General features: G+C 58.8%; 56 protein-coding genes and 6 pseudogenes (2 of these 62 only partly in view). 30 read left to right on the top strand and 32 right to left on the bottom strand.

Annotated features, from left to right (window positions below; all coding sequences use genetic code 11):
- A protein-coding gene (locus tag AC1RT6_RS05960; protein WP_079447914.1) for a hypothetical protein crosses the window boundary here: on the bottom strand, window positions 1–173 show its start. 4,144 nt of this gene lie to the left of the window's left edge; the window shows 173 of its 4,317 coding nt (coding positions 1–173); the start codon lies at window positions 171–173; the stop codon falls past the left edge of the window.
- 242 nt (window positions 174–415) lie between these two features.
- Between AC1RT6_RS05960 and AC1RT6_RS05965 the strand changes: the two genes are divergently transcribed.
- Window positions 416–688 carry a response regulator transcription factor gene (locus tag AC1RT6_RS05965; protein ID WP_079447915.1) on the top strand — a complete coding sequence of 91 codons (273 nt, stop codon included), beginning with the start codon at window positions 416–418 and terminating at the stop codon, window positions 686–688.
- A gap of 24 nt (window positions 689–712) precedes the next feature.
- Here AC1RT6_RS05965 and AC1RT6_RS05970 read toward each other — a convergent pair whose 3' ends face one another.
- Genes AC1RT6_RS05970 through AC1RT6_RS05995 form a run of 6 tightly spaced genes read right to left on the bottom strand, consistent with a single transcriptional unit; the run spans window position 713 to window position 5,457 of the window.
- Window positions 713–1,009 (bottom strand): ATP-binding cassette domain-containing protein, encoded by a 297-nt coding sequence (locus tag AC1RT6_RS05970; protein ID WP_472791383.1) that lies wholly within the window; start codon window positions 1,007–1,009, stop codon window positions 713–715.
- On the bottom strand, window positions 997–1,416 hold the full coding sequence (locus AC1RT6_RS05975) for an ATP-binding cassette domain-containing protein (protein ID WP_338013176.1): 420 nt from the start codon (window positions 1,414–1,416) through the stop codon (window positions 997–999). Before AC1RT6_RS05975 ends, AC1RT6_RS05970 begins: the two co-directional genes overlap by 13 nt.
- Window positions 1,416–2,228, bottom strand: coding sequence for an ABC transporter ATP-binding protein (locus AC1RT6_RS05980; RefSeq protein ID WP_079447916.1), 813 nt, complete (start codon window positions 2,226–2,228; stop codon window positions 1,416–1,418). The genes AC1RT6_RS05975 and AC1RT6_RS05980 overlap by 1 nt, the downstream gene beginning before the upstream one ends.
- Window positions 2,225–3,496 carry an ABC transporter substrate-binding protein gene (locus tag AC1RT6_RS05985; protein ID WP_079447984.1) on the bottom strand — a complete coding sequence of 424 codons (1,272 nt, stop codon included), beginning with the start codon at window positions 3,494–3,496 and terminating at the stop codon, window positions 2,225–2,227. Before AC1RT6_RS05985 ends, AC1RT6_RS05980 begins: the two co-directional genes overlap by 4 nt.
- Before the next feature lie 27 nt (window positions 3,497–3,523).
- On the bottom strand, window positions 3,524–4,567 hold the full coding sequence (locus AC1RT6_RS05990; protein ID WP_079447917.1) for a branched-chain amino acid ABC transporter permease: 1,044 nt from the start codon (window positions 4,565–4,567) through the stop codon (window positions 3,524–3,526).
- Window positions 4,564–5,457 (bottom strand): branched-chain amino acid ABC transporter permease, encoded by an 894-nt coding sequence (locus tag AC1RT6_RS05995; protein WP_079447918.1) that lies wholly within the window; start codon window positions 5,455–5,457, stop codon window positions 4,564–4,566. Before AC1RT6_RS05995 ends, AC1RT6_RS05990 begins: the two co-directional genes overlap by 4 nt.
- Before the next feature lie 1,414 nt (window positions 5,458–6,871).
- Here AC1RT6_RS05995 and AC1RT6_RS06000 point away from each other — a divergent pair.
- Window positions 6,872–7,609 (top strand): GGDEF domain-containing protein, encoded by a 738-nt coding sequence (locus AC1RT6_RS06000; protein ID WP_244553548.1) that lies wholly within the window; start codon window positions 6,872–6,874, stop codon window positions 7,607–7,609.
- A gap of 234 nt (window positions 7,610–7,843) precedes the next feature.
- Here AC1RT6_RS06000 and fahA read toward each other — a convergent pair whose 3' ends face one another.
- Both fahA and AC1RT6_RS06010 read right to left on the bottom strand, forming a co-directional pair.
- On the bottom strand, window positions 7,844–9,115 hold the full coding sequence (gene fahA, locus AC1RT6_RS06005) for a fumarylacetoacetase (RefSeq protein WP_079447920.1): 1,272 nt from the start codon (window positions 9,113–9,115) through the stop codon (window positions 7,844–7,846).
- Window positions 9,116–9,238: 123 nt separating this feature from the next.
- Window positions 9,239–9,364: pseudogene (locus AC1RT6_RS06010) on the bottom strand (MarR family winged helix-turn-helix transcriptional regulator); the annotation flags it as partial.
- Window positions 9,365–9,428: 64 nt separating this feature from the next.
- Here AC1RT6_RS06010 and AC1RT6_RS06015 point away from each other — a divergent pair.
- The 6 genes from AC1RT6_RS06015 (at window position 9,429) to AC1RT6_RS06040 (ending at window position 16,374) form a co-directional block, all read left to right on the top strand.
- Window positions 9,429–11,054, top strand: a complete 1,626-nt coding sequence (locus tag AC1RT6_RS06015) for an FAD-dependent oxidoreductase (protein ID WP_079447922.1) — start codon at window positions 9,429–9,431, stop codon at window positions 11,052–11,054.
- The gene (locus AC1RT6_RS06020) at window positions 11,051–11,260 is read left to right on the top strand and encodes a DUF2783 domain-containing protein (protein WP_079447923.1); all 210 of its coding nucleotides are present in this window, start codon (window positions 11,051–11,053) and stop codon (window positions 11,258–11,260) included. The genes AC1RT6_RS06015 and AC1RT6_RS06020 overlap by 4 nt, the downstream gene beginning before the upstream one ends.
- 27 nt (window positions 11,261–11,287) lie before the next feature.
- On the top strand, window positions 11,288–12,244 hold the full coding sequence (locus AC1RT6_RS06025) for an MBL fold metallo-hydrolase (RefSeq protein WP_079447986.1): 957 nt from the start codon (window positions 11,288–11,290) through the stop codon (window positions 12,242–12,244).
- A gap of 4 nt (window positions 12,245–12,248) precedes the next feature.
- On the top strand, window positions 12,249–13,595 hold the full coding sequence (gene hmgA / locus AC1RT6_RS06030) for a homogentisate 1,2-dioxygenase (protein ID WP_079447924.1): 1,347 nt from the start codon (window positions 12,249–12,251) through the stop codon (window positions 13,593–13,595).
- Between the two features lie 14 nt (window positions 13,596–13,609).
- Complete coding sequence (gene maiA, locus AC1RT6_RS06035; RefSeq protein ID WP_079447925.1) at window positions 13,610–14,254, top strand: maleylacetoacetate isomerase; 645 nt, start codon at window positions 13,610–13,612, stop codon at window positions 14,252–14,254.
- A gap of 341 nt (window positions 14,255–14,595) precedes the next feature.
- Window positions 14,596–16,374, top strand: a complete 1,779-nt coding sequence (locus AC1RT6_RS06040; RefSeq protein ID WP_079447926.1) for a putative bifunctional diguanylate cyclase/phosphodiesterase — start codon at window positions 14,596–14,598, stop codon at window positions 16,372–16,374.
- 36 nt (window positions 16,375–16,410) lie between these two features.
- Here the strand turns inward: AC1RT6_RS06040 and AC1RT6_RS06045 are convergent, their stop codons facing one another.
- Window positions 16,411–16,614 (bottom strand): hypothetical protein, encoded by a 204-nt coding sequence (locus tag AC1RT6_RS06045; protein ID WP_244553550.1) that lies wholly within the window; start codon window positions 16,612–16,614, stop codon window positions 16,411–16,413.
- On the opposite strand from AC1RT6_RS06045, the gene AC1RT6_RS06050 reads away from it, so the two are divergent.
- Entirely contained in the window at window positions 16,604–16,903 is a 300-nt protein-coding gene (locus tag AC1RT6_RS06050; RefSeq protein WP_244553551.1) for an IPT/TIG domain-containing protein, read from the top strand. The two genes, AC1RT6_RS06045 and AC1RT6_RS06050, sit on opposite strands and share 11 nt — an antisense overlap.
- Window positions 16,904–16,997: 94 nt before the next feature.
- Here AC1RT6_RS06050 and AC1RT6_RS06055 read toward each other — a convergent pair whose 3' ends face one another.
- Both AC1RT6_RS06055 and AC1RT6_RS06060 read right to left on the bottom strand, forming a co-directional pair.
- Complete coding sequence (locus tag AC1RT6_RS06055; protein ID WP_472791379.1) at window positions 16,998–17,306, bottom strand: hypothetical protein; 309 nt, start codon at window positions 17,304–17,306, stop codon at window positions 16,998–17,000.
- Window positions 17,307–17,366: 60 nt separating this feature from the next.
- Window positions 17,367–17,960 (bottom strand): ankyrin repeat domain-containing protein, encoded by a 594-nt coding sequence (locus AC1RT6_RS06060; protein WP_244553553.1) that lies wholly within the window; start codon window positions 17,958–17,960, stop codon window positions 17,367–17,369.
- Between the two features lie 93 nt (window positions 17,961–18,053).
- Here AC1RT6_RS06060 and AC1RT6_RS06065 point away from each other — a divergent pair, with 93 nt between their 5' ends.
- Window positions 18,054–18,230 carry a hypothetical protein gene (locus AC1RT6_RS06065; protein WP_472791378.1) on the top strand — a complete coding sequence of 59 codons (177 nt, stop codon included), beginning with the start codon at window positions 18,054–18,056 and terminating at the stop codon, window positions 18,228–18,230.
- A gap of 99 nt (window positions 18,231–18,329) precedes the next feature.
- Here the strand turns inward: AC1RT6_RS06065 and AC1RT6_RS06070 are convergent, their stop codons facing one another.
- Entirely contained in the window at window positions 18,330–19,259 is a 930-nt protein-coding gene (locus AC1RT6_RS06070) for a LysR family transcriptional regulator (RefSeq protein ID WP_079447929.1), read from the bottom strand.
- Window positions 19,260–19,382: 123 nt separating this feature from the next.
- Here AC1RT6_RS06070 and AC1RT6_RS06075 point away from each other — a divergent pair, with 123 nt between their 5' ends.
- The 4 genes from AC1RT6_RS06075 to AC1RT6_RS06090 all read left to right on the top strand — a co-directional run bounded on the left by AC1RT6_RS06075 (window position 19,383) and on the right by AC1RT6_RS06090 (window position 22,131).
- On the top strand, window positions 19,383–20,462 hold the full coding sequence (locus AC1RT6_RS06075; RefSeq protein WP_079447987.1) for an alkene reductase: 1,080 nt from the start codon (window positions 19,383–19,385) through the stop codon (window positions 20,460–20,462).
- 102 nt (window positions 20,463–20,564) lie between these two features.
- Window positions 20,565–20,987, top strand: a complete 423-nt coding sequence (locus AC1RT6_RS06080; RefSeq protein WP_079447930.1) for a DoxX family protein — start codon at window positions 20,565–20,567, stop codon at window positions 20,985–20,987.
- Between the two features lie 547 nt (window positions 20,988–21,534).
- Complete coding sequence (locus AC1RT6_RS06085; protein WP_158081550.1) at window positions 21,535–21,678, top strand: hypothetical protein; 144 nt, start codon at window positions 21,535–21,537, stop codon at window positions 21,676–21,678.
- On the top strand, window positions 21,679–22,131 hold the full coding sequence (locus tag AC1RT6_RS06090) for a VOC family protein (RefSeq protein WP_079447932.1): 453 nt from the start codon (window positions 21,679–21,681) through the stop codon (window positions 22,129–22,131).
- A 237-nt stretch (window positions 22,132–22,368) separates the two neighbouring features.
- Here AC1RT6_RS06090 and AC1RT6_RS06095 read toward each other — a convergent pair whose 3' ends face one another.
- The 4 genes and pseudogenes from AC1RT6_RS06095 to AC1RT6_RS06110 form a co-directional block, all read right to left on the bottom strand.
- Entirely contained in the window at window positions 22,369–25,542 is a 3,174-nt protein-coding gene (locus AC1RT6_RS06095; protein WP_493029294.1) for an efflux RND transporter permease subunit, read from the bottom strand.
- Window positions 25,543–25,573: 31 nt separating this feature from the next.
- Window positions 25,574–25,789 (bottom strand): efflux RND transporter periplasmic adaptor subunit, encoded by a 216-nt coding sequence (locus AC1RT6_RS06100; RefSeq protein ID WP_244553554.1) that lies wholly within the window; start codon window positions 25,787–25,789, stop codon window positions 25,574–25,576.
- Between the two features lie 17 nt (window positions 25,790–25,806).
- Window positions 25,807–26,739, bottom strand: a complete 933-nt coding sequence (locus tag AC1RT6_RS06105) for an efflux RND transporter periplasmic adaptor subunit (RefSeq protein WP_472791377.1) — start codon at window positions 26,737–26,739, stop codon at window positions 25,807–25,809.
- An 83-nt stretch (window positions 26,740–26,822) separates the two neighbouring features.
- A pseudogene (locus AC1RT6_RS06110) lies at window positions 26,823–26,946 on the bottom strand (TrbC/VirB2 family protein); the annotation flags it as partial.
- A 23-nt stretch (window positions 26,947–26,969) separates the two neighbouring features.
- Here AC1RT6_RS06110 and AC1RT6_RS06115 point away from each other — a divergent pair.
- The 3 genes and pseudogenes from AC1RT6_RS06115 to AC1RT6_RS06125 all read left to right on the top strand — a co-directional run.
- A pseudogene (locus AC1RT6_RS06115) lies at window positions 26,970–27,059 on the top strand (phosphatase PAP2 family protein); the annotation flags it as partial.
- A gap of 20 nt (window positions 27,060–27,079) precedes the next feature.
- Window positions 27,080–27,303: pseudogene (locus AC1RT6_RS06120) on the top strand (DUF3147 family protein); the annotation flags it as partial.
- Between the two features lie 101 nt (window positions 27,304–27,404).
- Window positions 27,405–28,688 carry a cystathionine gamma-synthase family protein gene (locus tag AC1RT6_RS06125; RefSeq protein WP_079447934.1) on the top strand — a complete coding sequence of 428 codons (1,284 nt, stop codon included), beginning with the start codon at window positions 27,405–27,407 and terminating at the stop codon, window positions 28,686–28,688.
- A gap of 30 nt (window positions 28,689–28,718) precedes the next feature.
- On the opposite strand, the gene AC1RT6_RS06130 is transcribed toward AC1RT6_RS06125, so the two are convergent.
- From AC1RT6_RS06130 to AC1RT6_RS06145, 4 genes are all read right to left on the bottom strand, one after another.
- Window positions 28,719–28,991, bottom strand: coding sequence for a hypothetical protein (locus AC1RT6_RS06130; protein ID WP_079447988.1), 273 nt, complete (start codon window positions 28,989–28,991; stop codon window positions 28,719–28,721).
- Window positions 28,992–29,371: 380 nt separating this feature from the next.
- On the bottom strand, window positions 29,372–29,818 hold the full coding sequence (locus tag AC1RT6_RS06135; RefSeq protein ID WP_079447936.1) for a universal stress protein: 447 nt from the start codon (window positions 29,816–29,818) through the stop codon (window positions 29,372–29,374).
- Window positions 29,819–30,529: 711 nt separating this feature from the next.
- Window positions 30,530–33,226: a cation-transporting P-type ATPase gene (locus tag AC1RT6_RS06140; RefSeq protein WP_201789031.1), complete on the bottom strand. Its 2,697-nt coding sequence runs from the start codon at window positions 33,224–33,226 to the stop codon at window positions 30,530–30,532.
- Between the two features lie 90 nt (window positions 33,227–33,316).
- On the bottom strand, window positions 33,317–34,969 hold the full coding sequence (locus AC1RT6_RS06145) for a Na/Pi cotransporter family protein (RefSeq protein WP_079447938.1): 1,653 nt from the start codon (window positions 34,967–34,969) through the stop codon (window positions 33,317–33,319).
- A 2-nt stretch (window positions 34,970–34,971) separates the two neighbouring features.
- Here AC1RT6_RS06145 and AC1RT6_RS06150 point away from each other — a divergent pair, with 2 nt between their 5' ends.
- Window positions 34,972–35,265, top strand: coding sequence for a hypothetical protein (locus tag AC1RT6_RS06150; RefSeq protein WP_079447939.1), 294 nt, complete (start codon window positions 34,972–34,974; stop codon window positions 35,263–35,265).
- A 66-nt stretch (window positions 35,266–35,331) separates the two neighbouring features.
- Here the strand turns inward: AC1RT6_RS06150 and ppk2 are convergent, their stop codons facing one another.
- The 3 genes from ppk2 to AC1RT6_RS06165 form a co-directional block, all read right to left on the bottom strand.
- Window positions 35,332–36,192, bottom strand: a complete 861-nt coding sequence (ppk2, locus tag AC1RT6_RS06155) for a polyphosphate kinase 2 (protein WP_079447940.1) — start codon at window positions 36,190–36,192, stop codon at window positions 35,332–35,334.
- A gap of 118 nt (window positions 36,193–36,310) precedes the next feature.
- Complete coding sequence (locus AC1RT6_RS06160) at window positions 36,311–39,382, bottom strand: efflux RND transporter permease subunit (RefSeq protein ID WP_079447941.1); 3,072 nt, start codon at window positions 39,380–39,382, stop codon at window positions 36,311–36,313.
- Entirely contained in the window at window positions 39,379–40,446 is a 1,068-nt protein-coding gene (locus tag AC1RT6_RS06165; protein ID WP_472791506.1) for an efflux RND transporter periplasmic adaptor subunit, read from the bottom strand. The genes AC1RT6_RS06160 and AC1RT6_RS06165 overlap by 4 nt, the downstream gene beginning before the upstream one ends.
- Window positions 40,447–40,904: 458 nt before the next feature.
- Between AC1RT6_RS06165 and AC1RT6_RS06170 the strand changes: the two genes are divergently transcribed.
- The 7 genes from AC1RT6_RS06170 (at window position 40,905) to AC1RT6_RS06200 (ending at window position 45,391) form a co-directional block, all read left to right on the top strand.
- Entirely contained in the window at window positions 40,905–41,372 is a 468-nt protein-coding gene (locus AC1RT6_RS06170) for a Na+/H+ antiporter subunit E (RefSeq protein WP_079447942.1), read from the top strand.
- A complete protein-coding gene (locus tag AC1RT6_RS06175; RefSeq protein WP_079447943.1) occupies window positions 41,365–41,655 on the top strand; it encodes an MrpF/PhaF family protein in 291 nt (96 codons plus the stop codon). The genes AC1RT6_RS06170 and AC1RT6_RS06175 overlap by 8 nt, the downstream gene beginning before the upstream one ends.
- Window positions 41,652–41,945 carry a monovalent cation/H(+) antiporter subunit G gene (locus AC1RT6_RS06180; RefSeq protein ID WP_079447944.1) on the top strand — a complete coding sequence of 98 codons (294 nt, stop codon included), beginning with the start codon at window positions 41,652–41,654 and terminating at the stop codon, window positions 41,943–41,945. Before AC1RT6_RS06175 ends, AC1RT6_RS06180 begins: the two co-directional genes overlap by 4 nt.
- Window positions 41,942–42,886 carry an MnhB domain-containing protein gene (locus AC1RT6_RS06185; protein ID WP_079447945.1) on the top strand — a complete coding sequence of 315 codons (945 nt, stop codon included), beginning with the start codon at window positions 41,942–41,944 and terminating at the stop codon, window positions 42,884–42,886. The genes AC1RT6_RS06180 and AC1RT6_RS06185 overlap by 4 nt, the downstream gene beginning before the upstream one ends.
- Window positions 42,883–43,248, top strand: coding sequence for an NADH-quinone oxidoreductase subunit K (locus AC1RT6_RS06190; protein WP_079447946.1), 366 nt, complete (start codon window positions 42,883–42,885; stop codon window positions 43,246–43,248). The genes AC1RT6_RS06185 and AC1RT6_RS06190 overlap by 4 nt, the downstream gene beginning before the upstream one ends.
- A 4-nt stretch (window positions 43,249–43,252) precedes the next feature.
- Window positions 43,253–45,001: a complex I subunit 5 family protein gene (locus AC1RT6_RS06195; protein WP_472791374.1), complete on the top strand. Its 1,749-nt coding sequence runs from the start codon at window positions 43,253–43,255 to the stop codon at window positions 44,999–45,001.
- Between the two features lie 243 nt (window positions 45,002–45,244).
- Window positions 45,245–45,391, top strand: a complete 147-nt coding sequence (locus AC1RT6_RS06200) for a hypothetical protein (protein WP_201789033.1) — start codon at window positions 45,245–45,247, stop codon at window positions 45,389–45,391.
- Window positions 45,392–45,412: 21 nt separating this feature from the next.
- Here AC1RT6_RS06200 and AC1RT6_RS06205 read toward each other — a convergent pair whose 3' ends face one another.
- From AC1RT6_RS06205 to AC1RT6_RS06215, 3 genes are all read right to left on the bottom strand, one after another.
- Window positions 45,413–45,937, bottom strand: coding sequence for a DUF1269 domain-containing protein (locus AC1RT6_RS06205; RefSeq protein WP_079447948.1), 525 nt, complete (start codon window positions 45,935–45,937; stop codon window positions 45,413–45,415).
- A gap of 1,220 nt (window positions 45,938–47,157) precedes the next feature.
- Entirely contained in the window at window positions 47,158–47,295 is a 138-nt protein-coding gene (locus AC1RT6_RS06210; protein WP_210189129.1) for a hypothetical protein, read from the bottom strand.
- 109 nt (window positions 47,296–47,404) lie between these two features.
- Window positions 47,405–47,638, bottom strand: coding sequence for a DUF6894 family protein (locus tag AC1RT6_RS06215; protein WP_079447949.1), 234 nt, complete (start codon window positions 47,636–47,638; stop codon window positions 47,405–47,407).
- 366 nt (window positions 47,639–48,004) lie between these two features.
- On the opposite strand from AC1RT6_RS06215, the gene AC1RT6_RS06220 reads away from it, so the two are divergent.
- A complete protein-coding gene (locus AC1RT6_RS06220; RefSeq protein WP_079447950.1) occupies window positions 48,005–50,071 on the top strand; it encodes a catalase in 2,067 nt (688 codons plus the stop codon).
- Between the two features lie 409 nt (window positions 50,072–50,480).
- On the top strand, window positions 50,481–50,624 hold the full coding sequence (locus tag AC1RT6_RS06225; RefSeq protein WP_158081551.1) for a hypothetical protein: 144 nt from the start codon (window positions 50,481–50,483) through the stop codon (window positions 50,622–50,624).
- Between the two features lie 907 nt (window positions 50,625–51,531).
- Here the strand turns inward: AC1RT6_RS06225 and AC1RT6_RS06230 are convergent.
- The 3 genes from AC1RT6_RS06230 to AC1RT6_RS06240 form a co-directional block, all read right to left on the bottom strand.
- On the bottom strand, window positions 51,532–51,756 hold the full coding sequence (locus AC1RT6_RS06230) for a hypothetical protein (RefSeq protein WP_079447952.1): 225 nt from the start codon (window positions 51,754–51,756) through the stop codon (window positions 51,532–51,534).
- A gap of 313 nt (window positions 51,757–52,069) precedes the next feature.
- Window positions 52,070–52,438: a hypothetical protein gene (locus AC1RT6_RS06235; protein ID WP_472791373.1), complete on the bottom strand. Its 369-nt coding sequence runs from the start codon at window positions 52,436–52,438 to the stop codon at window positions 52,070–52,072.
- 81 nt (window positions 52,439–52,519) lie between these two features.
- Entirely contained in the window at window positions 52,520–52,873 is a 354-nt protein-coding gene (locus tag AC1RT6_RS06240) for a PRC-barrel domain-containing protein (protein WP_079447955.1), read from the bottom strand.
- Between the two features lie 381 nt (window positions 52,874–53,254).
- On the opposite strand from AC1RT6_RS06240, the gene AC1RT6_RS06245 reads away from it, so the two are divergent.
- The 3 genes and pseudogenes from AC1RT6_RS06245 to AC1RT6_RS06255 all read left to right on the top strand — a co-directional run bounded on the left by AC1RT6_RS06245 (window position 53,255) and on the right by AC1RT6_RS06255 (window position 54,332).
- Complete coding sequence (locus tag AC1RT6_RS06245; RefSeq protein WP_472791372.1) at window positions 53,255–53,533, top strand: hypothetical protein; 279 nt, start codon at window positions 53,255–53,257, stop codon at window positions 53,531–53,533.
- A gap of 10 nt (window positions 53,534–53,543) precedes the next feature.
- Window positions 53,544–53,729, top strand: coding sequence for a hypothetical protein (locus tag AC1RT6_RS06250; protein ID WP_079447956.1), 186 nt, complete (start codon window positions 53,544–53,546; stop codon window positions 53,727–53,729).
- 409 nt (window positions 53,730–54,138) lie between these two features.
- Window positions 54,139–54,332 (top strand): annotated as a pseudogene (locus AC1RT6_RS06255) (DUF2171 domain-containing protein).
- 618 nt (window positions 54,333–54,950) lie between these two features.
- Here AC1RT6_RS06255 and AC1RT6_RS06260 read toward each other — a convergent pair.
- Window positions 54,951–55,349 (bottom strand): annotated as a pseudogene (locus AC1RT6_RS06260) (VOC family protein); the annotation flags it as partial.
- Between the two features lie 273 nt (window positions 55,350–55,622).
- On the bottom strand, window positions 55,623–55,783 hold the final stretch of the coding sequence (locus AC1RT6_RS06265) for a DNA topoisomerase IB (protein WP_472791371.1). The gene runs 940 nt beyond the window's last position; the window shows 161 of its 1,101 coding nt (coding positions 941–1,101); the start codon falls outside the window, past its right edge — the gene reads right to left on this strand; its stop codon occupies window positions 55,623–55,625.

A 55,783-nucleotide genomic window follows, 5' to 3' on the forward strand; every position in this document is an offset into this window, starting at 1 on the left:
ACTCCCGCGCCCGGCAGAAATCCGCTTGAGCATGTGACCATGGCGCCCTGTTGCGCGCGGCTTCCGGTTTCAGCCGAAAACGCCGGCGAGATTGAAAGTCCGAGCAACAGAAAGGCGCTGTAAGGGAGGCATTTGCGTAGGCCCGTCCGATTTCCTTTACGGTCGATATGCATCACGCATCCCCCTTCCCTGACCATTTCGTCGAGTAAATCCGAGCGATTAAATCAAGTCGTAAGTATTTTCGCTGTGCGCCTCAATCATTGGAAATTGAGGACGGATGTATTCATAAGAGAAACGCGAACGGGAAAGCAACGGGATTGTTTTACGTGGCCATCAAGACGTGTTTGTACGTTTGAAACCGCGTGCATCTGCAGCAGGCCTTTCGATTTGTTCTACCGCTCGCGAGGTCCGCCGCATGACCGTGCCGGCGTCGCTTATACACATCGTCGATGACGATCTGTCGTTTCGCACGTCGATGTCACGGTTATTGCGCGCGTCCGGCTATCAAACGGCGCTTTATGAGTCCGGCAATGCGTTTCTGAAACAGCCACCAGCCGACGAGACCGGTTGCATCCTGCTCGATCTCCAGATGGCCGGCATCGACGGATTCGGATTGCAGGAGCGTCTGAGTAGCGCTGGCAACATTTTGCCGATCATCTTCCTGACAGCGAACGGTAACATCAGCTAACAGGCACACCTTAAATGAACGGAATCAATGCATAGTCGAACTGACGCCTAGGTAGCGACGCTGGAGTCTCGCGTCAGCACTCAATTGAGCGGCCGGAAGCGTAGCTGCAACTCTGCCTCCCAGCATGATAGCGACCGTGTCGGAAACGGAAGTGGCCACCCGCAGGTTCTGCTCAATCAACAAAAGACCGATCTTGTCGAGAGACCGCCTCTTCAGAACATCAATCAACTGATCGACAATCACCGGCGCCAATCCCTCCGAGGGTTCATCCATGATGACCAGCCTGGGATTACGAAGCAATGCGCGAGCTATCGCAAGCATCTGCTGCTCTCCACCCGACAATTGAGCGCCGCCGTTCGACCTCCTCTCCGCGAGTCGAGGGAAAGTGTCGTAGATCCGCTCCGGGTCCATGCCGCTTTCTGGCCCCGGCTTGCGAGCTTGAGGTGCTCATCGACGGAGAGCGAGGGAAAGACTCGCCGCCCCTGCGGAACGATCGCGATTCCCCGCCGCGCGACCTGCATCGCAGATCTACGATCAAGAGACACGTTATCAAGCACGATAGCGCCGCTCCGAATCGGTATCATTCCCATAATGGCATAACAGAACGTCGTCTTTCCCATGCCGTTGCGCCCGACGACGGACACTGGCTTCTCGCCGACGTCGAGCGAGACCCCATGGAGAATCTCAGCGCGACCATAGTTGACGTGCAAATTGGTGACCGACAACATCACGCGGCCTCCCCCAGATAGATCGCCTGCACAGCGGAGTCGTGCTCGACTTTGTCCGGGGTCCGCTCGATCACGACCGCACCGTCCTTCATCACCGTAACAATATCAGCAATTGGCAAGGCAACATCCATATCGTGCTCGACAATCACCAGCGTCAAGGTGCGCGGCAGTTCATGCAATGTGCATAGCAGCTCTGGTCTGTCGCCGGGCGAAAGACCTGCGGCGGGCTCGTCCAGCATGAGAAGTTTCGGTCCCGCAGCGAGAGCCATACCGAGCTCCAACTGGCGGCGCTGCCCGTGCGACAGATCACGCACATCAGTATTGAGTTTATGGCGGATGCGCACACGGTCTGCGATTTCGCGCGCTCGCGCGAGATCGAGATCACTCGCCCTGGGACGCAGAAGCGAGAGCCTGTTTCCTTTGACACCACGTATAGCTAGAAAGATGTTGTCGAGCACGGTAAGCCCGTCAAACAGAAGCGAGCTTTGATAGGTACGCGCAATACCGGCGCGCGCACGCATATGCTGTTTCAGATGCGTTATGTCGCGCCAGAAATAGCGGATGGACCCAGCGTTCGGCGAATAATCACCGCAAACGACGTTAAAAAGCGTTGTCTTTCCGGCGCCGTTCGGCCCCAGAATAACGCGACGCTCACCATGAGCGACGGCAAGCTGAACACCCGAGAGAATCCGCGATCCTCCGAAGCTGAGACTGATTCCCGATAGCTCGAGGGCAAGTGGACTGGGTTGGGGCACTGCATCCGCAAGAAACGTCGAGACGACGGCGGCGCCCGATTGTCTCAAAGCTGTCATATCTTCACATTTCCGGTGTTGTTGCGGGATGGAGCGCCAAGCGCGACATACTTGTCTTCAGGAAATCCAAGCGTCTGGTTCACGTTCGGCACTTTTTTGAACACCACCGACTGCAACCGCTTGTCACGCACCTCGACCTTGGTGAGGAAATTGTCGGAAATTGCCTGCCTGTTGTGGTCAAGCTTCACCAGGGCATCGATATAGTTTTTGAATTCAAGCTTTCGCAACGCCTCACGAAAAGCCTCCTGGTTTCCGGAAAGATCGCCCTCTACGGCATTGAGGGCGAGCAGTGCCGCTTGCAAGTTGGTGGAATAGGAGAACGCAAGTGTGCCCGGTGTCTGCTGCCCGACATCTTTGCTCCAGCGCCTGACGTAGCGCGCCTGGAAATCCTTCCAGACCGGGTTGTCGTAATAGTCCCCGATCGGGCCGGCGGAAATGGTGCCTTCAAGCACCTTGCGATGGGGGCCGCGGGCTGAGAACAGCGTCTGATCGGCAAGGAGGGTCCCGCCAAGAAGCGGCAGCGAGCCGCCAGCTTGCGCATACTGGGTAAGGAAGGCCAGTCCGTCGGACCCGCCATAGACGACATAGAGCGCGCCGGATGATTTTGGAATTTGCGCAATCAGTGAAGTGTAGTCGGACGTTCCAAACGGCGTCCAGAGATAGTTGAGTTTGCCGCCTGCCCGCGTGAACTCAAGACTAAATCCAAACACCTGTGAGTAAGGAAAGGCGTAGTCGGAGGCGACAACGGTCACTTCGTCGATCTTAAGAGTATTCTTGGTGTATTCACCGAGTCCTGCGGTCCATTGCGTGCCATCCGTGCTGAAGCGAAAATAGTTCGGCGACGAATTGCGGAGCGTGTTGTCCTGCGAGGCAGACGAACCATTGATAAAGGTCTTGTTCGGAACCGTGCGCGAATAATCCCGAACCGCGATACCCTCGGCCCCCGACAATGGCCCGATCACAACATCAGCGTGATCCTGCTCGATCAGCTTGCGGGTCCGTGCAAGCGCGACGTCCGGCTTGGCGTTCGAGGATTCCCGGATCCATTCGATCTTGCGACCGCCCGCTTTGTAACCAGCCTCTTCAAGAAGAAGCTCTATGACGCGATAAGAATCCTGCCCATTGACAGCAAGCGGTCCCTCCAGCGAAGCCAGTGTACCCAGTCTGATAGGAACTTGAGAGGCATGAACGGCCGGAGCGAAGACGGCAGAGCCGGCAATAGCCGCAGCTCCTTGAAGGATTTGCCTCCTGGTAGGATTGGTTGCCATGATCATGATCCTCAAATGGTCATCTCGTTAAATAGCTGTGGTGGATTCCGAATGGGATGCGAATCTGCGATCGCGCAAAAAAGCTTTGCTACGCTTTATTAGGCCGATAATTCCGTCGGGAGAGGCAACCACGATCGTCAGAAAGACCATACCGATGAGTGTATTGAAACGATCGCGGTCGTAGATATCAGCAGCGAAAGTGTCGAAGATCGTGAAAATGAGTGCGCCTATGAACGCACCAATTGGATGACCCAAGCCGCCGATCACAGCCATGATTAAGATGCTGATCGTGGCATGGGTGGACACGGTACCTGGCGAGATTCCAATGTTGTAAAAGGCAAGCAGCACGCCGCCGACCCCTGCAATGAAGCCGGCAAGGCCAAACGCCGCAATTCGATGTAGAGCAACATTAAAACCGAGCGCTGAAACACGGCGCGGATTATCGCGAATGCCTTGCAGGACCAATCCGAGAGGAGCGCGGCTGACATAGATCACAAGTGCGTAGAGGGCCGCGGACACGGCAAGAACCGCATAGAAGAAGATCGCGGGCGTACGCAAGGGAACACCCAGAATATCCGGACCCATCACATTGCGAATCCCCTCATAGCCGTTGAGAAACTCGACGTTGGCCTGCACGAAGAAGTAAAAGCTCACTGCGGTCGCGAGCGTGATCATCAGCAGATAGATCTCGCGTGTTCGTACCGCGACGGCACCGATCACGACCCCCGCAATAGTCGAGAATACAAGCGCCAGAGCGATGGCAAGCGCATAAGGAAGCTGGAAGCGATTGGCCGGTATGGCATCCGGCACCGTCACGGCTATCGTGTATCCGGCAACGCCCGCGGCAACCATCTGGGCAAGCGAGATGAACCCGCCATAGTGAGCAAGGAACGTAAGCGAGAGCGCCACGATCCCGAAGATCATAGCCCGCACGAATATGTTGACCGTCCAGAACTCCGGTAGCACAGCCGGCAGCGAGACAAGGACGATCAGAAGAAGCGTCGACATCAAAGCAGGCGAGGCCAAGGATCGTCCGCTGAACGCTGCAGATGTGGAAACCGCATCACTCATGAGAACTTTCTTCCCAACAGACCGCGAGGCCTGAACGCGAGCACTGCCACCATGATGAGCAGCGTAAGCATCACCGAGTAGGCCGGGAACAACGACTGTCCGAACTGCTCGGCCATGCCAACCAGAAGGGCGCCAAGCGCCGTCCCGGGCAAGGATCCCATGCCACCCACGATCACAACCACGAGTGAGGTCAGCAGGAATTCGATATCCTTCTCCTGGCCGAAGGGTTGTGCCGTGCCGCCTACGACTCCGGCCAAACCGGCAAGAGCAGCGCCGATTGCAAAAACGACAACAGAGACGAGCGGGACGTTGACGCCTTGAGCCGACAGCATGGCGCGATCATCGACACCGGCGCGCACGACGATGCCGAGCTTGGTCCGCTGTAAGATCAGCCAGAGGCCGAAACCAACGCCGATCGCCACCACCACCTGAAACAGACGAAAGGTTGAATACTGACCGCCTTGCACGAACGGGACCGGAACCGACCCAAACAAAATGTCGGGCGCGTAGAATTGCTGACTCAGCCCGCCAAAAATCGCCAGAAGCTGGTCCGCAACGATGATGGAGATGCCGATCGTCACCAGCGTCTGGCGCAACTCCTGACCCTGCATCCAACCAAGAAAGACAACCTGCAGCACGACGCCAAGAATCGCCGATGCAGCCATGCCCACGACCAGAGCTACAATCCAGGCATATGCATTTTCGGCATCGTAAAGCGGATAAAAAACGGCAACGCCGGCGTAAGCACCGACAAGAAACAGCGTTCCGTGCGCCATGTTCACCGAGCGCATCAAGCCGAAGATCAGCGAAAATCCGATCGCTACAATGAAGTAGAGAGCGGAGACGGTAAGACCGTTGAGCGCCACCGTGAGAAACAATTCGAGGTTCAAGCCTCACGCTCCACCACTCGGACTCATCGCACGCTGTTTTTTGTGCGCGCACGTTTTATAGCAAACAGACCGCAGATTTATTTTACGTATTTTGCTTGTTGTTAAGTGATCTTGTCCGTCTGACTATTCGGCGCTCATACATAATCTTCTTTTGAGAGCGGCCGTGACGCCAATCAGATTCGAGCGCTTCGAATGGCGACCGGCGTTACGGAAGCCAATGCTTCTTCGGACTCGTTCCTGGGAAACAGGTGGCGCTTCAGACGTAACGGACACCATCGACGCTCCTGCTTTAGCATCTCACAATTCAGCCGGTCGATTCGCAGGGTGATCGATCGATGCTCGCAATTTGCAAATGGAAGCGCATCGACATGCTCTTCGCAGGATACTCGCGAGGCGGATGTTGAAAAAACAATTGCCAAACGTTTCAACGATCAAATCGCGGTCATTCGCCGGTTATAGCTTTCGGCGACAGAGTTATTCTTATTTTTCCAGGCAGCTTGACCACCATTCGAACGCGTGGCTCGATTGCAGGAGTACTTGGCACAGTCGTTGAAACGGATAACACGTCCATGGCCGACAACTACATTATTGAACCGTCTCAAGGCGCGGCGGGCCTAGTCGTTCGCAGCGGTCGCGGTTTCATGTTCTTTTCAGCAAAAAAGGAGTTCGACGTTCTTGAAGGCCAGCTGTTCACGAGTCCCGCGCGAGCCGTCAAGGCTGCAATCGGACACGAAACGAGGCGAGGAACCCGGTTTACGACATCCGCGAAATAAAGCGCGATGTTCTGCGTTGGAAAGTCAGTAAGCCACAAGACGTACGGCCGGCGCTTCTCGTTATCTCACGCCTATCATGACAGAGCTCCCGCCGCTTCTCTCTTCGACGATGCTTCGATTACCTTCGACGACAAGTCGACGCTGCCCCATGCGATCCGGCGCAACGGTCAGGAGGAGGATGTCGATCGCCTCAGCGGGGAAATGCAAAATATCGCTAGGCAGCGTTCACGCTCATGCGATTGTTCGCCCGCCCATTGCCTGAGAGTTCTCGGGCTAACCGACCCCGTAGCATAGCTAGAACCGCTGCCTCCTCGTAGCGATAGTGCTTTCTGCCTTTCGCGTCGCGGCCCGTGTCTTGAATATGCCCGTACGCAAACTTGATGCGATAGCCAAAAGCTCCTACTGACGATTTCAATCCTGCCTCAGACTTGGCCCTCCGTCTGGCATCATATGCTCTTGCGCCGAGTGCGATGGAGAACCTTGGACACAGTCGCCTAGATTGTCGGCTCGATATTCGGATGAAGCGCTAAATGCTGCTACCAATCCGAATAGTTTGTTAATATTCGTCCCTTAGCGCCTAACGTATGAATGGCTGGTTCACATCGAAAGCCGTCGAACCCTCGGTTCAAAGCTGGGCCCGAGTGATCCTGCTGACGATCGCCGGGACGCTCTGCTGCGTCGTCTTGGCCTTTACGATCGACAGCTACTCCTTCAAGGAAGGCGTATGGAGATTGGGGACCAGCCCCGAGAATGATGTGATCATTCCCCTGCTGATCGCGCCACCGTTCTTTTTCTACCTTCTCAGCAAATTGCGCCAGCTGGCAATCGCGCATAAGCAACTGACAGTTATAGCCTCAACCGACGGCCTGACATCCTGTTTCAATCGCGCTGCATTCACGACCCTGGTAGACGCCTATCTTGAACGGGTGAACCAGCAGGAAAGGCGCTGCGATGGCGCGCTGCTAGTCATGGATGTCGATCACTTCAAAAACGTCAATGACAATTTCGGTCACGATGCAGGCGACGAGGCTCTCAAACTGATCGCTCAAAGCATCAGATCGACGCTGCGCGAAGTAGACCTTGTCGGTCGCATGGGCGGCGAGGAATTTAGCGTGTTCCTTCCAGGCATTGCTTCGGACCGGGTCGTCGTGGTTGCCGAGCGAATCCGGGAAACTGTGAAGGCTGCGGAATTTTGTTTCGAAGGGGTTTCCTGCGATCTCTCGATCAGCATCGGCGGAGCGACCTTTGTCCAAAGAACATCGTTCTCGGAGCTATACAAGCTCGCCGATAAACAGCTCTACGATGCAAAGCGGAAAGGGCGAAATCGAGTTGAGCTTTGTCAGTTAGCCAGCAGCGCTCCACTTTCAGCTGCGCATTGAACAAATCAGCGCGCGTATGACGAAGTGTATATGCGCCGCTTTCGGCCATAGCCAGTGTCATAGCCAAGTCTCGACTTGCGCAGCAGCCCGCACGAACGTCTACAAGAAGCGAACGTGGCTTTGATGTGGCGGCTAGGTCATTCCAACGACCGCATGCATCGCTGCAATATCGGTCTCCGTGCCCGCAAACATCATCAGCGAAAACGCCACATCCGTCAGGTCACACCTCAGCAACTATTCTACGGCTACAATCGAGCCCTCGACCTCGCCGAAGCCAACGCGATAGCCGTCTCCCTGACACCAGCCGCGAATGCGGAGCGAATCGCCGTCTTCGAGGAACGAACGGCGCTCGCCACCATCAATCTCAAGCGGCGTGGTCCCGTTCCAGCTCAGCTCCAACATGCTGCCGTGCTCGGCCTTTTCGGGACCACTGATGGTGCCTGACCCCAAAAGATCGCCGACATTCATTGCACAACCTGAAGAGGCATGATGCACGAGCTGCTGCACTGACGACCAGTACATGTATTTGAAATTGGTCCGGCAGATTCTGGCCGACTTTGCCATCTTCTCCGTTCGCAGGTCTACCTCGAGCCGTATGTCGTAATTGTTCGGTTGTGTCTGGCGCAGATAAGGCAACGGCTTCGGATCCTGCGCCGGACCATGAACCCGAAACGGCTCTAATGCCTCACGCGTCACGACCCACGGGCTGATCGAGGTGCCGAACGCCTTCGCCTGAAACGGCCCCAGCGGCACGTATTCCCATTGCTGGATGTCGCGCGCGCTCCAATCATTCAGCAGCGTGAAGCCGAAGATCATCTCTTCCGCTTGTCGTTCGGTCAACATCTCGCCCATCGCGGAGCCCTGCCCGATCACGACGCCAATTTCCAGTTCGAAATCGAGCCGCTTGCACGGGCCGAAGTTCGGAAGCTCCGCCGTTGGCGGCTTCAACTGCCCGCGTGGACGGCGGATCGGCGTGCCGCTGACTACGACGGTCGATGCCCGGCCATTGTAGCCGATAGGAATATGCAGCCAGTTCGGCAGCAATGGATTGGCCTTATCGCGGAACATGGTGCCGACATTGGTGGCGTGTTCTTTCGAGGAATAGAAATCAGTGAAGCCTGCGACGCGGATCGGCATATGCATTTGCGCGCGATTCCGAGGTACAAGCGCGCGCATGCGCAAGTCCGCGTTGTCGCGCAGTTCCGGATTATCATGACGCAGCAATTCGCTGATCCGTCCGCGCGTCTGCGACCACACCTTCGGTCCGAGCGCCATGAAGGCATTCAACGAAGGCTTTGCAAAAACTCCTCTAACCTCGTCGCAACGGATCAGACCGGCGGATTCCAGCACGGCGAGATCGAGAATCTGACTGCCAATCGCCACGCCGACGCGCAACTCCGGCTGCTCCGGCATTGAGAACACCCCGTAAGGCAGGTTTTGGATCGGAAAGTCGGATGCCGCATCGACGTCAACGAAGGTGCGAAGCCTGGGATCGTTCGGGTGCATTTTCTCATCCGGATTGCTCTTGCTTACTATTCTGCGCGGCGCTCCTAGCCCAGTTCAGCAGCGGCTTCGGAAAGTCTCGTCGAGATATTTAATGATCGCAATCGACAGCGCCAGTTCAGGATCAGCGCTGACCTCGGCAGCCAGCCGGTTCAGCCGAAATGGCACGAATTTGAACAGGTCGAGCTTCGCAACGGATGCCGTGTCGGCGGCAAAATTCAGCGGCACTTTCATAGTTGCAGTTGCGACCATTTTAGCGATGGTCTAGCCTCTTTGCCAGATTTTCAATTGCGACGGAGCTTGATCCGGAGCGACCATGACCCAGCGGTCTGTCAGGCAATTTGCTTATCGCCCGCACCCCGATCAGGAGCGCACTGAAGGTAAAGCTGCGCACCATCCGGTCATCATCGTCGGTGCCGGGCCGATTGGCCTCTCACTCGCGATCGATTTGGCACAGCGCGGACAAGCCGTCGTACTGCTCGATGATACAGACAGGATCGGTGACGGGTCGCGGGCGATCTGTTTTTCCAAGCGATCGCTGGAATTGTGGGATCGCCTCGGTGTCGGCGAACGGATGGTCGAAAAGGGGATTGCCTGGAAAGTCGGCAAGATATTCCTCAAGGACGAGATGGTCTACCGGTTCGATCTGTTGCCCGAAGAAGGGCACAAGATGCCGGCTTTCATCAATCTTCAGCAGTATTATGCCGAAGCTTATCTGGTCGACCGCGTTCAGGAATTGCCGCTGATCAATCTGCGCTGGCGAAACAGGGTCGTTGGCCTGGAGCAGCACAACGACCACGCCGTTGTTGAGATTGAAACTCCGGACGGACGATACAAACTGAACTCTGATTTCGTGATCGCCTGCGATGGCGCACGATCGGCCTTGCGGGGTTTCGTGGGTGCGGATTTTTCCGGCGAATCCTTCAACGATCAATTTTTGATCGCAGACGTAAAAATGACGGCCGCGTTTCCAACCGAACGCTGGTTCTGGTTCGACCCGCCATTCCATTCCGGACAGTCCGCGCTGCTTCACCGCCAGCCCGACGACGTATGGCGCATCGATCTGCAACTTGGCCCAGACGCGGACCCCACCGTTGAACGGCTTCCGGAGAATGTGCGGCCGCGGATCGAACGCATGCTGGGACACAAGGAATTCGAATTCGAATGGATATCGATCTATAAGTTTCAGTGCCGGCGCATGCAGAGGTTTATTCATGGGCGGGTTGTCTTCGCAGGCGACTCCGCTCATCAGGTCTCCCCGTTTGGAGCACGCGGTGCGAATTCCGGGCTCGAGGATGCCGAAAACCTTGCCTGGAAGCTCGCCCTCGTTTTGCGGGGCAAGGCCGCGGTTTCCCTGCTCGATAGTTATGAGAGCGAGCGCAGCGCAGCGGCGGACGAAAATATTCGCGCGTCGACTCGCTCGACAGATTTCATTGCCCCCCATTCAAACCACGAACGGCGAATGCGTCATGCGGTGCTTCGACTTGCCAAGGAGGTCGACTTCGCCAGGCGCATGGTGAACGGCGGACGGCTAGCAACGCCGTCAACTTACAATACGCCATTGTCTACCAGCGACGTCGACACATGGCGTGCCGGCCCACGTCCGGGCGCGCCGATCGTGGACGCGCCATTGACGGCAACGAGCGGCGACCGTGTTTATCTTACCGAAGCTTTCAAAGCAGCCTGCGACAATTTTGTTCTGCTGGAATCCGGGAACGGATCGGCTCTCGATCCGCTTGATTGTCACTGCATCAGCATCGGACCCGATGCACCACTCCGCGACACATCCGGACTATTCGCGAAGCGCTATGATGCTTCCGATGGGTCCGCCTATTTGCTTCGACCGGATGGATACGTTGCGGCGCGGTTCAGACATCCCACGTTACCCGTAGTGCAAGCCGCAATCGCGCGGGCGAGTGCGCTAATCGAGGGCATGCCATGACGCTTTCGACGCAGTCCAACTTTCCTGACCCGGACGCCGCTTACCGCCTGGTGGTCGAGGCGCATCGTGGGCTGAGCGATGAGCAGAGCGCGTCGCTCGATACCGCCCTCGTTTTGATTCTTGCCAATCATATCGGGGATGTAGAGGTCCTTCGCGAGGCGGTTTTGTTAGCAAAGCGACGCCTCGGGAATGATCAGTGCGGGTGAGTGGAGTTCGAAGACGAAAGAAAACAAATGAGCGCCAAGAGTTTCGCTTCCACGACTGATATGGCGGAGAAGAAAATCACATTCTCCGAAATCGGCCCGGACATTTATGCGTTCACCGCCGAGGGCGATCCAAATACGGCGGTCATTGTCGGCGACGACGGCTGCATTGTGTTTGACGCGCAGGCGACGCCCGCGATGGCGACCAGCGTCGTCGAACGCGTCAGGATCGTAACCGACAAACCCATCAAGTATGTTGTTCTATCGCACTACCATGCAGTGCGCGTGCTCGGCGCTTCTGCATATCACGCACAGGGAATCGTCGCCTCGAAAGAAACGCACAGGTTGATCGAAGAGCGCGGACAACAGGATTGGGATTCCGAATTCGGCCGGTTTCCGCGGCTATTCCGTGATGCCGCAAGCATCCCGGGTCTGACTTGGCCGACACTTACGTTCGAGACTGAGATGACAATCTATCTCGGCAAGCGCGCGGTGAGGTTGATGCATCTGGGCGCCGGCCACACATCCGGAGATATCGTGGCATGGGTCCCCGATGCGCAAGTGATGTGCTCAGGCGATCTGATTGAATACCATTCCGCTTGCTATTGCGGAGATGCCTATTTGCGTGAATGGCCGACGACATTGAATGAAATTCGCAAATTCAATCCCAAGGCGGTCGCTCCCGGCCGCGGTGACGCCCTCAATGGGCAGTCCATCACACGGGAGGCAATTGCGATGACACGTGATTTCGTCACCGCATTATACGGCTCGGCAGAATTGTCCGTCGCCAAAGGGCACAGCCTGAGGGAGACGGTCGCCGCGACACGCGAAATCATGGACCCAAAATTCTCGACCTTCGCCATTTATGAACACTGCCTGCCGTTCAACGTCTCCCGGGCTTTCGATGAAGCATCGGGCATCGACAATCCGGTGATCTGGACCGCGGACCGTGACCGCGAGATGTGGGCGGCCCTTCAGGGAGGATAAGGCGATGAACACCAACTTCGATCCGGTCGCCGTCAATCGTAGCAGTACCAACGAGACGCCCGGCTATATGTCGGGCTTTGGCAATAGCTTCGAGACCGAAGCACTACCGGGCGCATTGCCGATCGGTCGCAATTCACCTCAACGCTGCGCCTACGGATTGTACGCCGAACAACTGTCCGGCTCGCCGTTCACCGCGCCGCGCGGCGCTAACGAACGCTCGTGGCTTTATCGTATCCGCCCCTCGGTTCGTCATTCCGGGCGTTTCGTTAAGGCCGATGCAAGACTCTGGCGCACAGCGCCGTGCCTCGAGCACGACATGCCGATCGCGCAACTGCGCTGGGACCCCACGCCCATCCCAGAGGACGAGCTGACTTTCGTGCAGAGCGTGCGGACGATGACCACCGCGGGCGACGCCCACACTCAGGTCGGCATGGCCGCGCATATCTATCTCATTACGAAATCCATGGTCGATCAGCATTTTTACAATGCCGATGGCGAGATGCTGTTCGTACCGCAGGAGGGCAGCCTTCGCTTCGTCACTGAATTCGGCGTGATCGACGCCGAGCCGGGCGAAATTGCCGTCATTCCGCGCGGCGTGAAGTTTCGCGTCGAAATTCCATCCGGCCCTGCGCGCGGTTATCTGTGCGAGAACTACGGCGGCGCGTTCACGCTGCCTGAACGGGGACCCATCGGCGCGAATTGTCTTGCCAATTCACGCGACTTTCTTACCCCCGTCGCCGCTTATGAGGACGACGACAAGCCAACCGAGCTGTTCGTGAAATGGGGTGGAGCGTTATGGTCCACGGCTCTGCCTCACTCGCCGATTGATGTCGTGGCATGGCACGGCAATTATGCGCCCTGTAAGTACGATCTAAGGACGTTCTCGCCAATCGGTGCAATCGGCTTCGATCACCCCGATCCATCGATCTTCACCGTGCTGACGTCGCCTTCGGAAATCGCTGGCACGGCGAATATCGATTTCGTGATTTTCCCGGAGCGCTGGGCGGTCGCGGAAAACACGTTCCGTCCACCCTGGTATCATATGAACATCATGTCCGAGTTTATGGGCTTGATATACGGCGTTTACGACGCCAAGCCGCAGGGATTCCTACCTGGCGGCATTAGCCTGCATAATTGCATGCTTCCTCACGGGCCGGACCGCGAGGCGTTCGACCATGCCAGCAAGACCGAGCTTAAGCCCGTCAAGCTAACCGGCACGATGGCCTTCATGTTCGAAACACGCTTCCCACAGCGCGTGACCGAATATGCCGCAACATCCGACGCGCTGCAGGACGACTATGCGGATTGTTGGCAAGGGCTTGAGCGCCGTTTCGATCCGACCAAGCCGTAAGGTGCAACCGCGAGATGACCAACAGCGACGCTTTGCTATACGGATACTTCCGGTCAACCGCAGCCTACCGCGTCCGCATAGCGCTCGGACTCAAGGGATTGAGCGCGGAGACCAAATTCGTACATTTACGCAAAGGCGAACAAGCCCAGCAGGCCTATCGCGACATCAACCCGGCTGGACTGGTGCCCTATTGGATCGAGGGCGACTTTCGCCTCGCTCAATCGCTCGCGATCATCGAATATCTCGATGAAATGCACCCGGCTCCCCCTTTGCTGCCATCCAGCCCGAGAGCACGCGCTATCGCGCGCGAAATCGCGCTGGTTGTGACAAGCGACATTCATCCCATCGGAAACCTTCGTGTTTTAAATCGGCTGGCCGAAATGGGAGTCGACGAGGCCGCCCGTACAACATGGTCGCAGCACTGGATCAAAGTCGGATTCGAAGCAATCGAAGCCCGCCTTGCGCACCTGCCGGGGCCATTTGCGCTCGGTGAACAGCCGACGGTAGCCGATATTTGCATTATCCCGCAGGTGTTTAATGCGCGACGTTTCGGTGTTGATCTTTCTCCATACAAACGAATCCTTGAGATCGACGCGACAGCGTCCGGTCTCAAGGCATTTGCCATGGCTGAACCAAGCCGTCAGCCCGACGCAGAATAGAACTCGGAATAAAGGAACTAGTTGGCCCCCGCGATGCCGCGGGTCGAATCCATGTCGTTGCCGGCGGTTCGCAGATTGAGGGTATTCGCGGGAGATGTTTTGGCGCCCGGCCCGGCGCAACCCATTCAGGGTCGGTCCGTTAAATAGTATTGGCGCGAACCTCGACCAATGATCGCTCCCTGGCGACCAAATTAAAGTTATAGCTAATTGATAGGTATTTCCTCGTTCAGAGCCAAGGCCGCTGGTGCTTAATCCAACACGTCGCGTGTCCGATCAATCGGGACGCCACCAGAGTATTGTTAAACGTTTCGCCGTAATCTGGAGGGAGAAGTGACGGGAGGATGATTGTGGTTCAACACTCTCACGGGCCGAATGATCTCGGTGAGGTAGAGGTAGTCAAATCCGAAACGGGATTCATTCACTACGCGCTCGATGTCACGGCCATCGTGGCCATTACCAATGTTCAGGGCACAATCACACACGTCAACAATAAATTCTGTGAAATTTCGGGCTATTCGCAACACGAACTTATCGGGCAAAATCACCGACTCCTGCGCTCGGATGCTCATGACAAGGCGTTCTTTCGCGAAATGTACCGGCAGATCGCCCGAGGGCAGGTATGGCGCGGCGAAATCTGCAATCGTCGGAAGGATGGGACAACCTATTGGGTCGATACGACTATCGTTCCCCATCTGAATGCCGCCGGCAATCCGGATAGTTACACATCTATTCGCTTTGACGTTACGAGGCGCCATCAGATTGAGGAAGACTTGCGTCATGCCGTCAGTACAGACGCCTTAACCGGCACTGCCAATCGAAGACGGTTTCAGGAGTATCTGACGGCCACGCTCGAACTGAGAAATTCCATTCACACTTCGGTTTACCTAGCCCTGATCGATATCGATGCCTTCAAAGAAATCAACGATACGTTCGGCCATGTTGCTGGCGATAATCTCCTCAAAAATTTTGCAGAGCGGCTTCGCGCTTTTGAGGCGGAGAATATTTTTATTGCTAGGCTTGGCGGCGACGAATTTGGAATTGTGATATCTGACAAGGCGTGTGCAGATGTTCCAGCTCTTTTGGACGAGGTGCTGGACAGCATAAAACAGCCTGTTTGGCTAGGTGATATTAAACACCGATATACGGCCAGTATTGGCGTGGCTGCCTTTCCTAAGGATGCCAAGACACCTGATGGGCTTTTCAAGGCCGCCGATATGGCGCTTTATCACTCAAAAGCTTCAGGGCGAGATCAACGCCAATGTTTCGCACCGCGCCTCCAACTAGCGGTCGAATACAAAAGCGCGTTGCTGCAGGCTGTTGAGGCGGGTCTCGATCGGAACCAGTTCAGTCTCCACTATCAAGCTGTTGTACCAACCGTTCCCGGCAAGTTGATCTCGCTGGAAGGTCTGCTGCGATGGCAGCATCCCGAGCGCGGTCTCCTCACGCCCGATGCATTTCTAACGGAGATCAATGATCCTGGACTGGAGTCGGAAATCGGAATGTTTGTTGTCGAACGAACATTCAAAGACATGGCACGCATACTGGAATTGAGCCTTCCTGTGGACCGCGTTGCCATTAACGTGGCCAATGCGGACTTTCGATCCGACCGCTTTGTAGATCGATTTTTCGAACTTTCGGCCCAGACCGGCATCTCACCCGACCGGTTTTGCGTCGAGGTCGTTGAACAGGTATTTCTGGGAACCAATTTCCAGAGCTTTCAAGACCGCCTATTACGTCTGCACGATGCCGGCGTCGAACTCGCGCTCGATGACTTCGGAACAGGCTTTGCGTCCCTTACCCATCTCCGGCGCATACCGATCGACCGTGTCAAAATAGACCGAGGGTTCATTTCCAGCCTACCAGCGAGTGGAGAAGACTTGGTCCTTGTCAAAGGTATTATTGATATCGCCCATGCTCTCGGTAAATCCGTAACGGCTGAGGGAATCGAGACTGAAGAGCAGGCGACGCTTCTTCAGCAACTCGGTGCCGACGGTCTTCAGGGTTGGTATTTTTCCAAAGCCTGTACCATGGAGCGCTTGCGTTACGTGCTGCTCCAGCTGTTGCCCAGGTCGAGATATAGCGATAATGCGCTTCAAATAGTTGCGCCTAGGAGGGCTTAGAACCGATCCAGTCTGCCGGCGCGTTTCCCTTTGAGGTCATATCAACGCTTCAGCTTCTTTCGGGTTAAGTTGCCGCGCGCTGGTCTCCGGCGCCTTTCCGGCAGGCACCACGCTGCAAAGCAACGGTACGCTACGCGGTACGCCGACCGCTGCCGGGACTTTGAACTTCACGGTCAGAGCAACGGACAGTTCGACAGGAACGGGTACGTTCTCATCGGCCCCCGCCAATGTGACGGTCATTATCAATGCCGGCACGCCGACGGTCAGCTCGGTCGCACCGAACAGCGGCTCGATCGGCGGCACCTCGGTCACGATCACAGGCACCGGCTTCACGGGCGCAACGGCGGTGACATTCGGCGGAACGGCGGCGACGGGCATCACCGTGGTCAATGACACCACGATCACTGCGTCGACGCCGCCGCACGCGGCGGGCGCAGTCGCGGTGACCACGCCAGGGGGCACCGGCTCCGTTCCGAATGGTTTCACCTATTCGGCTTTGAATCGAAAGTGTCGAATTTATTCGAGTTAAGTCACGATGATTTTCGACACATGACTTTGGGCTTCCTTAAACGAACGACACAGGGTCAGCGGGTGAAGGTGCCCGCAATCAGGGAATTCCGCACTTAAGCACGCGCTGTCTTTTTATTTATCGGTTTGTTCGCCGACGAACCGTTCAAAAGTGTTATCGAAACCGCGGGCAGGCTCATCGCCGCGGCATAGCTTCCCGGATTCATGCGCCAGTACAGAACGACAACAACAGCGACTGAAGCGAGGTGCAGCAGCCAGCCGGCCATGAAGCTGCCGGTGAGATCGTGCAGCATCGCGACGATCCATGGCGGCAGCGCCGTGATCAGGAAGCCGCCGCCCTGCATCAGCGCCGACAGCGCCCCCGCCTCGGCCGGATCGGCTAGGTGGTCGAGCGCCACAATCATCGATATGGCGAAACAACCTCGCTGCATCGCTCATCCTGTCATTCATGGCGCCTTCCTTTGTCAGTGCGCTCCGGCGACGGCGAGAATCCGCTCGATCGCATCGTGGCCGTACGCGCGGGCGTGCTGGAGCGGTGTCACGCCCTTGCCGTCGGCCAGATTGACATCGGCTCCGGCCTTGACGAGCAGATCGACGATCTTCTGGTGCCGCTTGCCGCCGTCGCCGAGGATGATCGCCTCCAGTAGCGCGGTCCAACCGAGCCTGTTGACGTGATCAACATCGACTCCCGCTTCAATCAGCGTGCGCACCGTCTCGACATGACCGCGCTCCGAAGCCGGTATGAGCGCTGTGCCGCCGTAGCGATTGATGCTTTTCAGGTCGGCACCGTGCGCCAAAGTCATCTTCAGGATGTCGAGATGGCCGCGCGCTCCGGCATAGAGATACGGGCTGTCCTCGATTTTATCCTTGGCGTTGACGTCGGCGCCAGCCTCGATCAACGCCCTGGCCGCCTCGATTCCGTTGACGTGGGTTGCAACCAGCAGCGCGGTCGCTCCGCTGTCGTCGCGCGCATCGATCTGCACGCCGTCCGCCAGAAGTATTTTGATGGCGGCGACATCATCCTTGCTCGCCGCCAAAAGCAATGAGGTTCCACGCATGGTCTCTCCTGCCGCAACGAGAGGGGCAGCCGTCAACAACAGGGAAGCGACACCTACAAGGACGGAACGGCGAAGCATCGTCTGTTTCCTGTGATGACGGAGTCAGGTTGCCTGACCCGCGCGATCACCGACCGCGCGGCGCGACTGGTCGAGCCGACGGCGGCCGGCGATGGCCGTCTCCATCTACGCCTGGGAACGCGCAGGGCCGCATCGGAACTGGTCGAGCAGATGGAAGCGATCCTCGCTGCCAGATGCGCCCGGCGCACATAGGATACTGCCTTAACACAACAACATGCATTTCAGTCAGCCGTCCAACAAGTCGGCAGCAGCTCGTATTTAGAAGCCTGCAACCCTAACGGCGCGCTCCGTTTAGCATGCTCGTGGCCCCTCCTTCGCCGCGACGCCTTCCGAGCATTTCTTTAAATGCTCGATGATCCATCGCCCGGCCGGTCCTGGAGGTTCGCCTTCCCGATAAACAGCGAACATGGGAAGAGGCAGCCCTCCAGGCGGTGCCTCTTCAATCGAAAGCTCGGCGAGCCGCCCTTCGGCAATATCCCTTGCCACCGTGTGCAGGGGCATGCCCCCAAATCCCAGGCCACTGACAAGGAAGGCGTGTTTCGCAAAGAGGTCCGCCAGGCGCCAGGTGGACGGCGACATCACGCCGATGTTGCGGCCTTCCGTGAGCGTGGATCGATCCGTCAGGACAAGCTGCACATGCCGCGCCAACTCCTCTTTCGGGATGATGCCACGGTAGGATGCAAGAGGATGGCTCGCTGCAGCCACCATCATCAGTTTGACATCGAACAGGCGCTCCTTGATCAAACCGGTTGGAAGCGTCGGCAGAGAACCCACGACACCAAAACTCGCTCGCCCATCCAAAACCGGCTGCACCGCGCCACCGAGCGCCTCGACATAGAGACGCAACGGCGTCGCCGGAAACTGGATACGAAATTCTCGCGCCGCCTCGGCGATCACCTCTATCGGCAGAAACACGTCGAGGACAGCCGTCAACTCAGCCTCGAGTCCGCCAGCAATCCCCTTCGCCCGCGCCTTCATGGCGTCGACGCCGGTGATTACCGCGCGCGCATCCGCCAGCAGGACAACACCTTCCTTCGTCAGCCTGGGATAACGCCCCGCACGATCGAACAGCACGACGCCAAGCTGAGCCTCCAGACTCAGAATCGCTTCGCTCACCGCTGATTGGGTTCTTCGCACGCGGCGCGCTGCGGCCGAAAAGCTGCCTTCATCGGCAGAGGCCACGAACATCCGCAACTGGTCGAACGACACGCTTTCAAGCATCGATCACTCCATCGGTACAGCCGATAGATAATATCAAAATATACTGGCTCCACCCGATATAAGCCATCCCTCATATTGTGCGTGAAGGCAACGCCGCTGCCCAAGCAGCCGAAGGAGCACACGATGACACTTCGCATCCACACATTCACGCCGGTCCGTCTCGGACGCTACGTCCTGCAAAACCGTCTGGTCATGTCCCCGATGACCCGCAGCCGCGCCAAGCCCGACGGCACGCCGGGAGACCTCGCGGCCGAGTATTATGGGCAGCGCGCCGACGTCGGCCTGATCGTCGCGGAAGGCACGCAGCCTTCGGACGACGGGCAAGGCTACCTGACGACGCCGGGCATCTACACAGCGGCGCATGTCGCGGGATGGAAGAAGGTGACAACGGCCGTGCATAACAAAGGCGGTCGAATCTTCATCCAGCTCATGCATGCCGGGCGGATGTCGCATCCCGACAACACACCGCACCATCGCCAAGCTGTTGCGCCATCCGCAATCGCACCCGCATCGCAGATGTTCACCGCGACAGGGATGCAGGAGATTCCGGCGCCGCGCGCATTGTCGACTGAAGACATCCACCAGACCGTTGCCGACTTCCGTCACGCGGCGCGCGCGGCCATTGAGGCTGGCGCCGACGGCGTCGAGATCCACGGCGCCAACGGCTACCTCGTTCAGCAGTTCTTCGCCCCGAACGCCAACACGCGCACCGACCAATATGGCGGCTCGATCGAGAACCGCACCCGCTTCGCGGTCGAAGTCGCCAAGGCAATCGCAGAGGAAATCGGCGCCGACCGGACGGCCATCCGCCTGTCTCCCGGATCACCCCTCGGCGGACTCGACGAGGGAGCGAGCGGCCCCGATCTCTATCGCCATCTCGTCGCCCAACTCAACAAGCTCGGCCTTGCCTACATCCACGTCATGCACAACGGCGACGATAGGCTGATGGCCGACCTGCGCGCGCAATGGAAGCAGGCGCTGATCCTGAACAGACCCGGACGCCCGCGCGAGGAAATCGGCGCTGATGTGGCTTCGGGACTGGCCGACCTTGAGGCTTACGGCCAGATGGTGCTGGCCAATCCTGATTTCGTCGCGCGGCTTAAGAGCGATGCGCCGATGAATCAGGCGGACCACACCACCTTCTTTGGCGGCACCTCACAAGGCTACACCGATTATCCCGCGCTTGAGGTCGCCGCCGCCTGAGCCGCGCGACGTTGTCCGTCCAGATCGAGCTGCGCAGTGCGGGCAGTTCAGGACCGCCAGGCCCGAACTTAATAGAACGTTCCAATTACAGGAGTCATTGCCATGAGCATTATCCGCTATCTTCCCTTCGCCGGTCGGCTGATGATCGGCCTTCCCTTTGCAATGAGCGGCTTGAGCAAGCTCAGTGCCTATAGCGCCACAACCGGCATGATCAACGCCGTCGGATTGCCAATTCCGCCGCTTGCCTATGCGGTGGCCGTAGCCGTCGAACTCGGCGGCGGTTTGCTTCTCATCGCCGGCTATCGTGCTCGCTCCGTCGCCGCTGCTCTTGCCCTGTTCTCGCTCGCAGCAGCGGTGTCGTTTCATAACAACTTTGCCGACCAGAACCAGATGATCCATTTCCTCAAGAACGTGATGATGGCGGGCGGGCTTCTGCAGATCGCGGCATTTGGCGCCGGCGCATTCAGCATCGACAACCAGCGCGAGGCCGGTGGCATAGGTTCAAGCCTCGGAGCGACCGCCTGACCATCCGCCACGACGTTCTCACTCGCAGTTTCGACCGTGACGAACCAAGTCAGATCGCAGACATCACATTGAGGACGTCGTCGCGGCGCTCGCTCCCTGATCTTCCTGCAACAGAACAATCGCAGGTCGGTTCACCTCAAGCCGCTGCATCGCCATTCAGGCCTTTTGAAAATCGTTCAAGGAACTTAGTTTCGTTAAAGAAGTACGCTAACGTTGGGAGAAATCATTATGAAGATGCTTTCGCTCCGCGCGATGGCAACAATCTGTTTTGTTGTCCTATCGCATACCGCAAACGCGCGATCGGCTTATGATGGTTCTTGGGACCTCGTCTTCGTGACGCAACGAGGCGCGTGCGATCCTACCTACAACTTCACTGTCAATATTTCTAATGGAGTTGTGACGCATCCTAATCTCGTAAGGTTCAGAGGATACGTCGCGAAATCTGGCGCGGTTCGCGCTTCGGTGACCGTTCAAGATAAATACGCCTCCGGCTCCGGCCGACTCTCCAGTGTTTCTGGCCGCGGGACATGGAACGGCCACGAGGGGAATGAGCGATGCTCGGGCTACTGGACCGCGCAACGAAATTGATATCTTCAAGCCCCGGCATCTTGCCGCCGGCAGTGCTTATGGCTCGGCAGCGAACCCCGCCTGGCTAGTCAAGGAGCGGCAGATCGACCAAGAGGAGGACTAAATGGTTAGTTTCACAAAGCCGCGCGCCATCGGTTTCAACCACGTGGCGCTGGAGGTCGGTGATATAGAGGAAGCGCTGGAATTCTATAGTCGCATCTTCGACTTTCAATTGCGCGGTAAGAGCGAGGCGATGGCCTTCATCGATCTCGGCGACCAATTCATCGCGTTGATGGCGGGACGCAAACAGTCCGCCGATGATGGTCGGCATTTCGGCCTCGTTGTCGACGACAAAGAGGCGGCGCGTAGCGCCTTGAAGGCTGCGGGGGTCGAGCCGATCGACGGTCCGTTTCTCGATTTCCGCGACCCCTGGGGCAATCGCATCGAGATCGTGGGCTATGACAATATCCAGTTCACCAAGGCTCCAAACGTTCTGCGCGGCATGGGTCTGACGCACCTGACTAAGAACGAAAGCGCGAAAAAGGAGCTGGCGGGAAAGGGGATGGCTACGAGCTAGAGGTGGTAGCCGCTCGGGACGTTGGGCGTTCGACGCTTTCAGCAATCAACGAATGAGGTAATATCGATGAGTCGAATCCTCACCCCATACAGTCGAAAACACACCTGCTACTTCGCGCTCGCTCTTGCAACAAAAGGGAGGCGTCTTGCTGAGAATCGTCGCGGCTACCTTGTATCCGAACCGCTCCACGTCTTCGGCGAGGCGTTTCGATGTAAACGTGCCATGACGGCGACGCGGTTATGAAGGATGTTGCGTCGTGTCGGCCGTACCGCGGCGGGAGAAAATTGACGCAATCCAGCGTACCAAAACATAGAATAACGGCGTGAACACGAGGCCAAACAGCGTAACGCCAAGCATTCCAAAGAAGACGGCGGTCCCGAGAGCCTGTCGAAGTTCGGCACCTGCGCCGGTGGCGATCACTAATGGTACGACGCCAAGGATGAACGCGATCGAGGTCATCAGGATCGGGCGAAGCCGGGTACGCGCCGCCTGTACTGCTGCATCCCAGCGACTGGCGCCGTCATTCTCCGCTTGCCGGGCAAATTCGACGATGAGAATGGCATTCTTTGAGGAGAGGCCGATGAGCACCACAAAGCCGATTTGAGTGAGGATGTTGTTGTCCATGCCGCGCAACAGCACGCCGGTCACTGCCGCAAGCAGGCACATCGGCACAATCAAGATTACTGCAAGTGGCAGCAATACACTTTCGTATTGCGCGGCCAGCAATAGAAACACGAACACCACCGCAAAGCTGAATGCGACAACGGCGGTATTTCCAGCAACTTTCTCCTGCAAGGCGATCTCGGTCCATTCGAAGCCAAAGCCGGACGGCAAGTTCTTGGCGAGAATATCTTCCATAGTACCGATCGCCTGACCGGTCGAAAACCCTGGGATCGTGGCACCTTGCACCTCTGCGGCGGGAAAGAGATTGTAGCGCGGGACGCGGTACGGCCCGGTAATGTCACGGAAAGTCGCAACCGCACCAAGCGGCACCATTTCCTCCGCGTTCGAGCGGGTCCGTAAGGCTTCCACATCGCGCGTCGAAAGCCGGAATGGGTTGTCGGCCTGCGCTGTCACCCGATAAGTGCGCCCCAGGATGTTAAAATCATTGACATAGGTCGACCCCATATAGGTCGACAGCGTGTCGAAGAAACGCGATATCGGCACACCGAGCATTTCGGCCTTCGTGCGGTCGATGTCGGCAAAAACCTGCGGCGTCGAGGCGTTGAATAACGTAAAGACCTGAATGAGCCCAGGAGTCTTATTGGCCAAGCCAGTTATCGCGTTGACGACTCGCTCAAGCGCACGGGGACCGCGACCGCCGCGATCTTGGACATACAGTTTAAAGCCGCCGCCCGTGCCGATGCCGGGGACCGAAGGTGGTGGAATGACTAGAACGAAAGCCTCGCGCAACGCTTGCATCTGCGCGCGCAGATCATCAAGGATCTTTTCAGTTTTAAGCTTATCTTTTTCCCGTTCTTCAAAAGGCTTGAGAGTGACGAAGATGACGCCGGAATTGGGAGCGTTGGTGAAAGTCGCGCCGTCGAACCCGGCGAAAGTCACGGTGTGGGCGACTCCTGGCCGTGATAAGAGACGGTCCGACGCCTTGCGCATAACGACGTCGGTGCGTTCGAGACTAGATCCCGGCGGCAAAGTGATGGCCGTGATGAAGTAGCCACGGTCCAGCGGTGGGATAAACCCAGACGGCGTGCGGGACATTTGGAAGTAGGTCAGGCCAATCAGACCGACATAGATTAGGAGCATCAACGCCACGACTCGCACGATCCGTCGTGTCAATCCCGCGTAACCGTTCGAAAGCTTCTCAAACCCATTGTTGAATACGGTAAAGAAGGCATTGAACGGTCGGCCGAAGGTCATCCAAAAGCCAGGCTTTTCCTCATGATCATGCGGTCGCAGAAACAGCGCAGCTAGCGCTGGCGATAGCGTCAATGACACGATGGCCGAGATGATCGTGGAAGACGCAATGGTGATAGCGAACTGTCGATAGAACGCGCCGGAAATGCCAGTAATGAATGCGGTGGGAATGAATACAGCGCAAAGAACCAGGGCAATTGCAACCAGTGCGCCACCCACCTCATCCATGGTTTTGTGTGCGGCGTCACGCGGGATCAGGCCCTGGCGAAGATAACGTTCGACGTTCTCTACCACGACGATAGCATCGTCCACTACGATGCCAATAGCCAAGACAAGTCCAAAGAGAGTCAGGTTATTCAGCGAGAAACCAAAGGCGGCCAACACGAAGAACGTACCGATCAGCGACACCGGAATAGCGACCACAGGAATGATCGCGGCGCGCCAGGTCTGCAAGAATAGAATGATGACGAGTACTACAAGAACCAGTGCTTCGAACAAGGTCTTGATCACCTCGTGAACTGATTGCTCGATAAATTGGGTGGTGTTGTATGCGATGCGGTAGCTAAGACCGGGGGGAAAATTCTTCGCAAGGTCGTCCATCGTCGCGATTACAGCGGCTGCGGTCTTGAGCGCATTTGAGCCGGGACGCTGGTAAATGCCGACTCCGGTTGCGACCTTGCCGTCAAGATAAGCGTTCGTAGTGTAAGTATAAGCGCCCAGTTCCACACGGGCGATATCCCGCACGCGCGTCACCCGGCCGTCCTGATCCGTCGCGACAATGACGTCGCTAAACTGCTCCGGACTAGAGAGCCGACCCAATGTCTGCACCGCTAGCTCGAATCCAACCGGCGACTTCGCAGGCGGCTGATTGATGGCGCCAGCGGCAACCTGAATATTAGCGCCGCGCAATGCGGTGATCACATCGCTCGCGGTCAAACCGCGCGATTGCACTTTGGCCGGATCAAGCCAAATGCGCATGGAATAGTCACGCGCGCCGAACACGATCGTATCACCAACCCCGTCGACCCGGGTTAGCACGTCTTTAATATTGATAGTCGCGTAGTTCGAGATATACGCTTGGTCGAGCGTGCCATCGGGCGAAATCAAATGAATCACCATCATCAGGTCAGGTGACTTCTTTTTGACGGTTACGCCGATACGCTGCACCTCTTCCGGCAAACGCGGCAACGCGATCGAGACTCGATTCTGCACCAAGACCTGCGCGTCGTCGATATTTGTACCGGGTTTGAAGACGACGTTAATCTGTGTCGTGCCGTCGCCCGTCGATTGCGACACCATATAGATCATGTTGTCGACGCCGTTGATCTCCTGCTCTATTGGCGAAGCCACCGTATCCGCCGCGATATCTGCCGCGGCGCCAGCATACGTCGCCGTCACCTGGATAGTGGGCGGAGCGATTTCAGGATATTCAGTAATCGGAAGCGCGCGAAGAGCGATCGCGCCGACAAGCGTCAGGATAATTGAAAGCACGCTAGCGAAGATTGGTCTGTCGATGAAGAAATGAGAAAAGCGCATTCGAACCTCACCACCCCGCGCTGAGCGACGCTTATTTCGCGGCGGCCTTGATCGTTCCGTCCTCGGCCTCGACCTTTTGTCCGGGCCGCGCGCGGGCTAAACCTTCGATCACGATACGGTCATTTGGCGCAAGGCCCGAGCGAACGACGCGCAGTCCATCGACGATCGGGCCCAGTTCTATTTTCTTGACGCCAACCGTGCCGTCTTCAGCGACCGCGAATACGATCTTGCTCGCCTGATCGGACACGATCGCGCTATCCGGAATCAGGAATGCTTCGCTGTTGCCGCCGTACAACCGCAGCCGCCCAAAAAACCAGGCGTCAGCAATCCATCCTTGTTATCGAAGATGGCACGACCGCGAATCGTACCTGTCTTCGGGTTAATGGCATTATCGACGAAATCCATTCGGCCCGTGTGCTTGAAATCAGTCTCGTCGGCGAGACGAACGGCAACCGGGTTCTCCACGTCGCGCGACGATCGTCGCCCTCCGGATGCGGCGAGACGCAGGTAGTGCAGAAGATCAGATTCGCTGCCATCGAATATGAAGTGAATGGGATCAAGCGAAACAATTACGGTCAGCAACGTCGCCCCGCTCTGCCCACCCGTGATTAGATTTCCGGCATCGACGCGCCGATCGGAGATACGCCCGGTTATGGGGGCGCGGACCTCGCTCCATTCGAGGTTGAGTTCGGCTTGTTTGAGCGCAGCTTCTGCCGCGCCAACTCCGCCTGCGGCCTCGCGCTGCGTGGACTTTCGCGTGTCGAACTCACGCGCGGTTAAGGTCTGATGGCTGATTAGCGGCGTCCCCCGCTCCACGTCGGCCGTGGCGATATCAAGCTTGGCTCGCGCACGTTCGAGATCGGACTTAGCCTGATCGACCGCGAGTTTATAGGGCCGCTGGTCGATCACGAACAGGAGATCACCTTCTTTGACAATCTGACCGTCCTTAAAATGAATGGAGTCTATGAAACCGGAGACGCGTGCACGAACAACGACTGTCTTCAGCGCCTCGAACCGGCCAGTGTATTCATCCCATTCGGTAATCGACTTCTGAATTGGTTTCGAAACGGTGACGGATGGCAGCGGAGGATGATTGGTGCTCGCCGCCGGCTTGGTGTCACAACCGGAAAGCAAGCCGGCCAGAAACAAGACAATTATTAAAAATGGAGCTCGTACCATCAGAGCCGCCTCCAACACGCGTCAGTCCTTGAGAGTGTTTCGAAATACTGTAGTGAAAGCGAGTCCATTTTCAATTTGTTCATTCTGCACTAACGACCCCGGCGGCGGAAGTCGCCCGAGGTGTCGCCGAAGGCCAGCGTCAGGCTAGTGACGATGATGATTGATGATTACCGCGATGATCTTCGCGACCTGCCCTTCGATCGACTGGAGGATCTTCTGGAGCGGCCATTTTCCTGCGGCATCGATAAGGTCATCTCCATGGCATCCCGTTGTCCGGAGACAGTCTCGACGCATTTCCGTCGGGCCATGCGGTTCACATGGGCGCGCTCGCTTCGGCCACCTCGCGGGGGCGGAAGTCCTGACCGAATATATTCTTCGATCTATTGCCGGCGGCCTCTTTGTCTCGCTGTTCGCCATCATCGGAGACGTTGTTCGACCGAAGAGCTTTGCGGGACTGTTCGGCGCCGCTCCCTCTGTCGCGCTTGCCACTCTCGGCATCGCCTGGGCTCAACACGGCTCCCATTATGCCGGCGTTCAGGCGAGCTCATGATTTTGGGAGGCATTGCTTTGCTGTGCTACAGCGACGGGGGCGTGCTCTCCGCGGAAAAGGGGCCAATCTCTCAGGCACTCCCGCTCAAATTCTGCCAAACTCACTCCGGTGAATGCAAAAATCGAGACGGTCCATGGTCAAGCCCTTTCCTTCGAAGACACACATCGGCAACCATCAGCTGCATCCGGAAACGCTGATGCTGAACTACGGGTACGATCCGCAATTATCGGAAGGCTCCGTCAAGCCCCCCGTCTTCCTGACGTCGACGTTCGTCTTCAGGACCGCCGAGGACGGACAGGACTTCTTCGATTATGTCTCCGGACGTCGCGAGCCGCCCGAGGGAAGTGGTGCAGGCTTGGTCTATTCGCGCTTCAACCATCCCAACAGCGAAATCGTCGAAGACAGGCTCTCTATCTACGAGGGCGCCGACAAGTGCGCGCTGTTTTCATCCGGCATGTCCGCGATAGCGACCACCATTCTCGCGTTCGTGCGTCCGGGCGACGTGGTCCTTCATTCCCAACCGCTTTATGGCGGGACCGAGACCCTCTTCGCCAAGACGCTTGCGGGTTTGTCCATCGGCGCGGTTGGGTTCGCCGATGGGGTCGACGAAGCCTCGGTCAGCGCGGCGGCGGAGGACGCCATGCGCAAAGGTCGGGTAGCCATGATCTTCATCGAGACGCCTGCGAATCCAACGAACGGCCTGGTCGACATCGCTATGGTGCGTCGCATCGCCGATATGATCGGTCAGGCGCAGGGTCATACGCCGCTCGTCGCCTGCGACAACACGCTGCTTGGCCCGGTTTTTCAGCGGCCCATTGAACACGGCGCGGACATCTCCCTGTACTCCTTGACCAAATACGTCGGCGGCCATTCTGACCTCATCGCAGGCGCCGCACTCGGCTCGAAGACCGTCATCAAGGACGTGAAGGCTTTGCGTGGAGCCATCGGCACACAGTTGGAAGCGCACTCCTGCTGGATGCTCAGCCGATCACTGGAGACACTGAGCATCCGGATGGTGAAAGCCGACTCGAACGCGCGGCTCGTCGCGGACTACCTGCGCGACCACGCCGGGGTAGCCAAAGTACACTACCTCGGTCACCTCGACGAGAACTCGTCGGCCGGCCGGCTCTATAAGCAGCAATGCACTGGCGCCGGCTCCACGTTCTCATTCGACATCATGGGCGGCAAGGCCGCCGCGTTCAGATTTCTCAATGCGTTGCAGATTTTCAAACTCGCCGTCAGCCTCGGCGGCACGGAGTCGCTCGCAAGCCTGCCCGCGAGCATGACGCACTCCGGCGTACCGGCCGACGTCCGGCAGAGGATAGGGATTCTCGATTCCACAATCCGGCTCTCGATCGGCATCGAGCATCCGGACGATCTGATCGCGGATGTCGCTCAAGCCCTGGACGCGCGATAACCGCGGGCTGCAATTCATTCGAACGACCGATCATAGAATGGTCGTGAGCTCATAAATCAACACGGCCACTCCGAGACAGCGCCGCCAGGGGTTTACCCCGCGGACAATCTCATCGATTGCCCAAACGATGAGACCACCCCTAAAGACAATTTCTAAAGCAAAGCGTGGGCTGCCAGGTTCAGGCCAAATCCAAAGCAGAACGCCCGCTACGATGACCACCCACAAAGCGAGATTGGGCGCTTGGACGATCGTGACCTCGCCCGTTTCACGATTTCGGAAGAACCACAGCAAGAAATTGCGCAATTGCTTCCTCTTAAATAGCGATGGCCTCTCCCTCACGATACGCTGGATGCTTCAGTCAGCACTTCCAGAGGGCATTAAATCGTTCGATATCAAGTGTGATAATGACGTCGCACTTATGAGACATCCGCTCGTCGATGATTGTCGTGCACGGAGAACCTCGTAAGGTGCCTTTCGTCGTATCGAAAGGGCGCTGCTTGCGCGGTACCTTCATGTCCTCATCAAGCCAGTGATCAATCGTCGAAACAAACGCATCCAGCTTAGGCCACCGGGTCGGTGACTGCCACCCGGCTTCGCGAAAAACGGAAAGTGGCACTGGCCCGGTCGTAGCGAACCTGCGCACCCCGTCGAAATCGGCGGGGTGTGCGTCGCCGGCCGCCGATCTAGTGGACCACAAGAACCGGAATATGCGCAGTAGCAACAACCTCGGCAGTCTGGCTGCCCAAAAGGACCCTCTTGATCCCACGGTAACCATGGGAGGCCATGACGATCAGGTCGCACCCCTGCGCCTTCGCCGCGTCAACGATAGCTGCGGCCGGTAAGGCATTCGGGATATGGAGTGTCTCGACCGTCAGTCCCATTTCTTCCGCCGCCGCTTTCGCTGCGGAAAGGATAGCTTGTGCATGCCGTGTGTTGGCATCTTTAAGCCGATCCGGGTCCATTCCCGCCATACCCCATCCGCTTGCGCTGATGGAAGGAACTGGAAATGGCTCCGTCACAGTGATGATTGTAACCTTGCTGCCGTTTTCGTCGGCCAGCGACAAGCCATGGTCGACACCTTTCTGCGCCAGTTCGGAGCCGTCAGTGGAAATGAGAATGTGAGTGTACATGGTGCCGCTCCGCACTCGGAAATCCTGCTACGATCATAGCAATCATATCTGACCTCAACAAGGAGCCGCTGTGCCGGCCGCTACGTTGTCGCAGTTTGACAACGCGCAATGCAATGCCATTGTCTTTTGCTACGGCCTCGTGCGCTTGCGTGTGTGGCCTTGAACCTTTTCACGGGTTCGATCGTCTCATTAGCGCTGGGGATTTCAGGGCCCGGTGCGTATCAGCCAACGCCGCCGTCGAGCATATTCTGCCGCGCAGCGTTGTGTGTTTTGTGGCGTTAGCAGCCAAAGCAAAAACCGTCGGCGCGGAGATTCGCCGACGGTTTTGGGGTGGGACAAAGGGGATTGCTAACCTGTCCGAGCTGGACGATACGTGGCGGATCAGACCAAATTTAGGCGACACATAACGACCCAGCCGGTCTTTACCTTTGGCCTGCACGACATACTGCTTTCCCGTCTTGTGGATCGAATATTGCTGCATCATGATCGGAATCGCAGATTCACGATGAAGCTTGACCTGAGGTCGATCAAGCTAAAAGGAAACCCTCCACTGTCTCTGCAACCTCTGACGACCAGTCATATATTTGAAATTCGTCCGGCAGATGCTGGGCCGCAGCGAAATGCGTCAGAGCCCTAATTCCACGAAAAATCACAGTCCTACGAATTCGCTCGACGTCAAGTTGCCGAGCGAGGTAGTGCCTGCGGGATGCGTCAACGAGACGTCGCGGCTTTTCTTAGCGCGGGACTGGATCTGACAATGAACTTCTCGATCTCCACCACGAGGAAAAAGACGATTCCTCCGGCGAGCAGCCAAAGCCAGGCGGACTGTGGCAGCGCTTCGGTGTCAAAGATTGCGTGAAACGGCGGCGCATAGGTGAACAGAAGCTGCAGCACCACGACCACGCCAATTCCGTACCAAAGATAGGGATTGCCCATATGGGCGCGCACCGACAGGGAAGAGTCGAGCAAATAGCGGCTGTTGAGCAGGTAAAAGATCTGCCCCATCGTGATGGCGTTGACGGCGACCGTGCGCGCCAACGGATCAGAGGCGCCCTGCGCCTTCATCCAGAAGAACGCCGCGAGCGTATAGAGCACGAGCGCCGCGCCGACGAAAAGAATCCGCCATATCCCGAATCCGGTGACAATCGGCCGATCCATTGTGCGCGGGGTCCGCAACATCACGTCCGCCTCATGCGGCTCGAAGGAAATGGCGAGTCCGAGGGCGACGGATGTGACCATGTTCACCCACAGCACCTGCGGGGCGGTGATCGGCAAGGTAAAGGCAAACAGAATCGCGACCGCGATCACCGCGCCCTGGGCGACATTGGTCGGCAGCAGGAAAAGCATCGCCTTCTCGATATTGTTGTAGACGGTGCGACCCTCCTTCACTGCCGCCGAGATCGAGGCGAAATTATCGTCGGCGAGAATCATCCCAGCCGCTTCCTTCGTAACCTCGGTGCCCTTGATGCCCATGGCCACGCCGATATCTGCCTTCTTGAGCGCCGGAGCATCATTCACGCCGTCACCGGTCATGGCGACGATCTGTCGGTTGGCCTGGATCGCCTTCACAAGCCGTAGCTTGTGCTCCGGGCTTGCACGGGCGAAGACGTCCACGTCGCGCACACACTCCTGCAAGGCCGCATCGTTCATGGCCTCGATCTCGGTGCCAGCAACGGCGGTCGTGCCATCGCCGATGCCGAGCATTTTCGCGATGGCTGCCGCGGTGATCTTATGGTCGCCGGTGATCATCGTCACCCGTATGCCGCCGCCGTGACATTCCCTGACGGCGTCGATCGCCTCCTTGCGCGGCGGATCCATCAGTCCCACGAGGCCCAGCAGGATTAGATTTCTGGGAAGGTCCTCAGCCTTGAGGTTGCCTGCGGCCAGGGCCGGGGCAGGCAGCCAGGCGAGCCCCAGCACGCGCTCGCCCTGCGCGGCAAGCCGATCGCCCTCCCGCATGAAACGGCCGCGGTCGAGGGGCTCCAGAGCGTCCGCCGTCTGCTGCCGGTCGCAGTGATCGAGGATCACCTCCGGCGCGCCCTTCACGAGCAGCATCTCGCCGCCGGCCCCCCGGTTGAAGGTGGCCATGAACTTATGTTCGGATTCGAAGGGAATCCCGTCGATCCGTGGCGCAGCAGCGGTTTCCGCCGCACGGTCCATGCCGAGCTTGGCGGCGAAGGGATAGAGCGCGCCCTCGGTCGGGTCGCCCTCGACCTTCCACTTGCCGTCGTCCTGGAAAATTTCGGCATCGTTGCACAGCAGCGATACGCGGCCCATCAACACCAGCGTCTCGGGTGTGTCGCCGACCGGCTGACCGTTCGCCTTGACCTCACCCTCGGGCGCGTAGCCATCTCCAGTGACTTCATAGGCTTCGCCTGCCGTGATGACGGAGGTCACCATCATCTCCATCAGCGTCAGCGTACCCGTCTTGTCCGAGCAGATACGGGAGACTGACCCGAGGGTTTCGACCGCCGGAAGACGACGGATGATGGCGTTGCGTTCGGCCATGCGCTGTACGCCAATGGCGAGCGTGATAGTAATCAGCGCCGGCAGCCCCTCCGGGATCATCGAAACGGCAATGCCGACGACGGCCTGGAACAGCTCGACGAAGGTCTTATGACCGAGCCAATGGCCCCAGGCGAAGAGCAGAACGCCAACAACGGCGATAGCTGCGGTGATGACGTAGCCGAATTTCTTGATCTGACGCAGCAGGGGCGTTTCGAGCACCTGCACGTCTGCGAGCATCTGGTTGATGCGGCCGAGCTCCGTCTCGCCGCCCGTCGCCACGACGATGCCGGTCCCTCGGCCCGACACGACCATGGTGCCGGAGAACGCCATGTTCTCGCGATCCCCGACGGTCGCCTTGGCGGCGACCGGTGTGGTGACCTTCTCGGCAGGAACGGATTCGCCCGTCAGCGCCGCTTCCTCCGTGCGAAGATTCTTGGCGTCGAGAAGGCGCATGTCCGCCGGAATCCTGTCGCCCGATTCCAGAAGCACGACATCGCCCGGAACGAGATCCTCCGCCGGGATCACGCGGGTTTCTCCGGCGCGCACCACGCGGGCCTCAGCGGAGAGCATGTTGCGGATGGAATCGAGCGCCCTTTCCGCCCGTCCCTCCTGCAGGAAACCCAGAAGCCCATTGAGAATGACGACCGCGAAGATGATGGAAGCGTCGAGCCACAGACTCAGCATGAGCTTCACGAAGCCCGCTGCGAGCAGGACATAAATGAGGATGTTGTTGAACTGGGCGAGGAGCCGCATCAGCGGTCCCTGTTTTTTGCCTTGAGGCAGGCGGTTCGGCCCTTGGCTCTTCAGCCGCACGGCTGTCTCGGCCGCATCAAGGCCGAGCGCGCGGTCGACATGCAGTTGCCTTTCGACCTCCTCGGCCGGCATCGCGTGCCACGGCATCGATGCTGTCCCTAAAAACGTGACATCGCCTGAGTGCATGCTGGTTTTTCTCCGGTTGCGATGTGTTCTGGTGTGGAAGCCTCGCGCGGCTCAGGCCGTTGCCTTCGCTCGAGGGCCGGCACGGCCGAGAAGATGTGACGCCGAGCGCCAGGCGTGGTGTACGATCCGGTCGATCCGGCGCGCGGCGTCAATCCGGGTGAAGGCTTCGGTTGCGGTCAGTTCGCCCGGCGCCACGGCGGCGAGGGTGGCGGCGCGGTGATCGCGCTGCATGGCGTCAAGCGCGGTCGACGCCTTTTCGGCCTCGGCAAGAGCTGCGGCGACCTCGGCCGACGCCGCCCATCCGATCGGCTCTGCCTGCACGGTGAGAGCGGATTCGGCGGTGATGGATGCGCTTATCGTCTGCGTGGCCCGCATTGCCTGCTTGCAAAGCGCGGTCGCGCGCGGATCATGCGAGGCTCTAGGCCCTGTCCCTGCGGGCTCGCTGTCCCCGAGAATCTCGATAAGCCGCGAGGCGTGCTCGAGCGCGTGCAAGGTGCTCGTCATGCGGTGCCGCTCGGCTTCCGTCTGGGGCGGATCGTTCATACCCGAAAGGAATTCCCGAACCTGCTCAAGCGTGGCGGCCGCCGCCGCGATACCCTGCGGGGTTCCGCTGGAGGCGGCCGAAGCGGCCGTTGTCCCAAGGATATCCGCCACGACGCGCCGGGCGGTCTCGACGGCGATCACCGGATTGGAGAGCGCGCTCGGATCCAGCGCGCACTCCAGCGCGGTTTCCTTCGACGGCAAGAGCCGTTCCACGACGCGCGTAAACCACTGCGTTGCGGGGAGCAGCACCGCAACGCCGACGACGTTGTAGGCGGTGTGGTAGGCGGCAAGGAGCGTCGTCCCATCGACAGACGAGTTGAAGCGCGTCATCAACGCCACCGTCAGTGGGAAGGCGAGGATTGCGATAAGTGCCGCGATGAGCTTGAACAGCACATAAGCGAGGGCGAGACGTTTGGCCGTCACGCTCGCGCCGAGCGCGGCCATAGCCGAACTCGTCGCCGTTCCGATGTTCTGCCCGATGATCAGAGCGATGCCCTGTTCCAGGCTCACCGCCCCGGCGTAGAAGGCCGCGATGGTGACGGCGATGGCTGCCGTGGAGGACTGCATGACCGCTGTCATGGCGAGGCCGACAACGATCAGGATGAAAAGGCCTCCCCAACCGGCCGCCCAACTGATCCCCGGCATGCCGATCACTGCCGGGAGGTCGGACGGGTGCAGGCTCTCTGCAAGGCCGCCCATGCCCTGCTGGAGTGTGGTCAGTCCATAAAGCACCAGTGCGAAGCCTGCGAGCGCGCTGCCTGCCGACGCGATCCGTCCGCTGGCCAGCAGCTTGGTCAGAGCGCCGACGAAGATCAACGGCAGCGCGTAGGCCGAAAGCGAGACGCGCACACCGATCAGCGCCACCAGCCAGCCCGTGCCGGTTGTGCCGACATTGGCGCCGAACACCAGGCCAAGCCCTTGCGGGAAGGTCAGCAGCCCGGCGTTGACGAGACCGATCGTCGTCATGGTCACCGCGCTCGACGACTGCACCAGCAGGGTTATGATTCCGCCCCAGAAGGCGCCCGAGAGCGGTGTAGCCGCCGCTTTGCCAAGCACGGTTCGCAAGGAGGATCCTGCCAGCGCCTTCAATCCATCGGTCATGACAGTCATGCCGAGCAGGAACAGTCCGACACCCCCAAGAATGGCAATCGCGGTCAACATGGATGGACCGCGCCTATTTTTGTTGCTTGAGTTCCATCCGCGCCACGGCAAAATCCTTCATCTACTCCGGCGAGACGTTGGGGTATTCGAGGTTGAGATCGTTCACGACCTCGACGGCGGTGGCAACGACGAGACGCGTAAATCATTTGCTGTCGGCGGGCACCACGAACCAGGGCAAAGCCTTCGAGGCGGTCGCACGGCGAGCGTCCTACTGCCTTTTTGGCCTCTTTGAGGGCAGCTTCCTTCCGAATTTGCGTCGCACTCGGGATGAGATCGTCGATACCGGACATGGCTGATGACTCCTAGAAGTCTCCGGGGAAAAAGAGGGGTCAAATATGGTACTGACTCGCAAAGGCTCCTCTTCAGAATTTCTTCTTGATCTTCATGCGGCTGAGGTCGGGCTCGTCGTATCCATTTGATTTCTGCCGCTTTGGCAGCCTGACCTTCCCGAGCTCCATCTCCTCGTAAGGCATAAGGCTGAGAAAGTGCGCGATAATATTGAGCCGCGCACGGCGCTTGTCGTCGGCGTCCACCACATGCCAGCGGGCTTGCGGCGTGTCGGTGGCCGCGAACATCGCATCGCGGGCGCGCGAATAATCGTACCATCGCCTGTGGGATTCGAGATCCATAGGGCTGAGCTTCCAGGTCTTTCTCGGATCAGTGACGCGTGCCTTGAAGCGTTTCGTCTGCTCGTCCGGGCCGACCTCCAGCCAATATTTGACGAGACGCAAACCGGATTCAACGAAGTCACGCTCCCAGGCGGGGCATATGCGCAAAAAGCGCTCATACTGCTCGTCTGTGCAGAAGCCCAACACCCGCTCGACACCCGCCCGATTATACCAGCTGCGGTCAAAGATCGTGATCTCGCCGGCTGCGGGGAAATGCCGAATATAACGCTGGAGATAGATCTCGCTCTTCTCCCGCTCGGTCGGCGCGGGCAGAGCTACTACGCAAAATGTCCGCGGGCTCACGCGCTCGGTCAGCGCCTTGATGACGCCGCCCTTGCCGGCAGCGTCGCGGCCCTCGAACACCACCACGATGCGCTCGCCGCTCTTCCTCACCCAATTCTGAAGCTTCACCAACTCGCCCTGAAGGAGCTTCAGCGTTTTTTCATACGCATCGCGGGAGAGCTTCTGCGCCGATTCGGGTCGCGCCGCCGACACCAACGGTTCTGCCGCAACCGGGTTTTCGGAAGCCTCCTTCTTCGTCTTACGCTTGGTCATCTCTGTCTCCGCCTTGGCTGCTCCCTACAAATCCCTCACCGACTGCGCGATCACAACGTGCAGGCGGTCCACAGTTTGGATACCGAGTCTTTCCAGTGCGAGGCGCACGCGCTGGTGCTCATCCTTCCTGCGGTTTGCGCGATGCGGGATTGTCGGTCCTCTCGGGCGCGCCGAACCACGCGACATAAAGCGTCGGCAAGAACACGAGCGTCAGGACCGTTGCAACCAGCAAGCCGCCCATAATCGCGAATGCCATCGGTCCCCAGAACACCGTCGGCGCGATTGGAATCATGCCAAGCACGGTCGATACGGCGGTCAACATGATCGGCCGAAACCGGGAGCTGCTGGCGTCAACCGCTGCCTCCCACGGCGACTTGCCCATGGTGCGTTCGGCGTCGATCTGACCGATTAGAATAACCGCGTTCTTGCTGATCATGCCGAGAAGCGCGAGCACACCGAGAATCGCGACGAAGCCTAGTGGCCTGCCGGACAGCATCAACGCTGCAACGACACCGATTAGGCCGAGCGGCGCCACGCTCAGAACCATGAATAGTCTCGGAAAGCTCTGGAGCTGCACCATGAGGACCGTAAACATGACGAACAGCATCACGGGCACCACGGCTAACACGGATGCCTGCGACTTCTGGCTCTCCTCAACCGTGCCGCCCACGACCACGTTGTAGGGCTGAGGTAGCGTCTTCTTGAAGTTCTCGATCGCCGGCGACAACGACGTGACGATGCTTTCCGGCAACTTGTCGCCGACGATCGCAGCCTGGACCGTCAGGGTCGGGATGCGGTCCCGCCGCCAGATGAGTGGGAACTCCTGGTCATATTCAAAGGAAGCAAACTGGCTGAGAGGAACGGTTTGTCCGCCTGGCAACGCCACTTGCAGATTGCGTAGGCCATCAAGCGAAACCCTCTGCTCGTCGGTCGCGCGCGCCACCACGTTGACCAAATAGATATCGTCGCGGACCTGGGTGATGGGTGTGCCCGTGATGACTGCGTTCAGGACGGTCGCGATCGCCTGCGAGCTGAGACCGAGAAGACGCGCTTCGTTCTGGTCGACGCGGATCCGCACCTGCCGATCAGGCTCCATCCAGTCGAAATTCATCTGCTTGGTGTCCGGACTGGACGCAACGATCTGTCCAACCTTGAGCGCAATCTCGCGTATCCGTTCCACGTCGGGCCCACTGACCCGATACTGGATCGGCCATCCAACCGGTGGTCCAAGCTCGAGCGGCGAAACGAACGCAATGGCCTTAGGGAATTCCTGCGCCAGCAGCTTTTCGAGCTTGGAATGCAAGCGTTCCCGTGCGGCAACGTCCTTCGCGATCACCACGGTCTGCGTGAAGAAGTCGTTCGGGAGCTGGACGTTGAGGGGCAGATAGAAGCGAATGGCGCCGCGTCCAACATAAGTGCTCCATCGCGCCACATCGGGATCGGCCGCAAGCGCGGCATCCAGGCGCTTCGCGGCAGCCTCGCTCGCGTAGATCGAAGCGTTCTGCGGCAGGCTGACATCGACCAGCAGTTCCGGACGATCCGACGACGGAAAGAACTGCCGCGGGATCAATGGCATCGCGAGGACGGAGGCAACGAAGAGCGCCACCGACATCGCGATCGTCAGCCACTTGGCGCGCATCGCGAACGTCAGGAAGCTCCGGTACATACCGAAGATCCTGCCCTGATCCGCCGACCTGCTCTGCTTGGGCGGAACGAGGATCGCAGCGCCAAGCAGTGGCGTGAAGATGACCGCAACGAACCAGGACACCAGCAGCGCGATCGTAACCACGGCGAAGAGCGAGAATGTGTATTCGCCGGCCGAGCTTGCCGCAAAGCCCACCGGGATGAAGCCCGCGATCGTCACCAGCGTGCCCGCGAGCATCGCCATCGCATGGGTCCTGTACGCGAAGGTTGCCGCCTCGATCTTGCTGGCGCCCTCCGCCAGTTTGGTGAGCGTCGCGTCGGTCGTCGTCATCGCATCGTCGACCAGCAATGCAAGCGCGATGATCAGCGCGCCAAGCGATATTCGCTGCATGTCGATGCTGAGCAGGCCCATGATCGGAAACACGATCGCCAGCGTGAACGGTATGGCGAGCGCGATGATCAAGCCCGGTCGCACGCCGAGGCTGATGAAGCTCACCACCATAATGATGGCGATCGCCTGAATCAGCGAGACCATGAACTCGCGGATGGCGTGGTCGACCACAACGGGCTGGTCCGCGACCAGGTTTGGCTCGATTCCGATCGGGAGCTCTGCAGTGATCTGCGCCATTGCCTTTGTGACGTTGGCACCAAGCGCAAGGACATCCCCGCCATCTCGCATGGCGATTGCGAGCCCTATTGCCGACTTGCCGTTGACCCGAAACATCGGATGGGGCGGGTCGGTGTATCCGCGCCGCACCCGCGCAATATCGCTCAAGCGAAGCATGCGCCCGCCCGCGGAGAAGTTGATGTCGGCTATGTCATGTTCGGACTGGAAGCTGCCCGACACACGAATCGAGATGCTTTCCGCACTCGTCTCGATCGTTCCCGCCGGACGCACGATGTTTTGCGACTGGAGCGCCGCAATGAGGGCGGACCGATCGACTCCGAGGGCCGCAAGCTCTTTGGTAGAGAATTCGACGAAGATCACCTCGTCCTGCTCGCCCAAGAGCTCGATCTTCGATACGTCAGGCACGAGAAGCAGCTTTGAGCGGATATCCTCGACCTGGTCGCGCAGCTCACGCTGGGAAAATCCGTCGCTGGTAAAGCCGTAGATGATGCCGAATGTATCGCCAAATTCGTCATTGAACCCGGGCCCGATCACACCGGCGGGTAGCGTATGACGCATGTCACCGATCGACTTGCGCACGTGGTACCAGGTGTCGGCAACCTCTTTCGCGTTTGCGCTCCCGTTCAGATTCACGAAGACGGTCGAGATCCCCGCTCTCGTGAAGCTTCGCAGGAAGTCGAGATGCGGTGTCTCCTGCAGGCGACGTTCGAGACGCTCTGTCACCTGCTTCATGGTGTCTTCCACGGATGCGCCGGGCCAGGCGGCCTGGACGACCATGGTCTTGATGATGAAGGCGGGATCCTCGTTGCGGCCCAGCTTGAAATAGGACAGCGCACCGGCAACCACCGCGATGATCATCATGTAGACGACCAGCGAGCGGTGCTTCAGCGCCCAATCAGAAAGATTGATTCTGTTCATTGCTCTGACCCGAGAACGCGGACCTTCTGACCCGGATGAAGCGCCTGGACGCCGGCGGTGACGACGATCTCACCGGTATCAAGCCCCTGAGAAATGACCACTTGAGCTTCATCGAACCGAAGCACGTCCACGTTGCGCACCGCGACGGTATTGGTAGCCGGATCGACGATCCATACTGCGGGGCGCTGGTTCATCCGGGTCAGGGCGGACGATGGAATATCGATCATCGGCCCCGCACTCGTGCTCACCCGCCCGACGACCGTCGCGCCCAGCCGCATCGCCGGCGGGGGGTCAGTTAGACCGACCCTGACCTCGAAGGTCCGCGTCATGGCGTTGGCCTGCGCGGCGATCTCCCGAATGCGCCCTTTCGCGTTTATTGTCGGATCATCAGCCAGGCTGACTTCGACCTCCGGATCGGCGGATGCCGACCTGACCAATTGAGAGGGGACGTCGAAGACCGCATCGCGGCCGTCTTGCCGCGCGATCCTCGCAATCATCTGCCCGACCTGGACCACCTCGCCAGCCCCCGGGCCGGTTGCGGTTATCACGCCGGGCGCATCGGCCGTCAGTTCGGTGAAGCTAACGAGATCATGCGCGGCACTTAGTTGCGCTTCCGCCGCGTCAACCTGCGATTGCGCGGTTTGCTGCGCCTGGGTCGCAACATCGAAATTGGCACGCGTTGTCCAGCCCTGCGCCAGGAGCGTCTCCTGACGGTTGAAGTGATTGCGCGCCTGCGTCAATTGCCCCTGGGCCGCAGCAAGAGCTGCCTGGGCCTGACGGAGCCCATTCAGCTCGTTCTGCGGCTCCAATCGCGCCAGCACCTGGCCTGCTTTGACCCTGTCGCCAATCTTGGTTTCGTTGTTCAGCAGCCGCCCGGAGATTCGGAATGCAATGTTCACTTCATCCTCAGCTTCGATCCGTCCGGAAAACGTCAGGGGTGTCGTGACCTTGCGCTTTTCCACGGTCGACGTGCGCACTATTCGCGGAGCGGGTGTGTCATTCTTAGCCTCTTCTCTCCCGCAGGCTCCCAGCGTCAACGCACATGTTGCTACCACGAGTGCCATCGTCGGGATTTGGTAGGGGATCGTTCGAGCGCCGCACGTAACCATGATGAGCCCTTCCGGTTCCGGAAACATGCCATGCGGTCTCCCGAGGCCCGACGGCATCCGCGGTACTTTCCGCGGCAGTTTGCCGGTAGTCTTCCCGAAATGAACGACCTCGCCCATTGGTAAATCTACCGATGGCACCGGATGCAATCGTGGTCAGCCGCGGGACGCAGGTCATCGGACGCTGACGCGCACCCGCAAGGCACCAGGGTCTAGGAAATTCCTGAGGCTTGATCAGGCAATCACCTGATATTCCTCCTTCCAATCGATGGCGCATAGTGGGCAAAGGTCCAGATGGGATATTGACCCAGGCTGATGTTAAGGTCGCGAGGTCACTCGACGTAACTTTGACGCCGAGTGCTGAGACCACTGGGTCGACGCGATCACCGAGACGCCGGAAATGGAGCTGAAGACGCATGGGGTTACACGCGGCTTTCCGAGCGGCATGGTTCCTCTGCCTCTGGCTCGTGCTTGCGGGAGCTGATCCTGCAGACATTCCTGCCGCGATCGTCGCGGTCACCGCCGCGACCTGGACGAGCTTGCGACTGCTCGAGCCCGGCACATCGCGGCGCTCGCTTGGCGCCATCTTCCAACTGGCAGTGCTCTTCCTGTACCATTCCATCGTGGCCGGAGCGGACGTGGCAAGGCGCGCCCTCGATCCCCGGCTGCCCCTGCGCCCGGGATTTATCGGCTATCCAACCAGCCTGCCGCGTGGCATGCGCCGCAACGTATTTACAACGCTTACCAGCCTGCTGCCCGGCACGGTTCCGGCCGGAGATGAGGACGGACAGCTCATCTATCACTGCCTCGACGTTGAACAGCCCGTGGCCGCAGAGCTTGCTGCGGAGGAAGCGGCCTTGGTTCGAGCGCTCTACAATGACTGAGTTCCTGACTGCCGCGGTCGGCTTCATTCTGGCCTTGCTGGCGCTCGGGCTGGTGTCGATTCTGCGCGGGCCGGGAGATGCTGACCGCATGATGGCGACGCAACTGATCGGGACCGGAGGTATTGCAACGTTGCTGCTGCTCGGCACCATCACCGCCGTACCGGCGGCAATCGACGTAGCGCTGACCTTGGCGCTTCTCGCCACCTTCGCATCCATCGCGTTCGTTAAGAAGGGGCTCTCCCGCCTCGAAGCCGATGGCGCCGCATCGACGGAGGATGAATGAGCGTCGTACTCGACATGATGACGGTGGCGGCGGTGACGGCGGGCGCGTTCTTCTTTTTGGCCGGCACAATCGGCCTGCTTCGCTTTCCCGATACGCTGACGCGTCTCCACGCGCTTACCAAAGCGGATAATCTCGGCCTTGGCCTCGTTGTGCTCGGGTTGCTACCGCAGGCAGGGAGTGTTCGCGACGGGTTGAAACTGGTCAGCATCTGGTTACTCGTGCTGCTCGCGGGTGCGACGGTCTCGCAGCTGATCGCGCGCGCTGCGCGCCAAGGCGAATCGCACAGATGAGCATCACGACCATCTTCGAGATCCTGCTCGCCGCGGTGGTGCTGGGCCTCGGCATCTGGACCATCGCCGTGCGCGAGACCTTTTCGGCGACGGTGGGTTTCGTCACTTACGGACTGCTGGTCGCACTGATCTGGGTACGGCTTGAAGCCGTCGACGTGGCGCTGACTGAGGCCGCGATCGGCGGAGGGCTCGGCGGCGTATTGCTGTTGGGCGCGGCCGCCCGGTTGCGGAATGCCGACCTGGTGGCGGGGGAAGCGCCGGGCAAACTGCTGCGCGTGAGCGCGGCTGTGTTATCGGGGCTCACGGCCGCTGCGCTGGCCGGAGCGATCCTGCTCCTACCCGATCCCGCTCCAACGCTTGCGCCAGCCGCTCTAGCTAATTCCTGGGCGACGAGTCTGACCAACCCTGTCACCAACGTGCTGATGGCGTTTCGCGCCATGGATACCATGCTCGAGAAAGTCGTGCTCTTACTGGCCATCATCGGCGTCTGGTCGCTTGCACCTGACATCGCCTGGGGAGGCCATCCTGGGCCGCGTCACCAGGCGGATCCGCGTGGCATCCTCGCGTTTCTCGCGCGCCTGTTGCCGCCGGTCGGCATTGTCGTCGGAATCCATATCTTCTGGACCGGCGCCAACCATCCCGGCGGAGCTTTCCAGGGTGGCGCGATTCTCGCGTCCATGTGGCTGCTGGTCATCATGGCCGGGCTAATCGACACGCCACCTGTAAGCCGCCGATGGCTACGGTTCATCCTTATTGCCGGGCCAAGCCTGTTCCTGGTCGTCGGCCTTGGGGGACTCTGGTTCGGCACCGCATTCCTTTCTTATCCGCCGTCGATGGCCAAGCCACTAATCCTTGGAATCGAGGTCGCGATGATCCTGACGATCGCAGCAACCCTCGGCCTGCTGCTTGCTGGCGCGCCGGAACGGAATGCGAAGCCATGAGCGCAGTGACCGTGTTCGGATTGTGTGCCGCAGCCGCGGTCGGACTTGGGCTCTATGGCCTGATCACCAATCCGCAGCCACTTCGCAAGATCATCGCCTTCAATCTGCTCGGCAGCGGCGTATTCCTTCTGTTCGGCATCGTTGGACGACGGGGTGCTGCAGCGAGCATCGGCAGCGACCCGGTACCGCAGGCCCTGGTGATCACGGGCGTCGTCGTCGCGTTTTCCGCAACCGCTTTGGCGATCGCGCTGCTGCTGCGGTTGTTCCAAACAACAGGCTCCACGACGTTACGCATTGGCGCCTCGCCGGGCGAGGCTCCGACCCGTCCGGTGGCTGATGCTGCCTCCCGCCCCTGCGCTTGACGCCATGACGACCACGAGCGGTTTCCTGCTGGTGCTGTCGATCATCGTCCCGATCGCAGGCGTCTTGCTGGCCTTCGTTTTGGGCGACCGCTACGTCAAGCTGGTCGCCTGCGGGATTGTCCCGCTCGCGTCGGCGATTGCAATGGCAATCCTCTTCGCGCTTCCGCAGAGCAACGGCCCCCTCGTTTATCTGCTCGGCGCCTGGCCGCCGCCACTCGGAGTAGCGCTGCGTGCGGACGGATTGTCGGCAGTGATGCTCGCTGCGACCGCAGTCGTAATCTCAGGGGTCGCTGTCTTTGCTGCTCCCGATTTCTCACCAGCTTCGACCCAAGCCCGCACGCCATTCGCGTTCTGGATCTTGCTGCTGGCGATCTGGGCGGCGCTGAACACGATCTTCCTGGCTGGAGACCTCTTCACACTCTACGTTGCCCTGGAACTGTTGACATTCGCCGCGGTGCCGCTGGTTTCACTCGACGGCCGCGCCGAGACGCTGCGCGCCGCGATGCGGTATCTGCTCTTCGCGTTGCTAGGCTCGGTTCTCTACTTGATGGGCACGGCACTCATCTATGGTCTCTACGGCACGCTCGATATCGTGCTGTTATCGCGTCGCGTCAGCGCAGAGCCGATCTTGCTCGTCGCAGCCGCGTTAATGACCACGGGTCTTCTGGCCAAGACCGCGCTATTCCCGTTGCACCTTTGGTTGCCGCCTGCCCACGCCGGCGCGCCGGCAGCCGCCAGTGCGATCCTGTCCGGCCTAGTGGTGAAAGGATCTTTCTTCATCGCCGTTCGGATCTGGTTCAACGTTATGCCTGGCCTGCCTGGCTTCGCCGCCACACAGTTGCTCGCCGCGCTGGGAGCCGCTGCGATCGTGTTCGGGAGCGTCGTGGCGCTGCGGCAGGAACGCCTCAAGCTCCTGATCGCTTATTCGACCCTGGCCCAGATCGGGTATCTCTTCCTGATGTTTCCGCTCGCGTTCGATGCCGCCGGCCGTTTTCAGAATGGTGGCGCCCTGGCTGGCGGTCTGCTTCAGGCCTTCTCTCACGCCACCGCGAAGGCCGCGATGTTCATGGCCGTCGGATCGATCTACGCATCGCTCGGCCACGATCGCATCATGGGGCTGCGCGGCGCGGCAAGGGCTCTGCCCCTGAGTGTTCTGACCTTCGCGCTGAGCGGCATCGCGCTGATGGGCGTACCGCCGAGCGGCGCGTCCCTTGCGAAGGATCTACTACTCCGGTCTGCCGCGGGCAACGGCCAGTGGTGGTGGGAAATCGGGCTCCAGACGGGGGGGATGTTTACGGCCGCCTATGTCGTGCTGGTTCTGGCTTACGCGCTCGCTCCCTCGGACAAGCCGATCGCCTTGGCTGGCCCCACGCGGCTCATTCGGGACGCGGCGCCGCTTGTCCTGGCGCTTTGCTCGCTATTGTCGGGCCTCGTGCCTTGGGGGCCATATCTACCGATCCCGCACGACATAGGATCATACCTTCCCAGCCTCGGGACGCTTTCCAAATTGCTTTTCCCTGTCCTGGGAGGCGCGATCCTGGCGATCCTCCTCAGCCCCTGGCCGCATGCACTCGGGTCGTCGACCGCCCGGAACACCCTCGCGACAGTTGTCGGTCCATTCCGACGCGGCTGCCTTGCCTTCGGCAATCTCGTCGAAAAGGGCAACGAGACTCTTTGCCAATGGCCTGCGGCAAGCATCTCCCTTCTCCTGCTGGCGCTGATGTTTGGCGCGTTGATGCTCGCGGCCATTTGAGAAAGCGGACACGTGATCTCCAACGACACGCGGATCGTCCCGATCGGAGGATCAGGAACGTTCATCCCCGCGCCGGAGCTGGGATGTCCCGCAAACGAACCCTCGACTAGTCTCGGCCATCGCGCCCGCGATGGGTGCGGTCTCGGAAAGTTTCGGGGGACTTTTGGTCGGCGTGCTCCTCCTCAACCCGATCATCGGCGCCGCGTCCGGCGCGTTGACGGACTTCGGCATCAACGATGCCTCATGAAGGAACTGTCTGCGACGCTCAGCTCGGCGACGCCGCCTGCTATTACTCTGATCGGATTCCGCGCTTGTGATGACAGATTTGGTGATGTCGATCCTGAGATGGTATTCGTCATCGAACCGGCACAACGTTGGGAATCCAAATGATCTCCGACGGCTAAGATGAAGTCACGCTACAGGCTGAGCAGCATTCGACAGGGCATCTTTTAGCTTCTCTTCCTGCTCTGACGACAACGAGGAGCGGATCACGTGACCCTTGAAGTCCGACAGCCGAGCGAGAATTTTTTCTGGCTGAGCTTTACGGATCAGTAGAAAGAGCGCGGAGGTGCCCGGTTTGAGCGTCTCGCCGATCGATTTGATGAGATCGTCATTGATTCCGTAATCTATCATATTGCCGGCCAGCGCGCCGGAGCCAGCGCCAACGGCTCCGCCGAGCGCAAAGCCAGCCAGTGGATTGAGAAATAGAAGGCCGATCAGGGTGCCCCACATCGCGCCGCGCAACCCGCCCGTGGCCGCGCCATAGCTCGTCAGGCTGACGCTTTGCTTGATCCTGACCTTGCCCTCGGGGTCGCGAATGGCGATGACAGCATCTTCCAGATCGATCAGGTATTCGCTTTGCAAACGGTTTAGCTCAGTTAGAACCCGATCGGCATCATCTTCCTTATCAAAACCGACTACCAGGAATTCAGCCATAGCAATTCCTCCAAGCAGTAGAACCGAACGTCTCCAATCTCAAAGCATTCAGGTAGCGTACCTCGCAGGGTAGAAAAATGACAAGCAGGGAATCATGTCCGTCCGTTACGTATGGTGAGATAAATGGGCTGCTTCGCCATCAGCGCTTTTCGTCATGGATTGCAATAGCTCACGCCTCGGAAACCGCGCGCCGCCTTTGACTCAACTTGCACAAGCGACAGCTTCTCGAAATTAACCGATCCACCTCTGCCTCTTATGCGGCAATAACCCCGTAAACGTTACGACGCGACCTGCCGCGCTCATTGCTGAGAGCATCGGCCAGTCTCACGATACACCACAGGCTGATCGAGCGGCGCATGAAGACAGCTGTCGCCAACGACCGCATCGCCGCTTCATCGTCTTGGGTCGCCCAGGCAAACCGGGACTGCTTGATTCAGCTTACCCAGTTCGGGACTGAACAATTAGTCCCGTTTTGGCTCGGATGCTCCGGGTGGTCCTGGCGGCCCGGGTGGTCCTGGAGGCCCGGCAGGTCCGCAGTTTTGTATCACCACGTCACGGCTGTGGGATCCGGAGGTGACCTTGACGACGCAGGTTGCAGGAAACTCCTGGCCGGTCCATCTGAACCCACCGGTAGCCGTACTCTTAACTTTCACCGTCCTGGTTGGGTTAATCTTGATTTCGACGGTTGAGTCGTCCGTACGCCGGATCCGACCCTCAATCGTCAAATCTCCTCGCCTGATGCTGGCAGTCGTAATAAAGATATCTGCAGATGCATTGATCGGCCATGCGGCCACAAAACAGGTGGCGGCGCCCGCGGCAACGTTAACTAGCTTCGAAAGCATGGTGAACATCCTCCATACCCGAACTTAATTTTCATCACGGAAATGCACTCGACGCAAGAACGAGCGATGATTTGTGGTTTCGCTCACACTTGCGACAGCCTGCGCTCCATCCCGGAGGCGCGCTTTGGCTGGAGCTTCATTTTAGGTCGATAGCGCCAGATGCGTTGATTGAGCTGCATATGTACCTCCGTGGCTCGTGTGAACATGGCCACAGCAATTGCTTCGCTGCGCGCCTGTATCCACTCCAAAACGAGGTAGCCCCATCAGAACAGCAGGTCAGAGTTAGTATTATCCTTTTTTGGGATAATCCCGTCTCGGGATCAGCTTGCCCGGGCGATGACCATTTCCGCCCGCGGGATCGGCAAAACCGTCCACTCCTCAGATCAGGCCGCCTTCTGCGCCCTGATGGTGGCTGCCCGCAAGCAGGCCGGCCTGACCCGACATGAGCTGGCGCGCCGGCTGAAGCGTCCCCAATCCCTTGTCGCCAAGTACGAAGGCGGCGAGCCCACATCTCATCTATTATTTAGAAGAACGACCCGTTGGCCGGTTGAGACTCTCTCTCGCACATCAAAATAACAGCGAGGCATCGGCGGTTCCTGATGGCAGACAACCCGTAAGCGCCAAATCATTCCCGCTTAATGACCTCGTCGACATCAACGGTGACGATTACTTTTCCCTCAGCGTCGGTAACCTGGATATCGTCAGGAGGCTTTCCGCCAAACTTCACGGCCTCGAGCAAAGCCTCCCGTGCGGAGGATTCTGCAACGCTTCGGGCAGATTCTCGGTCCGGAAGTTGCTCGCCTTCATCATCCGCCAGCAGCTTATCGCCTGTTCTAGCGTTAAAGTGAAATAACGGCATCCTGAACCTCCTCTCTCTCGCTCAACTTTTCAAGTCCGAAAAGCCGTCAGTGTTCCAGACTTCGTTTGTGAAACTCACTTTCGCGGTGAGGACAGCATCGCAAAGTCGTGCTGCAAGGAAGGTATCGCCCAGAGCCTCTCACTACACCTTGTCGAAGGAATAACCTGGAAACCGGCTATGACGGTTGGCGGTCGCTGCGATCCGAATGATGGTTGAGATGTACGAGGAGCGCGCAAAGCAGAACGGATCGTTTTCGGGGGAAAGGACTTAAGATAGTGCTGCCTTTGCAGCTACCCGAACTTGATGCGTAAATTCGTGTAGCTATGTGGCATGGCTGATGTGAACCGGTCGATTGAAGGAGCGAGGATGAGCAAGCGTGACGTAGGCATCGGCAAAGGTGGCGAAACCCACCAAGTGGCGAGTGGCGGATCCGACGCGATGACGACCAACCACGGCGTGCCGATCAGCGACAACCAAAACAGCCTCAAGAGCGGCGCGCGCGGCCCCACGCTACTTGAGGATTTCGTGCTTCGGGAAAAGATCTTCCACTTTGACCACGAGCGCATTCCGGAGCGAATCGTGCACGCCCGCGGCTCCGGCGCGCATGGCGTGTTCGAGGCGACGGATGATATCTCCGACCTATCCAAGGCAGCGGTGTTTACGAAGGGGGAGAAGACCGAGGTGTTCGTGCGCTTCTCGACCGTCGCTGGCGGGGCGGGCTCGGTTGACACACCACGTGACGTGCGCGGCTTTGCGGTGAAGTTCTACACGCGCGAGGGAAACTGGGACCTCGTCGGCAACAACATCCCGGTCTTCTTCATCCAGGACGCCATCAAGTTCCCCGACCTCGTCCACGCTGTGAAAATGGAGGCCGACCGCGCCTATCCGCAGGCTGGCAGCGCGCACGACACTTTTTGGGACTGGGCGTCGCTTATGCCCGAGACCACCCACATGCTGATGTGGGCGATGTCTGACCGGACGCTGCCGCGCTCGTTCCGGATGATGGAAGGGTTTGGCGTCCACACATTTAAGCTGGTCAACGCGTCCGGCAAGGCGAGCTTCGTCAAGTTCCATTGGAAACCGCGGCTTGGGCTGCAATCGACGATCTGGGACGAGGCACTAAAGCTCCAATCAGCCGACAATGATTATCAGCGCCGCGACCTATTCGAGGCGATCGACACCGGCACTTTTCCAAAGTGGGACCTTGGCATCCAGGTCTTCGACCAGGCCTTCGCGGATGCGCAGCCTTATGATGTGCTCGACGCGACCAAGTTGATCCCAGAGGAGGACGTGCCGGTCCGGCTGATCGGCACGCTGACCCTGAATCGGAACGTCGATAACTTCTTCGCCGAGACTGAGCAGGTGGCCTTCCTGCCGAGTAACATCCCACCGGGCATCGACTTCTCGAACGATCCGCTGCTGCAGGGCCGGCTGTTCAGCTACATGGACACCCAGAACTCGCGGTTGGGTACGACCAACTTCCACCAGATCCCGATCAATGCGCCGCGCTGCCCGTTCGCCAACATGCAGCGCGACGGGAAGATGCAGACGCTAGTGCCCAAGGGCCGCGCGAACTATGAGCCTAACAGCCTTGCCGAGCATGGCGAGGACGGTGGTCCCCGAGAGACGCCGAGCGGCTTTGCGACGGCCAACCTCACCTCCGGCCCGGATGAGACCGGCGACAAGCAGCGCGCGCGCTCGGAGAGCTTCGCAGACCACTACAGCCAGGCGCGGCTGTTCTACCGCTCGCAGGACGAGCACGAGCAGGCACACATCGCTTCGTCGTTCGTTTTCGAGTTATCGAAGGTCGGCCTGCTAGACGTGCCACGGCGCATGGTCGCGAACCTGCGCAACGTCGATGAGGACCTCGCTAGGCGCGTTGCGGAGGGGCTCGGGATCGAGCTGCCGACGAAGGCCAAGGCGGCGCGGGAGCCGGTCGACATGGCATCGTCCGATGCGCTCTCGATCCACAAGAACATGAAGGATACGCTGGAGGGACGCGCGGTCGGTATCCTGATCGCTGACGGCACCGACGCGGGTCAACTCGACGCTGTTGTCGCGGCCGTAACAAGGGCGAAGGGCAAGGCCGTAATAATCGCGCCCAAGATTGGTGGCGCAACGCTGTCGGATGGCAAGATCCGCAAGGCCGATGGCCAGCTCGCCGGTTCGCCGAGCCAAATCTTCGACGCGGTCGCGATCATCCTGTCGGACGAGGGCTGTCAGGCGTTGCTCAAGGAGGGTGCGGCGGTCGAGTTCGCGATGAACGCCTTCGCGCACCTGAAGGCGATCGGCGCCAGCGACGGCGCGCAGCCCCTGCTCGACAAGGCTGGCGTCGGGACGGACGAAGGGGTTACCGGGCTGGACAGCGCCTTCGTCAAAGCGGCGGCGCGACGCTTCTACGATCGCGAGCCGACGCTTCGGACGTTGGCTTGAGCCGCCCGACAGATGGCATCGCCAACGCTTGGGACGAGGTGGTGCGGACCGTCGCGTTTGTCGGTGCGGGCCCACGACGATCTATACGCTGTGCGCATTTGTCGATGAGACGACCGCACCGGCAAGGGTGACGATCTTTGAGGCGCAGCCGCGCGCGCGCTTAGTGCGCCTCGGTATCGATCCCGACATGATAGACGGCCGAACTTTCTATCCGCAGCTGGCGTTGGGCGGTTCCCGCACCTCGGCGACGAGTCGCTGCAGCGGTTCAACCGCTACCTGAAGCCAGTGTTCGTCGACGAATATGCGACCGTTCCCCACCTCTCGATTGAGCGAATGCTCGCACTACATAGCGGCGGCCGCCTGGACGTGATCGCGTTGGGGCGCGAACATCGCGTCGGCAGCCACGGTCTTGGTCGACGGTGAGCGGCACCACTTTCCGGCGTTCGTTGACGCAACCGGCCAGCGAGCGCTGGAGTTCGTCGTCGGCGCGGCGCTGACCGGCCGCGCCATGCGGTCCGGCGCGGACGTTGCCGAGCTGAAGGGGGCGACTTAACGACAGTAATCAGCTGCCGTCGATGGTGGAGGCCACGAGCGTGAGGCCGGGATGCCGAGACGTTCCTGTGTTCCAAACGTACTCAGGAACCATTGGGCAGGATCTCTGTTTTCAAGATCCCACTATGGAACGGCATGGAACAGCGAATTAAAAAGGCCACCCTCGCTGAAATGCCAAGAGAAATGGTCCTGTCCCAAAAGCTAAATCGACCATAGAGTCCTTGCCAACGATCAAGATCACTCGAAATCTTGGGCCAGCGTCGCTACATTGACCATCTGACAATTCAGATCATTTAAACGCGGTTGCGGCGTTAGAGGTGGAAAAATCACGCCGCGCGTCTATTTCCATTTCGACCCGCGCTTCGTAGCAGCCTCGCCCGCCACACGCGGGCGCCAACTTTTGTCAGCGCCGGCCCTTTTGAGGGTTCTCGGTATTGACCTTCATTCTTAGCACCTCTTGCAATCTCCTATCTACCTCCGGCTGCATTCTCGGGTTGGCGGCCGTAGCAATCACTTGCCCGTGCTCGTCGCTGCACACATTAGCCGCGCAGCCATAAGCCCGCAGAAGCTGTTCGACAGCTACGACTGGCTGAGGCTGCTGCGGGAGCGGCGTCGGTATATGCAACTGCGATCCTTCAGGCCGCATATCTTCCATTCTTGGTCTTATGTCCTCTTCTCCCGGCTTGCTTTTGGTTCGGATCCTCCCGCTTGTTCTTGTCCTGTAATTGGTCGTTTGGGTCGGCCTGGGGGCTCTATTTTTTGTCGACATGTTAAGATCCTATTTTCGCTCAGACTTCGCTCTTGAGGACGCCGAACGTTGAACGCATGCGGTCAGGCTCGGCTCTCATCGCCGAGTCATCAAAAATAACGTCCCAAAACTGTCGCAGTTTCCTCCAGAGAAAATTTAGTTAATCAGTGGTTGACATCATCGCCGCGGTTAGGGCTGCCTTGAATCTGGCGCGGCGCTCGAGCTCCTCGTTATCGCGGAGCTGCTCAGCTACGAACTTGACGTCGGTCTTCATGTTGCGATCGCGCTCGGCAACCTGCGTCACGCCAGACGACACGATGCTGCGCTGAACAAGGATCGTCGCGCGCACCTCAGCGACGAGGCATATCGACACACCTTCAGTCATCAGCGTATCAACCTCGATTTGATCCGTGCGGTCTTTTGTCGGAGCGCGACCGCCGCATCCCTGGTCGCAGACTTGACTATGAATTTCAGTTCCGCGGCAGTCTGATTGAGATCGCCCTTGGCGACAGAGGTAACCCCGCGCAAGATGGCGTCTCCGCGCTCTTTGCAGCCGCATGCTATAGCAATCGCCACTCAGGACGTCGGGTAGTTGGTTCGCAGTGGGATGCTCATATTCAGTTTACTGATACCGAATGCCACTGCGGCCGTATCCCTGCCGTGCTAGTCTTAATCTATGGCCCATCCGGTCCGGAGGACTAAGCTATGGCTAAACGTGAGCAACGCGGGAACCGCGAAGCAAAGAAGCCGAGGAAAGAAAAATCCAAAGTGAGCGCGGCGGCGCGGAAGGTGCGCCTTGTATCTTGCTTCCCTTTTTCCAGATAAGCGTCACCGATGACGACCGTCTTGAGCGGCGTGTCCTCAATTTTCGTATTTGCCTTTGCGACCGTCATGCCCTCGACGTCGAGTGAGACGTCTTTAATGGCCGGGTTTAGCTGCCGAAGGGCGGCTAATCCGGTGGATCGGCATAAATCCAGCTCTGGATCAGGAGTTTGAGCCGCAGCGGATTCGACAGACGCACATATTGCGATAAGCGCTAAAGCAACGGTCGCTTTCCAGACAATCATTTTGATCCTTCCGAATTAGCCGTGGAGCGCGGTCGGCGTACGCGGGCGATATTCCGCCGCGCGTAACGCCGGAACCCCCGCTTACAAGGAATAATAATCGTCGACCGCTTTAGGGCGATTTGGATCCGACCAGTTCCAGTTGTTCTCGTCTGCATACTTTGGTGCGCCGTTGAGCTTATCCACCGTAATTCCGGTCCGATAGCCGCCAAGCGTGGTGTCATACTTCAAGCTGTGCCAGGGAAGCGGATAATGGTCGTTGCCTATGCCGAGGAAGCCACCAAAACCGAGAACTGCATACGACACGCGGCCGCTCGTCTTTTCAATCATGACGCGCTCAATCGAGCCGATCTTCTGGTCGTCGGGGCCGTAGACAGCGGTACCCTCGACCTTGTCGCTACCGATCAATGTGCCGGTCTCTCTTTCTTCAACAGCCATGCAACCCCTCCCTTGTTAGGTTAGGAAGGGAAACCGAGGGGCATCTCGATTGTTCCAGGCACGGGCAGACGACTAGCTGCGATGCTGAAACAAAACGCGTCTCAGGAACGTCCAGGCGATTAGCAGGTTGTCTGGCATGGCACATAGCAAAGATCACGGCATCATTCGCGACGAGAAGGGGCAAGAACAGCCCAAGGATCTAAAGCGCGTACAACAGTCCGGGATGCAAGAACAGAAGGACGCGGCCAAGCAGCCTGAGTCACCGGGACAGCCAGCAGGCGGGGAATAGTACCGCGCAGGATACCGCCGAAGACCTAGATCGCCGCAAAACGGTCCGCTGCGATACTGCTCAGTGGTACGAAAAGCCTTGGGGAATATGACGTGAATTCCATCGTGTGGACTGATCAAGCCAGAACAGCCTTCCTTGAGCTTTCGCTCGCACAAATCTCTTCCCAGAAGCAACAACTCGCACATCAATTAGCAATCCTCCGAAGACTACGGCATGAATTGGACAATGAGAACGTGCTCGCCGAGGAACTGCCTCGAAAACGGCGGCCGGTTCATGATCAGATATTGAAAATTATCGACGAGGCGGGCGCGGTCAGCGCATCCGAGCGAACACGTTGCTTCGATCCGTCGCCAACACCAAAGGTCCGTTGAGGTCCGCTCCATGAAAGACCTTCTGAACAGGCTCCAAAAGTTGAAAGACGACGCGGAGGATTGCGCTCTCATCAGCAGGCTCGCGACGGATCTGCATAAACGCAAGGCATTCGCCAAACTCGCAGAAGACTACAGAGCGATGATCGCAACGCTCGAGACGAGCATTGAGGAAGCAAGGCGCGATACGAGCGCTTAAAGAACCTCAAAACGAACGACTGAGATTGCTCTCAAAAATTCTTGGTATGCTCGGCTCCAGAAGTCGTTATTTTGGAGCCTTCTTCATGTGCCTGGTCACTTCCACACTGCACGCCTCTTGCCTACAGCTTCTTGGCCTCATCTGGCTGTGAACGTTACCGCTAGCCAGCGGCCTCCTGCTCAGAAAGGCCGCGCGCCGCTGACGGCTCTCCGGTGGGACGCAGCCGTCGATACCTATTTGAGATGAACCTTAATCTTCTCACATATAAGCAATCGACCGTACAGCATAGACGAGGTTAGACTCTATGCGCCATGGTGCGCCGTGCGCGCTCCTAGCCCTTTCTAGTATTGCGACAAGTTGACACAACGTTCGCCGATTATGGGCGTTAGCTCCGCCTAAGGAGAACGCCATGAATGAAATCAAAGAACACATGACAGTCGTCGGCAAGGACGGCGGCCCCACGTCGGAACCGTTGACGGTGTCGAGGGCAACCGTATCAAACCGACCAAGGGCTCCGATGGTCAACATCACTATATCGACAAGCAACCGGTGGCTTCAGTTGATGGTAATACAGTGAAGCTGTCGATGGATGCGCCACGTTAGTGCATAAATAGTGAGTACAAGGGGTGGATATAACCCACCCCTTTCAAGCTGCCCTGCGCAGCAGGGTCGTCAGGATTCGATAAGCTCGCGCCTGCCCGCGACTTCGATGTTCTCCCGCTGGAGCGGTTGGTCATGCTTTCAACACTGGAACACTGCCATCACCGGGGGAGGCGTCCATGCATAGCGCCTCCTCGTCCGCGTCGGGTTGCTCTAAAGCATTAAGTTACTCGGATTGCGTTACAAAAAACTTCGCCGCGCGGGCACTTACATTCCGCCTGGGAAGAACCCGAAAAGTCTTGCCGTTTTTCCCGCAAGTCCGAACAGATTTTGAAGGAACCAACACGAACGCTCGTTGTTACTTCACGGCTCGGAAAAGCCGGAGGATATAATAATGGGTAAGGGCGCTCTTCTTTGGTTACTCGGTATTCCGCTCCCAATCATACTTCTGCTTTGGCTGTTTGGATTTCTGCACTAGTTGCGTAATTGCCCTGACGATGAACTTCGATCATTCTTGCAAAGTCAGCCGTCGTCAGATGCCTAATTGCGCCTGTTGACGTGGCTTTGGATCTCGGCGATCCGCGAAGGCGCCGTCCTAGCGGACAGATCACCTCGTACCGCTTAAATTTCCCGATGACGAAGAAGATCGTCGAGATCGAGCTGGCGCGTGAACATGGCAAGGCCGCCGTCTGCATCGCGCGGCCATTCCTCCGCTGGCCGATCCCAATACAGTTCCACGCCATTCTGATCGGGGTCCCGCAAGTACAGCGCCTCGCTGACGCCGTGATCGCTGGCAGCATCGAGGTGAATGCCCGCTTCGCGCACCCGGCGCAACGCTTCGGCAAGCGCAGCGCGTGTCGGATACACAATCGCGGTGTGAAATAGCCCCGTTGTGCCGGGCGCTGGCGGAGAGCCACCCTTGCTCTCCCACGTGTTTAGTCCAATGTGGTGATGGTACCCGCCGGCGGAAACGAACGCGGCCTGGTCGCCATAACGCTGCATCAATTCGAAACCGAGCAGCCTTCAGAAACTATCGCGATAGTTATCCGCCTCGAACATTTGCGGCGTGGGTCCGGCGGCTTCCCCGCCTACAACGAAGTGATGAGACCAGACATGGTTCGGATGCTCGGGCCGAGACAGATGCACGATCCGTGCTATATCCGGAGCTGCCTCTCTCGGCTGTTCTGAGGAACCTTTAACCTTCCCGCCGCGCCGCATTGAGCGTCTCGCGTCCACAAGCTATTTCTCGCCCTAAAGAGAAGCTCGGCGTGTGGCGAGCATCTCACCATATAGCTAGGCAGCGTTCACATTGCCGGAGAGTTCTCGGGTTAACCGCCCCCGTAACATAGCTAGAACCGCTGCCTCCTCCGGATTGAGGCCGTCCAACCCGTCCCGCAACTCATTCTCGACCGCCTTTTTGATTTCAAGCACGAGGTTACCGTCGAGATATGATG

Source organism: Nitrobacter sp. MLSD-S21 (assembly GCF_058809865.1).

Coding starts and splice junctions, on each gene's coding strand:
- AC1RT6_RS05965 (WP_079447915.1), top strand. CDS start 416: ATGACCGTGCCGGCGTCGCTTATACACATCGTCGATGACGATCTGTCG.
- AC1RT6_RS05970 (WP_472791383.1), bottom strand. CDS start 1,009: ATGCTTGCGATAGCTCGCGCATTGCTTCGTAATCCCAGGCTGGTCATC.
- AC1RT6_RS05975 (WP_338013176.1), bottom strand. CDS start 1,416: ATGTTGTCGGTCACCAATTTGCACGTCAACTATGGTCGCGCTGAGATT.
- AC1RT6_RS05980 (WP_079447916.1), bottom strand. CDS start 2,228: ATGACAGCTTTGAGACAATCGGGCGCCGCCGTCGTCTCGACGTTTCTT.
- AC1RT6_RS05985 (WP_079447984.1), bottom strand. CDS start 3,496: ATGGCAACCAATCCTACCAGGAGGCAAATCCTTCAAGGAGCTGCGGCT.
- AC1RT6_RS05990 (WP_079447917.1), bottom strand. CDS start 4,567: ATGAGTGATGCGGTTTCCACATCTGCAGCGTTCAGCGGACGATCCTTG.
- fahA (WP_079447920.1), bottom strand. CDS start 9,115: ATGCACCCGAACGATCCCAGGCTTCGCACCTTCGTTGACGTCGATGCG.
- AC1RT6_RS06015 (WP_079447922.1), top strand. CDS start 9,429: ATGACCCAGCGGTCTGTCAGGCAATTTGCTTATCGCCCGCACCCCGAT.
- AC1RT6_RS06020 (WP_079447923.1), top strand. CDS start 11,051: ATGACGCTTTCGACGCAGTCCAACTTTCCTGACCCGGACGCCGCTTAC.
- AC1RT6_RS06025 (WP_079447986.1), top strand. CDS start 11,288: ATGAGCGCCAAGAGTTTCGCTTCCACGACTGATATGGCGGAGAAGAAA.
- hmgA (WP_079447924.1), top strand. CDS start 12,249: ATGAACACCAACTTCGATCCGGTCGCCGTCAATCGTAGCAGTACCAAC.
- maiA (WP_079447925.1), top strand. CDS start 13,610: ATGACCAACAGCGACGCTTTGCTATACGGATACTTCCGGTCAACCGCA.
- AC1RT6_RS06040 (WP_079447926.1), top strand. CDS start 14,596: ATGATTGTGGTTCAACACTCTCACGGGCCGAATGATCTCGGTGAGGTA.
- AC1RT6_RS06045 (WP_244553550.1), bottom strand. CDS start 16,614: ATGACCGTCACATTGGCGGGGGCCGATGAGAACGTACCCGTTCCTGTC.
- AC1RT6_RS06055 (WP_472791379.1), bottom strand. CDS start 17,306: ATGATTGTGGCGCTCGACCACCTAGCCGATCCGGCCGAGGCGGGGGCG.
- AC1RT6_RS06060 (WP_244553553.1), bottom strand. CDS start 17,960: ATGCGTGGAACCTCATTGCTTTTGGCGGCGAGCAAGGATGATGTCGCC.
- AC1RT6_RS06065 (WP_472791378.1), top strand. CDS start 18,054: ATGACGGAGTCAGGTTGCCTGACCCGCGCGATCACCGACCGCGCGGCG.
- AC1RT6_RS06070 (WP_079447929.1), bottom strand. CDS start 19,259: ATGCTTGAAAGCGTGTCGTTCGACCAGTTGCGGATGTTCGTGGCCTCT.
- AC1RT6_RS06075 (WP_079447987.1), top strand. CDS start 19,383: ATGACACTTCGCATCCACACATTCACGCCGGTCCGTCTCGGACGCTAC.
- AC1RT6_RS06080 (WP_079447930.1), top strand. CDS start 20,565: ATGAGCATTATCCGCTATCTTCCCTTCGCCGGTCGGCTGATGATCGGC.
- AC1RT6_RS06085 (WP_158081550.1), top strand. CDS start 21,535: ATGAGCGATGCTCGGGCTACTGGACCGCGCAACGAAATTGATATCTTC.
- AC1RT6_RS06090 (WP_079447932.1), top strand. CDS start 21,679: ATGGTTAGTTTCACAAAGCCGCGCGCCATCGGTTTCAACCACGTGGCG.
- AC1RT6_RS06095 (WP_493029294.1), bottom strand. CDS start 25,542: ATGCGCTTTTCTCATTTCTTCATCGACAGACCAATCTTCGCTAGCGTG.
- AC1RT6_RS06125 (WP_079447934.1), top strand. CDS start 27,405: ATGGTCAAGCCCTTTCCTTCGAAGACACACATCGGCAACCATCAGCTG.
- AC1RT6_RS06135 (WP_079447936.1), bottom strand. CDS start 29,818: ATGTACACTCACATTCTCATTTCCACTGACGGCTCCGAACTGGCGCAG.
- AC1RT6_RS06140 (WP_201789031.1), bottom strand. CDS start 33,226: ATGCCGTGGCACGCGATGCCGGCCGAGGAGGTCGAAAGGCAACTGCAT.
- AC1RT6_RS06145 (WP_079447938.1), bottom strand. CDS start 34,969: ATGTTGACCGCGATTGCCATTCTTGGGGGTGTCGGACTGTTCCTGCTC.
- AC1RT6_RS06150 (WP_079447939.1), top strand. CDS start 34,972: ATGGACCGCGCCTATTTTTGTTGCTTGAGTTCCATCCGCGCCACGGCA.
- ppk2 (WP_079447940.1), bottom strand. CDS start 36,192: ATGACCAAGCGTAAGACGAAGAAGGAGGCTTCCGAAAACCCGGTTGCG.
- AC1RT6_RS06160 (WP_079447941.1), bottom strand. CDS start 39,382: ATGAACAGAATCAATCTTTCTGATTGGGCGCTGAAGCACCGCTCGCTG.
- AC1RT6_RS06165 (WP_472791506.1), bottom strand. CDS start 40,446: ATGGCACTCGTGGTAGCAACATGTGCGTTGACGCTGGGAGCCTGCGGG.
- AC1RT6_RS06170 (WP_079447942.1), top strand. CDS start 40,905: ATGGGGTTACACGCGGCTTTCCGAGCGGCATGGTTCCTCTGCCTCTGG.
- AC1RT6_RS06175 (WP_079447943.1), top strand. CDS start 41,365: ATGACTGAGTTCCTGACTGCCGCGGTCGGCTTCATTCTGGCCTTGCTG.
- AC1RT6_RS06180 (WP_079447944.1), top strand. CDS start 41,652: ATGAGCGTCGTACTCGACATGATGACGGTGGCGGCGGTGACGGCGGGC.
- AC1RT6_RS06185 (WP_079447945.1), top strand. CDS start 41,942: ATGAGCATCACGACCATCTTCGAGATCCTGCTCGCCGCGGTGGTGCTG.
- AC1RT6_RS06190 (WP_079447946.1), top strand. CDS start 42,883: ATGAGCGCAGTGACCGTGTTCGGATTGTGTGCCGCAGCCGCGGTCGGA.
- AC1RT6_RS06195 (WP_472791374.1), top strand. CDS start 43,253: ATGACGACCACGAGCGGTTTCCTGCTGGTGCTGTCGATCATCGTCCCG.
- AC1RT6_RS06200 (WP_201789033.1), top strand. CDS start 45,245: ATGAAGGAACTGTCTGCGACGCTCAGCTCGGCGACGCCGCCTGCTATT.
- AC1RT6_RS06205 (WP_079447948.1), bottom strand. CDS start 45,937: ATGGCTGAATTCCTGGTAGTCGGTTTTGATAAGGAAGATGATGCCGAT.
- AC1RT6_RS06210 (WP_210189129.1), bottom strand. CDS start 47,295: ATGAGATGTGGGCTCGCCGCCTTCGTACTTGGCGACAAGGGATTGGGG.
- AC1RT6_RS06215 (WP_079447949.1), bottom strand. CDS start 47,638: ATGCCGTTATTTCACTTTAACGCTAGAACAGGCGATAAGCTGCTGGCG.
- AC1RT6_RS06220 (WP_079447950.1), top strand. CDS start 48,005: ATGAGCAAGCGTGACGTAGGCATCGGCAAAGGTGGCGAAACCCACCAA.
- AC1RT6_RS06230 (WP_079447952.1), bottom strand. CDS start 51,756: ATGACTGAAGGTGTGTCGATATGCCTCGTCGCTGAGGTGCGCGCGACG.
- AC1RT6_RS06235 (WP_472791373.1), bottom strand. CDS start 52,438: ATGATTGTCTGGAAAGCGACCGTTGCTTTAGCGCTTATCGCAATATGT.
- AC1RT6_RS06240 (WP_079447955.1), bottom strand. CDS start 52,873: ATGGCTGTTGAAGAAAGAGAGACCGGCACATTGATCGGTAGCGACAAG.
- AC1RT6_RS06250 (WP_079447956.1), top strand. CDS start 53,544: ATGAAAGACCTTCTGAACAGGCTCCAAAAGTTGAAAGACGACGCGGAG.